This is a genomic window from Crossiella cryophila, from assembly GCF_014204915.1.
In the GTDB taxonomy this organism is placed as follows: Bacteria; Actinomycetota; Actinomycetes; order Mycobacteriales; family Pseudonocardiaceae; genus Crossiella; species Crossiella cryophila.
This window is the reverse complement of sequence record NZ_JACHMH010000001.1, coordinates 9083311-9139931: the sequence shown is the minus strand read 5'-3', so window position 1 is coordinate 9139931 and position 56621 is coordinate 9083311. Positions and strand designations below refer to the sequence as shown.

The following is a 56621-nucleotide window of genomic DNA, read 5'->3' as shown; positions in this document are numbered from 1 at the left end:
CCGCCGCCTTCATCCGGTCCACCCAGCGCGAGGTCTGGCGTTTCCTGGTGCACCTGGCAGGCCGGGACGAGGCCGAGGACCTCACCCAGGAGACCTTCGTCCGGGCGCTGCGCAGCGTGCACCGCTTCGCCGGCCGCAGCCACGCCCGCACCTGGCTGCTCTCCATCGCCCGCCGGGTCGCGGTGGACCAGGTCCGCTCGGCGATGGCCCGGCCGCGGATCTCCGGCGGGGTCGACTGGCAGGACTCGGCCGAACGCGCCACCCCGCTCACCCCTGGTGTCGACGAGGCCGTGGCACTCCAGCTGGCCGTGCGCGAACTGGGCGAGGACCAGCGCGCCGCGTTCGTGTTGACGCAGGTCATCGGCCTGGGTTACGCCGAGGCGGCCGAGGTCTGCGGCTGCCCGGTCGGCACCATCCGGTCCAGGGTGGCCCGCGCCCGGCAGGAGCTGGTGCAGGCCCTCGGCGAGGGGACCAGGCGCTCCGCGGCCAGTGAGTGACCTAACTCGCTGTCGGCAGGCTGTCCGGTCCGGTGTCCTGGATGCTCCGATTGCCCTATCGGGTCCGTTTCGCGCTGCCGACTTTCCAATAGCGAGAGCGCTCTCCTCTTCACTTGGTTGACAGCTTCCGAGCCGGCTCGCGCCAGGCCATCCGGCCCAGTCGGCGGACTGACCTGCCTGGATGTCCGGAGCAACGTCATCCCAACGGCTCAGTGTGCATCGTTTGTCGGGGCATCCAACCTTCGTTGTAGACGTTTTCAAGGAGCGATCCAAGAATCTGAAGCAGCGGCCCGGCAGTTCTGACCGCTGCTAAGTTCCCTCAACGGATTCACTTACCGGGTTTTCGTGCTACCAAAGAGCAAAGCCCGTCGTTCAGCAGAGCAGCGGTATGCGTCCTCCTCCTCCAAGGACGCCTGCCGCCGAACGGCGCAGGCAGGACCGTGAGTACCGGCACAACAACGCCGGGAACTCGCCATGGGTTTTTCCCGACTCATGGTTGTGGACTAAAGGAGGAGCCTTGCTGCATTCGGATCACTCGCTGTGCCCCGTTCGACCGCCAACGTGCGAGCCGCCAGTGGTCAGCTCACCCACACCCCGAATCGGGTCGCGCCCTCCTCACGTCGCGCCCTGCGCCGGGTTCAGCCGCCGATGACCCACGGACACCGAGGACGGACCATGATGGAACCGGTCTTCTTACACACGAGAGAGTTCAAACGCGACCCGTACCCGACCTACGCGCGGCTACGGGAGCAAGGCCCGGTGCACCGGGTCGCCTTCCCCAGCGGGGTGGTGGGCTGGCTGGTCACCGGCTACGACGCCGCCGTGTCCACACTGGCCGATCCGCGCCTGTCCAAGGACCACCGCCACGGCGGTGAGCAGTGGCGACGGCTCTCGGCGAGCATGCCGGAGCCCTACCACGGCAGGCTGCAGGCGCACCTGCTGCACCAGGATCCGCCAACGCACACCCGGATGCGCAAGCACGTCACCGATTCCTTCTCCCCGCGCCGGATGGCCGCGCTGCGGGCGAAGGTGGAACAGATCGCCGAGTCCCTGCTCGACGATGTGGTGGCCGAGGTCGCCAGGGGTGGCAGCGCGGACCTGGTCGAGCACTTCGCCGCGGAGTTCCCGTTCCTGGCGCTGAGCGAGGTGCTGGGCATCGACGCCGACTTCCGGGACCGGTTCCAGCCGGAGTGGCGCAAGGTGGTGGCCCCGGTGGGCCCCAACGAGCCCGGCAGGCCCGCGTACCTGGCACTGCTGGAGGGGTGCCAGGACTACATCGCGGAACTGGTGGCGCACAAGCGGGAACACCCCGCCGACGACCTGCTCTCCGCACTGGTGCGGGCCAACGACGCGGGCGACCTGGCCGATCACGAACTGAGTTCGATGATCTTCCAGCTCTTCGCCGCCGGGCAGGAGCCGGTGACCAACCAGATCACCACCATGACGGTGGCGCTGCTGGCGCACCCCGCCGAGTTCGCCGAACTGGCCGCGCGGCCGGAACTGCTGCCCGGCGCGGTGGAGGAGCTGTACCGCTACGACGGTTCGTTCGAGATCACCACCTGGCGCTTCTTCCGCGAGGACAGCGAGTTGCACGGGGTGCGGATCCCGGCGGGCGAGTCGGTCATCGTCTCCCTCGGCGCGGCCAACCGGGACGGGCGGCGGTTCGCCGATCCCGACCGGCTGGACTTCACCCGCTCCCCGAACCCGCATGTGGCCTTCGGGCACGGGATCCACTTCTGTCCCGGCGCCGCGCTGGCCCGGATCCAGGGCCAGACCGCGGTGTCCGCGCTGATCCGCCGCCTGCCTGGGCTGCGGCTGGCGGTGGCCGCCGAGGACCTGGAGTGGATCCAGGCCGTGCTGGGCCGTGGGGTGGCCCGGCTGCCGGTGACCTTCGAGCCTGCGCTGGCCCAGCCCGCGTTCGCCTGAACTGACGATCTCCACCGGACCGTGACGTCCGGTGGCTTTGTCCGACAACCACATTCCCCCATTCACGCCGGGCGCGCACCCGGTGCGATGGGCGCTGTACGCAGCATGCCTGGAGGCACGCCATGAGTCCCACCACCACCATCTCCGCCGGAGTCGACCACGTGCTGGACGTGGCCGAGACCTGCGAGTCGATCCTGCGGATCCTGTTGCCCTACCGGCGCGCGGAATCCGAGGACACCTATACCGACAGCGAGGTGGCCACCGCCTTCGCCGAGCAGCTCTCCCAGCTCCGCGAGTTCGTGGCCGCCGGTGAGCCGATCATGTTCACGCTGCCGGCCTTCCCGTGCAAATCACCCAACAACGACAAGGTGTTCGGCCACCTGCCCGACCTCGGCGAGCTGCTCTCGCTGCGGTTCCTGCACGGCCTGACCGAGCGGGTAAGGGAGATCTACCCGCCCGGCGCGCGGATGCTGATCTGCTCCGACGGGCACGTCTTCGGCGACCTGATCAAGGTGCCGGACCACCACATCGACGAGTACGCCGAGACCCTGCGCCAGATGATCACCTGGGGCGGCTTCGACTCGATCGACACCTTCAGCCTGGAGAACGTCTACGGGGACGCCGGTTTCGACGTGAAGCGGCGCATCCTGACCGAGGAGTTCGCCGAGTCGGAGGAGTCGCTGCGGGAGGAGGTCAGGGCCGGTGGCAAGGCGTTGCGGCTCTACCGCGGCATCACCCGGTTCCTGGTCGAGGACGCCGGTGACTTCGACGGCACCAAGTCGGCGTTGCAGCGGGAATGCCGCCAGCGCGCCTACGGGGTGATCCAGCGCAGCCGGGCCTGGGGCGACCTGATCGCCAAGTACCACGCCAAGCAGGTCCGGCTCTCCATCCACCCGCAGCCGGTGGGCGGCCCCAAGTTCGGCATCATGCTGCTCGGTTCGCCGGACTGCTGGCTGACCCCGTGGCACTCGGTCGCCGTGCAGCAGCGCGGGGAGCGCAACTACACCCTGATGAAGCGGATCGACGCGGCCAAGGTCGGCGAGCCGGTCAACCTCAACGGCCGTCCGTCGCACTACGTGGCGGTGTCCGCCTGACCGTGTCCACGACCCCGGCGAGACTGTCGTGCTCGCTGTTCCCGCCGGGCGTGGACACCTTCCAGCGATGGCCGTCGGCGGTGCGGTGCCAGCCCACCTCCACCTCGGCCACCGCGGCCGTGTCGTCGATCCGGTAGCCGCAGCGTTGCAGCGCCCGCCGGGTCCACACCTCGGTCAGCTCGTCGCCCGCGCCGGTGACCCTTGCCGTGCCGTGGGTTTGTGCGCGCACCTGAAAACCGCCGGCCAGCGGGTCGAAGGTGTGGTCGCGGCCGCCGAAGGCCCGTTCCAGGACACCGTCCAGGACCAGGTCCTCCGGCGCGCCCGCGACCACGCTCCCGCCGGGCAGCACCAGCCACACCACGTCGGCGTTGCGCAGCGCCAGTTCCACGTCGTGGGTGGACAACAGGACCGCCAGCCGGGTGGCCCTGCCCAGGCCGCGCAGCATCGCGGTCAGCTCGGCCCGCCGTGGCGCGTCGAGGAACGCGGTGGGCTCGTCCAGCAGCAGCACGTCCGGCTGCTGGGCGAGCGCCCGCGCGACCATCAGCCGCTGCCGCTCGCCGTCGCTCAGCTCGTCCAGCATCCGCTCGGCCAGTGACTCCGCCCCGGCGAGCGCGAGTGCTTCCCGCACAATGACCTTGTCCGCCGCGCCGAGCGTGCCGGACCAGCCGGTGTAGGGCGCGCGGCCGAGTTCGACCAGGTCGATCCCGCGCAGGTTGCCGACCTGGATCCGGGTGGTGAGCACCACGGCCAGCCGCCGGGCACGCTCCACTCTGGACAGTCCGGCCAGCGGAACCCCGGTGAGGTCGACGGATCCGGCCAATGGCGGCTGCATCCCGGCCAGGGTGCGCATCAGGGTGGACTTGCCGGTGCCGTTGACCCCGAGCAGGCAGACCAGCTCTCCGGCGTGCAGGCCGAGGTCCACTTCGGACAGTACCGTGCTGGCCCGGCGGCGGACCCGGTAGCCGACGGCGAGTCCGTTGGCGCGCAACACCTCGGGTCGCATCACACCTCCAGTCCGCGGCCGCCGCGGCCCAGTCGCACCAGTACCCAGGTGACCACCGGCGCGCCCAGCAGCGCGAGGGTGGTGTTCAGCGGCAGCACCGCCTCGCTGCCCGGCAGCTGGCTCAGGATGCCGGCGGACACCGCGATGGTGGCGCCCAGCACGGCCGCGCCGGGGATCAGGTAGCGGTGGTCGGCGGTGCGCAGCAGGCCGCGGGCCAGGTGCGGGGCGGCGATGCCGAGGAAGGCGATCGGCCCGGCGTGCGCGGTGACCGCGCCCGCCAGCAGCGCGGCCCCGGCCATCAGCGTCCAGCGGAAGGCCCGCACGGACACCCCGAGTGATTCGGCGTAGCCCTCGCCGAGCAGGAACAGGTTGAGCCGCTTGACCGAGAGCACCGCGAGCACCAGCCCGGCCAGCACCATGCCGGCCAGCACCGGCAGGGCCTGCCAGGTGACGCTCTGGAAACTGCCCGCGCTCCAGTCGGTGAAGGTCTTCACCGCCTCCGGCTGGGCGTAGTAGACCAGCATGTCCACCATGGCCAGCACGAACGCGTTGACCATCACGCCGATCACGATGACGATCACGGTGCTCCGGATCAGCGCGGCCACCAGCAGCATCACCGCCATCACCGCGGCTGCCCCGAGCGCGGCCGCGGTCACCGTGCCCAGACCCTCCATTGTGGACAGCGCCACGCCACCGGTGAGCGCGCTGCCGCCGCCGAGCAGCACCAGACTGACGCCGAAACTGGCCCCCGCGTTGACCCCCAGCAGGTGCGGGTCGGCCAGGGGGTTGCGGAACAGGGTCTGCATCTTCAGCCCGGCCACGCCCAGCGCGGCCCCGGCGAGCAGTCCGGTCAGCGCGCGCGGGATGCGGATCTCGGTGACGATGAACGCCCAGGACGCGGTTTCCGTTGGCTCGCCGAGGATCGCCCGCACCACGTCGGGCACCGGGATGCGCACCGAGCCGAGGCTCACCGCGAGCACGGCGAGCAGGACGGCGACGCCGCCGAGCCCGACCAGCAGCACGACCCGCCAGCCAGCCCGAACGGGAACCCGGGCTGGCTGGGGAACGGCTGTGGGTGGGAACTCGGTACTCGGCAGCGTCGCCTGGCTCATCAGCCGGCCTCGATCCGGCGGAGGAAGGCCAGCTGGTGACCGGGCTGGACCTCCGGGTGCAGCACGCTGACCAGGTCGGCCAGCAGCTTGTCCGGGTTGACCAGGCCCGCGGCCGCGTACACCCGCGGATCGGCCCGGTCGATGCCCTTACCGCTGGTCAGCGCGGTGATCCTGCTCAGCCGAGGTTCGGCCTCCAGGATCTTCTTGACGGTCATGCCCTTGCCGACGAAGTCCGGCCGGAACCAGAACTCCGCGCTCGCGCCCTGCTCGATCATGGTCTCCATCGGCACCCGTTGCAGGACCTTGCCTGGCAGGTCGAACACGGTGCGTCCGCCCGCGTCGCGGACCAGGGTGGGCTCCAGGTAGTCGTGCTGCGGGGTGAGGAAGTCCCGGCCGTGCCCGTTGATGCCCACCAGCACCGAGGGTTTCCCTTGCGCGGCAGTGGCTTTCGCGGTCAGCTCGCGGTAGCGGGTCCGCACCCCGGTGTAGTGCGCGGTGGCCTTGGCCTCGCTGTTGGTGAACAGGGACAGGAACTTCACCGCCTCCGCGCTGCCCAGCGGCGGCTCGTTGAACGGGTCGTAGAAGACCACGCCGACCCCGCCCTGGCCGAGCTTGTCGAAGCGCGCCTTGTCCCCGCTGGCGGCGAACATGACCTCCGGCCCGAGGTTGAGCACCCGCTCGGTGTCCAGCTTGTCGCCGTGCCCCACCCCGATCGCGGTCTTGTCCACGATCCGCCTGTTGACCTGCGGCAGGTGGGTCGGCGCGGTGTCGGTGTTCGGGAATTCGCCGTACCCGGCCAGCACCTCCGGCGCGAGCACCTCGAAGGCGCCGAGCAGGGTGGCCGGGTTGTCGATGGCCTTGCGCACCGGCACCCTGATCGCGGTGGCCCCGGCGAGTTCCCCGGTCAGCTCGGGTTTCGGCGTGCCGCACTGGTAGAGCACGTAGCTGCGCGGCGCGGTGTCGTTCTGCTCCAGGCTGGTCTTCGGCCCGGCGTTGACCTTGAGCAGCTTGTAGTGCTGCCGGTACTGCACCTGCCACTGGGTGGAGACCTCTGCGCTCACCTTGTCCGGGAAGTAGTCCCGCCCGGCCTCGTAGTTCCGCGCACACCCCGCGTCCCCTGGCTCGGCCGCCGGGGCGCCCGCGCAGGCGCCCAGTAGCAACAGGCTGGTGGCGGCCAGCGCGAGGGACAAGCGGGGCATGCGTGACTCCTGGAGGTGCGGCATCGGCTCTCGATGGTGATAGTCGGGCCGCGACCGGATTCAGTTCCCGCCGGTTCACCGCGAAGTGTTCGTTTATCGACGCACTGTGACGCGGAACGCAGCAAGCACTGCTTCGGGCGACCTACGCGCTATTCCTTCTGCCTGGTCAGCGATGTAAGGATGCGGACATGCCCGTGCGAGTCAGAGCCGACCTTGCCGCCATGCCCGACTACGTACCCGGCCGGAAGATCGCCGGGGCGATCAACCTGGCCAGCAACGAGGTCTCCTATCCGCCGCCAGCCGCGATCGTGAACGCGGTCGCCGAGGCCGCCGCCTCGGTGCACCGGTACCCGGCGATGGGCAGTGACGACCTGGTGCGGCGGGTGGCCGCGATCACCGGGGTCGACCCTTCCCAGGTCGCGATCGGCTGCGGCTCGGTGGCGCTGTGCCAGCAGCTGGTGCAGGCGCTGTGCACGGCGCAGGACGAGGTGCTCTTCGCCTGGCGCTCCTTCGAGGCGTACCCGATCGTCACCCAGGTGGTCGGCGCGGTCCGGCACACCGTGCCGCTGGCCGCCGGGCACCGGCACGACCTGGCCGCCAGCCTGGAAGCGATCAACGAGCGGACCAAGCTGATCTTCGTGAGCAACCCGCTCAACCCGACCGGCACCGCGCTGCGCACCGCCGAGCTGGTGGACTTCCTGGACCGGGTGCCCGAGGACGTGCTGGTGGTGCTGGACGAGGCGTACCGCGAGTTCGTCACCGACCCCGACGTGCCGGACGGCCTGGAACTGGCCCGCGGCAGGCAGAACGTGGCCGTGCTGCGCACCTTCTCCAAGGCCTACGGGCTGGCCGGGTCCAGGGTCGGGTACTGCGTGGCCTCGCCGGAGGTCGCCGGTGGCGTGCGCAAGGTGGCCATTCCCTTCTCCGTCAACCGGTTCGCGCACGCGGCCGCCCTCGCCTCGCTGGATGTCGAGGACGAGCTGATGGCGCGTTGCCGGCTCATCTCGGCCGAACGCGACCGGGTCCGCGAGGAGCTGATCAAGATCGGCTTCGAGGTGCCGGAGTCGCAGGCCAACTTCGTCTGGCTGCCGCTGGGCGAGCGCGCGGCCGCGTTCAACGAGCACTGCGTCGAGCAGAAGGTGGTGCTGCGCTGCTTCGCCGGGGACGGCGTGCGGGTCACCATCGGCACGCCGGAGGAGAACGAGGCGATGCTCGCCGCGGCCCGCACCTTCCCGGGCTGACGGCGATGCGGGTCCTGCGAGGCAGCGCGACGCCCCTGGTCGAGCGCTACCGCACCGCACTGCTGGACCTGGACGGCGTGGTCTACCGCGGCTCGGTCGCGGTCGAACACGCCGCCGGGGCCCTCACCGAGGCGCGCCGCCACGCCCTGCGGACCCTGTTCGTCACCAACAACGCCAGCCGCACCCCGGCCGAGGTGGCCACCCTGATCAGCGGTTTCGGCCTGCCGGTCGAACCCGACGAGGTGGTCACCTCCGCCCAGGCCGCGGCCACGCTGGCCGCGGGCCAGGTCCCACCCGGCTCCCCGGTGCTGATCGTCGGCGGTCCGTCGCTGGAGATCGCGGTCACCGAGGTGGGCCTGCACCCGGTCCGCTCGGCCACCGACAACCCGGCCGCGGTGGTCCAGGGCTTCGCCCCGGATGTGGACTGGCGCCAGCTCGCCGAGGCCTCCTACGCGGTGGCCACCGGCATCCCGTGGATCGTGTCCAACATGGACCTCGCGGTGCCAAGGGAGGGCGGCATCGCCCCCGGCAACGGCGCCCTGGCCACCGCCGTCCGCCTGGCCACCGGCAAGGACCCCCTGGTCGCCGGCAAACCGCAACAGGCCATCTTCGCCGAGTCCATCCGCCGCAGTGAAGGCCCGCACCTGGTCGTCGGCGACGGCCTGATCACCGACATCGAGGGCGCCAACGCCAGCGGCCTGGACAGCCTGCTGGTCCTCACCGGCGTCACCACCGTCCGCGCCCTCGCCACCGCCCCGCCACAGCACCGCCCCACCTACCTGGCCGCCGACCTCCGCGGCCTGCTGCACCCGCACGCCGAACTGATCACCACCGACACCACCGTCCACTGTGGAACCTGGACCGCCCGCGTCGACCACGGCGAACTCCACCTCACCACCACCGACCCCGCCAACCTGGTGGACGGCGCCAGAGCCCTGTGCGCCACCGCCTGGCTGACCACGGACTCCGAAGTGGACTGTGCCATCGAGCCCGCCCTGACCCACTGGACCAAGCTGGGCGAGAACCCCAAAGCGGCCTGATCCACCCCTCGCCCGCCCGAGGTAAATCAACACGGTTCCCACCACACCCGCCAATCACTCCTGCTACGTTCCGAACAGCGCTGGGGGGCGACTGCACACACGGGCGAGCGCAGGGGGAACACACATGTCGACCGAATTCGACAACCTGGTGGCCGAGTTCGAGCGGTTCCAGGAACAGGGCCGCAAAGCCGAACAAAGACTGGCCGCCTACGACGGCATGCGCGAGGAAATAGCCGCCGTAGAGGTCACCGCCACCGCCCCCGACCGCTCGGTCACGGTCACCGCGGGCCCCGGCGGCGCGATCAAGAACCTCCAGTTCACCGAGGAAGCCCTCCGCCGCCCGCCACAGGCACTGGCCGCGATGGTTTTGGCCACCATCCAGACCGCCGTGGCCGAGGGCGCCCGCCGCCAGGCGGAAACCGTCCAGCGGTATGTGGGCGATGACCTGAATGTGCTGGATCAGGTGCTGGAGACGCAGGCGGAGATGCTGGGTGTTCCGGTCGAGCAGTTGCGCGCGAGCACTTCCGCGCCGCCGGTCCGGCGTGCTGCCGAGGAGGAGGACTTCGCGGAGCGGGAGTTCCTCAGTGACAAGCCTGGGGCTTCGCGGGCGCAGGCTCCGCCGCCGCCGGTCAGTCAGGGGGAGGAGTTTCTCCGGAAGCTGTATGACGGGGAGGATCACTGATGAGCGGGAAGCTGAAGACGAATCCGGCCTCGATCGACAGTTGCGCGGGGAAGGTCAAGGGGCTGGCTGGCAAGGCTGACGGTATGAGGGGCAAGTTGTCCGCCGCGGAGGTGCCCGACGATGCCTGGGGGCTGATCGGACAGCTGGTCGTCGGCGAGTACCGGTCGCTGTTGGCGGACTTTCGGGACTTCCTGAACCGGATGGCTGAGGGCACCGGGCACGCGGGCGAGCGGCTCGGCGAGTCCGCCGCGGCGTATCGCGAGGCCGACGAGTCGGCCCAGCAGACGGCCAGGCAACTCAAGTCGAGGCTGGGAGGGTCGAAATGAGCACCCCCGGCTACTGGGAGGGCACTGTCGCCCCGAACCTGCCCGCGGGCCTTGGCAGCGCGGTCAAGCTCGCGGACAAGGTCAACAAGCTCGACTTCAACAAGGACGCCGTCACGGTCGGCCTCGAGGTCTCCGCGGTCGCCGCTGACGCCACGAGCCTGGTCAGCTCCTGCGTCGGCACCGCGGTGAGCGCGGCCGCCGACCCACTCGGGTGGTTGATCAACCAGGGCCTGGGCTTCCTGATGAACATCTGCACGCCGCTGAAACAGGCCATCCAGCTCGTCTCCGGCAATTCGGAGGCGCTGGCGAAGTCCGCGCAGGGCTTCGGCGACCTGGGCAAGGAGATCGTGGCCTTCGGCAAGGAGTTGAGCGCCACCCTGAAGGAGGACCTCAAGGACTGGCAGGGTGCCGCCGCTGACGCCGCGCGGACACGGATGTCCAGGTTCCTTGAGGGAGTGGCCGGTGCCGCTGACAAGGCGGGTGACATCGGCGGCCTGCTCCAGATCTCCAGCATGCTCATGAAGGTGGTGGAGGAGTTCATCCGGGGGTTGCTGGCTGACCTGATCGAGTGGCTGATCATCACCTGGCTGGCCGCACTGGCCACCGCGCCGATCACCCTCGGCGGTTCCACGGCCGTGGCCAGCGGGGTGACCGCGTACAAGGTCGCCAGCACCACGGTGAAAACCACCCAGAAGGTGACCAGGCTCAGCAAACTGATCAACAAGATCAGGGAGCTGATCACCAAGCTCCAAGGCTGGCTGAAGACCTCCAGGATCGGCCACGAGTTCATGAGCGACTCCGGCAAGGGCGGCAAGGCGCTGAAGGACATCCAGGACTCGGCGCTGGCCAAGGCCACGGGCAAGGTCAACAAGAAGCTGCCGGAGAGCGCCAAACGGGACCTCACCCGGGAGGAGTTCCGCTCGACGCTGGAGCAGAGCAGCACCTCGACCCTGGGTGCGGTGCGGGCCGGTCTCGGCCACAAGGTCGGCGAGTCGCTCAAGGACCAGGGCAAGAAGCTCATCGGGATGGACCAGGTCAAGACGGGGCTCGACTCGGAGGGCAAGCCGGTGGGCAAGGTCGATCCGAGCAAGATCGTCGGCAAGGCGGCGGGCTATGCCAAGGACGGTAAGAAGGCCCTGGACAACTACAACTTGGCGCCGGATCAGGACGAGGAGAAGACTCGAAGGGATCTTGATCTCTGATGGATCCGGGTTTGTTGGCGGTCCTGCTGTATGGCGTCCTTCCGGTGTTCGGCCCGCTCGCCTGGCTGTTCGTGCACGGGATGCGGGCCGAGGCATTCCGCCGGTTTCACCTGCGCTGGCTGGCGAAGAAGTACGGCTGGAAGTTCAAGGTCTCGCAGTTCGTCTCCGTGGAGCGCGAGACCGTCCGGTTCTCCGGCGTGTATCGCGGCCATCGCTTCCGCTGTCGCGAAGTGCGCAATACCGACGGGGACACCGCGGAGTCCTTCAAAGTCTCGATGGAGTTGCCCGGCTACGGCCACCTACCGGACTGCGAGATCCGCTATCACCGAATCCGGTGCCGGGTTGAGGTCTGGCGTGGGGATGTCCGGATACTCACCGAGACGGATCTGCGCTGGTGGATGCTGCGCCGGCCGGTCACCTCGTGCCTTGTCGAGGTGACCGACGGGGTGTTGCGCGCGAAGTGGGGATATCAGTTCCACGGCGGTGTGTTCCGGCGGAAGTTCGCCTTCCTGCTGGGAGTGGCCAAGCGGCTGGAGCAGGTGGCGGGCTCCCGTCCGCCCGGTCAGTCGACGCAGCCCTGACCGGCTCTGGGCCACGCCGTCGGCCCACTACGCGTGAGAGCGCACCCACCCGGCAACCGGCCCCACCCCCATACCCCCAACCAGCCCAGCCCACCACCCCCGCCACCCCCAGTGGTCCAGACCTATTGACGACCATGGTCTAAACCTCTTACCTTTCGGGCACCCTGCACCACTGTGTGACCCCGCACACCCGCGCACACAGCCGCCTCCGCCGCCGCTTTACCTGGAGGTGAATCGTGATCAGGAAGGTGCCGATTTTCGCTGCCCTGGTTGCCTTGCTGGCCAGTTTGATCTTCGTCGTGGGGCAGAGCCCGGAGTCGCGGGCCGAGGTGCCGGACACCGCGGCCAACGAGGACTGTCGACCTGACGGGCTCTACCGCACGCCGAATGTGAACGTGCCCTACTGCCTGGCCTATGACGCCGAAGGCCGGGAGAAAATGGGGGCCGATCACCCGCGCCGGATCATCGGCTACTTCACCAGCTGGCGGACCGGCAAGAACGGGCAACCCGCCTACCTGGCCAAGGACATTCCCTGGACCAAGGTCACCCACCTCAACTACGCCTTCGCGCACATCGGCGCGGACAACAAGGCATCGGTCGGGGCCGCCGGGGCGAACAACCCCTCGATCGGGATGGAATGGCCCGGTGTCGCGGGGGCGGAGATGGATCCGTCCTTGCCCTACAAGGGGCATTTCAACCTGCTCAACAAGTACAAGAAGCAGTTCCCCGACGTGAAGTCGCTCATCTCCATCGGGGGCTGGGCGGAGACCGGCGGGTTCATCGACGACAACGGCAACCGGGTCGCCAGCGGTGGCTTCTACACCATGACCGACAGCCAGTCGACGATCAACACCTTCGCCGACTCGGTGGTGGATCTGGTGCGCCGCTACGGTTTCAACGGCGCGGACATCGACTACGAGTACGCGACCTCGATGCCGAACTCGGGCAACCCGCTGGACTTCTCCTTCTCCAACCCGCGCCGGGCCAAGCTGATGGCCGGGTACAACGCGCTGATGAAGACGCTGCGGGAGAAGCTGGACGCGGCCAGTGCCGCCGACGGCAAGTACTACCTGCTGACCGTGGCCGCGCCCTCCTCCGGCTACATGCTGCGCGGCATGGAGACCTACCAGGTCCTGCAGTACCTGGACTACGTCAACGTGATGTCCTATGACCTGCACGGCGCGTGGAACCACTTCGTCGGGCCCAACGCCTCGCTCTTCGACGACGGCAAGGACGCCGAACTGGCCGCGGGCAACGTCTACAGCACACCGCAGTACGGCGGGATCGGTTACCTCAACGGGGACTGGTCGTACCACTACTTCCGCGGCGCCATGCAGGCCGGGCGGATCAACCTCGGCGTGCCCTACTACACCCGCGGCTGGCGCGGCGTGAGCGGTGGCACCAACGGGTTGTGGGGCAAGGCGGCGTTGCCGGACCAGAGCAAGTGTCCGGCAGGCACCGGGGGTTCGGTCGGGTCGACCACGCCGTGTGGCAACGGCGCGGTGGGCGCGGACAACATCTGGCACGACCTGGACACCGCGAACAAGGAGATCCCGGCGGGCTCGAACCCGTTGTGGCACGCCAAGAACCTCCAGGACGGCAAGCTCGGCAGCTATGCCGCGCAGTACGGGCTGACCCCGGCGACCGATCCGGATGACGCGATCACCGGGACCTACGTCCGCAACTACGACAGCGGACTGGTCGCGCCCTGGCTGTGGAACGAGCAGAAGAAGGTGTTCCTGTCCACAGAGGACGAACAGTCCATCGCGGCCAAGGCGCAGTACGTGCTCGACCGCGGGCTGGGCGGCATCATGATCTGGGAGCTGGCAGGCGACTACGCCAAGGACACCGCCAAGAACGAGTACTTCATGGGGTCGACCCTGACCACCACGATGTACGACAAGTTCCGCACCGGCGCGGCCTACGGCAACCGCAAGGCCAAGCACACCACCCCGGCGGAAACCCTTGACGTGTCAGTGGATCTGGGTCAGTTCCCGGTCGGCGACGCCAACTACCCGATCAGCCCCAAGGCGAAGATCACCAACAACTCCACGGTGACCATCCCCGGCGGGGCCGACCTCCAGTTCGACTACGGCACCTCGGCGCCCGCGAACATCCAGCAGCAGTCCGGCTGGACCCTGGCGGTGACCCGGACCGACCACAGTGGACCGAACATCGGTGGCCTCAAGGGCGATCTGCACCGGATCTCGTTGAAGCTGCCCAGCTGGCAGAGCCTGGCGCCGGGCGCGAGCGCGGAGGTGGCGATCGTCTACTACCTGCCGATCACCAACCCGTCCAACCTCACGCTGACCTTCGGCGGCAAGACCTACGGGCTCAAGCAGGACCACGCGCGTGGCGCGGGCGGCACCCCGACCACCACGACGACGACCAGCACCACCACGGGCACCACGACCAGCACCACCACCAGCCGGACGACCACCAGCACCACGACCACGACCACCCCGCCGCCGGCCTGCTCGGTGGCGGCCTGGAGCGCGGGCTCGACCTACACCCAGGGCAACGAGGTCTCGCACAAGGGCAAGAAGTGGCGGGCCAAGTGGTGGACCAAGGGCGAGGAGCCCGGCACCACCGGCGAATGGGGGGTGTGGCAGGACCTCGGCGCCTGCTGAGGCACCGCTGAACCGAGTGCGCGGGGCGGTCCGGGTGTGCCACCGGACCGCCCCGCCGCACGCTAGATTCCGGTGGTGACTTACGGGTTGGAGCTGGCGGGGGACAACGCCACCTGGTTCTTCGAGACCGGGCACCTCCGGATCGTCTACCGCGGCGGGCTGCGGGCCAGCGGACTGCTCAAGAAGCTCGGCGAGCGGACCGTGCCGGATGTCGCCATCGCCGAGGTGGCGGTCACCGCCGACCGCAAGACCACCACCCTGCAACTGCGGCTACGTCCCGGCGCCTGCCCGTACCTGGAGGCCGCGGGCGGTCAGCTGCCCGACCGCGGCGACCCGTACCGGCTGGTCGTGCCCGCGTCCAACCGCGACCTGGCCGAGCACTACGGCGAGGACATCCGCACCCGGATCTCGCTCAACCCCGACGCCGGCCTGCCCGCGCCGCGCTTCCTGCTCGCCGCGCCCGCCGTGCCCTGCCGGATCCGCGGCTACGACAGCAACGTCAGCTTCGACGGCCGGGTGGTGCTGTTCGAGCCGATCGTGGGCGAGGCGCACCCGCAGAAGCAGGCCGCCGGACCACGCAGCGTGCCGATCGGTTCGGTGCTCGGCCTGGACTGGGCCACCCCCGCCGGTGGCGGTGGCCACCTGCGGCTGCGCACCACCGACGCGCCGGAGTACAGCCTCGGCCCCGAGGTCGACCCGTACGCGGTGACCTTCGGCCTTGGCGCGGGCATGACCGCCGAATCCCTGCCCTTCGCCGCCGCCGTGCTGGCCGCCATCCCCGCCCAGGGCCAGGCCGAACCGCCCGCTGTCGGACCGGCCGGGGCGAGCCTGACCGCCACCGCCGACGAGGTGGTCGGCGCGATCCGCAAACTCGGCGAACTGCGTGACCTCGGGCTGCTCACCGAGGAGGAGTTCAGCGCGAAGAAGGCCGAACTGCTCGGCCGGTTGTAGCAGGCGAGAGCGCCGTTCGGTGGAAAAGCGGCCCGAACGCATTGCCTGACCGGGGTGCGCGGGGCCAGGTTCACCGCATGCCACGTCCACGCCTGCTCCCCGTCCTGTGCGCCGCCGCGCTGCTCGGTGGGCTCGTCACCGGCAGCGCCGCCGCCGGCGACGATCCGAGCATCCAGTCGCTGACCACCGACCTGGACCAGATCCTGGCCGACCCCCGGCTGGCCGGGGCCGGGGCCGGGGTGGTGGTGCGCTCGGTGCCGATGCTCGACCCTGCAAGCAGGTCTTCGGTGGACAGCGGCCAGGTGCTCTACCGGCGCGGCGGCGCGGACCGGCTGCAACCGGCCTCCAACGCCAAGCTGCTGACCTCCGCGGCCGCCCTGGAGGTGCTCGGCCCCGACCACCGCTTCACCACCAGCGTGCTGGCCGACAGCTCGCTGCGCGGCAGCGTCCTGCACGGCGACCTGTACCTGCGCGGCGGCGGCGATCCCACCACCCTGGCCGCCGACTACGAGGCACTCGCGCAACGCGTCGCCGACACCGGGATCAGGGTGGTCACCGGCAAGGTCGTGGCCGACGACGCCGCCTTCGACCCGGTCCGCCTCGGCGTCAGCTGGGCCTGGGACGACGAGCCGTACTACTACTCCGCCCAGGTCGGCGCGCTCACCGTGGCCCCGGACACCGACTACGACGCGGGCACCGTGATCGTCCGGGTCCGTCCGGGGGCCGCGGGCCAGAAACCGGCGATCGAACTCACCCCGCCGACCTCGGTGATCACCATCGACAACCGGGCCACCACCGGCGCACCGGGCTCGGCGAGCAGCATCGTGGTGGAACGCCAGCACGGGAACAACACCGTCGTGATCACCGGATCCGCGCCTGCCAACGGGAATCCGAGCGCGCATTTCTCCACTGTGGACGATCCGGCCCGCTACGCCGCCGACGTCTTCCGGTCCGCGCTGACCCGCCGCGGCGTCCAGGTGCTGGACCCGAAGCTGGGCACGGGGGTCACCCCGGCGCACTTCACCGAACTCGCCGCGCACCGCTCGATGCCGCTGTCCCAGCTGCTGGTGCCGTTCATGAAGCTCAGCAACAACGGCCACGCCGAGATCCTGGTCAAGGCCATGGGCAAGGCCGTGCACGGCCGGGGCACCTGGGCCGACGGCATCCGCGCGATGACCCCCAAACTCGCCGCGCTTGGCCTGCCGGCCAACGCCTACCGGCTGGTCGACGGCTCCGGACTGTCCAGGATGGACATGGTCAGCGCGGACCAGCTCACCGCGCTGCTCGCCGCCGCCCGCACCCGTCCCTGGTACCCGGTCTGGCACCACTCGCTGCCGGTGGCCGGGCATCCCGACCGGATGGTCGGCGGCACCCTGCGCACCCGGCTGCGCGGCACCCCCGCCGAGGGCAGGGTCCGGGCCAAGACCGGGTCGCTGACCGCGGTGAGCGCGCTCTCCGGGTACGTCACCGGCGCCGACGGCAAGGACCTGGCCTTCGCCGTGGTCACCAACAACGTGCTCAGCGGCACCAAGGACCTGGAGGACCGGATCGCGCTGCGCCTGGCCGTGCACCCGGCCGGTCCGGCCGCCCGCGCCATCCCCCTGGAAGCCCCGGCCGGGGACCCGTGGCTGGAATGCTCCTGGCGCAAAGCCTGCTGACGGGCGCGCGGAGGTCCACACTCGGGGTATGGGCATTCCGCGCGACTACGACGACAACCCGGAGCGCTACCGGCGGGGGATGACCGCCTCGCCGGGCGCGCCGGACCTGTACGCGCTGCTCGCCGCCGAACTGCCCGACGGCGCCGCGGTGCTGGACCTGGGCTGCGCCGAGGGCGTGCTCAGCCACGCGGTCACCGCCCGGGGGAGTGCTCCGCGCCTGGTCGTGGGCCTGGACCGGTCGGCGACCATGCTGCGCGCGCACCCCGGTCCGGCCGTGCGCGGCTGCGTCACCGCGCTGCCCTTCGGCGACGGCAGTTTCGACGTGGTGGTGGCCGTCAACTGCCTCTGCCACCTCGGTGATCCGCGCCCGGCCCTGCGCGAGGCCCGCCGGGTGCTGGTCGAGGGCGGGCTGTTCCTGGCCGCGACCATCGCGCACACCGACTCACCCGAACTGGCCGCGGTGTGGCGGCCGGCCCGCACCGCCTTCGACGCCGAACAGGCGCCCGAGCTGGTCCGCGCGGTCTTCCCGGACGTCGAGATCCGGCCGTGGGACGCGCCGCTGGTCCGGCTGCCGGACACCCGCGCGGTGCGTGACTACCTGGTGGCGCGGCTGATGCCGCCCACCGAGGCCGAGATCAGCGCGCGCTGGGTCGAGGTCCCACTGACCGTAACCAAACGAGGCGCGCTGATCCTGGCCCGCTAGCCGGACTCCTCGTCCGTGAGCTTCTCCCGCAGCGTGGCCAGCGTGCGGCCGAGCAGCCGGGAGACGTGCATCTGCGAGATGCCGACCCGGTCGGCGATCTGGGTCTGCGTCATGTTGCCGAAGAACCGCAGCACCACGATGGTCCGCTCGCGCTCGGGCAACTGGGCCAGCAGCGGCTGCAGCGACTCCCGGTACTCGACCTCGGCCAGCCCCTCGTCCTCCTCGCCGAGGGCGTCGCCGAGGGACACCGAATCGTCGTCGGCGATGAGCAGGTCGTCCAGCGAGGCGCTGCGATAGGCGTTGGTGGCCTCCAGACCCTCGTAGACCTCCTCGCGGGTCAGTCCGAGGTGCCCGGCGATCTCACTGGGCGTCGGCGCGCGACCGAGCCGCTGGGACAGCTCGCTGGTGGCCGCGCTGATCGACAGGTGCAGCTCCTTGAGCCGCCGCGGCACCCGGACCGCCCAGCTGGCGTCCCGGAAGTGCCTGCGCACCTCGCCCATCACGGTGGGCACCGCGAAGGAGAGGAAGTCCACCCCGCGTTCAGCGTCGAACCGGTCCACCGCGTTGATCAGGCCGAGGGTGGCGACCTGGGTCAGGTCCTCCTGTGGTTCGCCGCGCTGGCTGAACCGGCGCGCGATGTGCTTGGCCACCGGCAGGTACCCGGTGACCAGGCGGTCCCGCAGCGATTGCCGGCCCGGATCCTCCGCCGGCAGCGCGGCCAGTTCGCGGAACAACGGCTTGAGGTGATCGTATCGGCCGCCATCGCCGGAACCCGGCTCGGCCGTTTTGTCGGCCTGGGTCACCCGCCCACCACCGAGTTGCTCCTCTTGGCCAGCTCGATCCGGACCAGGTGGAACCCGTCCTGGGCCGATTCGACGCTGGCCTGCACCGAGTCGGCGAGCGTGGTCAGCACCTGCCAGCCGAAGGAGTCCTTGCGCGGCAACGTCTCCGAGGCCGACAGCACCCCGGCGCGGACCGTGATCTCGCCCGCGCCCGGCCGGAACTCACAACTCAGCACCACTCCGGGCGCGGCGAGCCGGACCAGGGTCGAGCACACCTCGTCCACCGCCAGCTTGAGGTCGGCGATCGCGTCCAGGTCGAAGTCCTCGCGCATGGCGAGGTCGGCGGCGACCGCGCGCACCACGGAGATCTGCACCGCGGTGGCGGCGATGCGCACCTCCACCGGGGGAATGGCCGGTTCGGAAGTCGAATCGGGCTGCGACACGGTCACCTCGACATCTCGGAAAAGCGGTGGTGGGACGTGATCACGCTACGACACCTGGACATTCATCACCTCGACTGGCTCGACAAGCATGGACATACCCCGGTACGGAACGCGCCAATCCTGGGCGATTCGCCGCGACGCCACCCGGTTTAGCGACCGGGTGGTTCGAGAACCCAGGGGGTGGAGGTGCTCCGATGAGGATCGCGATGGTGTCCGACCCGACCGTCTCCGACCAGGACCCCCAGGTGACCCGGCTGGCCGCCGGGCTGACCGGGGCTGGTCACCGGGTCACCGTGTACACCAGGTCGGACCGGGAAACATTGCCGATGGGGGAGTTCACCGAGTTCCTGGCAGGCCGGTTCCGGCAGCGGCCACCGGACCTGGTGCACGCGCACTGCTGGACCGCCGGGCTGGCCGCGCTGACCGCCACCGGCGGCACCGGCGCGCCGCTGGTGCAGACCTACCACGGCCTCGGCGAGGCAGGCGGGGACCGCCACACGATCGAGCGGTTGCTGGGCCGCCGGGTCAGCCTGGTGCTGGCCGGGGCCAACGAGGAACGGGACCGGCTGGTCCGGATGGGGGTGCCGCGGGGCCGGATCACGGTGCTGCCCAACGGGATCGACCTGCGACGCTTCCATCCTGACGGCGAGGTGGCCGCGCGCGGCGCCCGGCACCGGCTGCTCGGCCTCGGCCAGGTGTGCGCGGCCAGTGGTTTCGACCGGATCATCGAGGTGCTGTCCGCGGTGCCGGAGACCGAACTCGTGCTGGCCACCCCGGCCGGTCGGTCCACTGTGGATGATGGTGAGCCGCACCGGCTGCGGGAGCTGGCCAAGGCTCATGGCGTGGCCGACCGGGTGCACCTGCGTGGCGCGGTCAACGCCCGTGAGCTGCCCGCCCTGCTGCGTTCGGCGGACGCGCTGATGTGCTTGCCGCGCAACGCCTCCGGTGGTTCCCAGGCGCTGGCCGCGATGGCCTGCGGCACCGCGGTGATCACCGCGGCGGGCGGTGCGGCCGCCGACACCGTGGTGCACGGGGTGACCGGGTTGCACGTGCGGCCGGAGGATCCGCGTGCGCTGGCCAAGGCGTTGCGCGCGTTCCTGGCCGATCCGGCCATGGTCGAGGCCTGCGGGGTGGCCGGCCGGGACCGGGTCAGCGCCCGCTACTCCTGGGACCGGGTGGTCGCCGACACCGACCGGGTCTACGCGCGGATCGTGGCCGCCGCGGCCATCCCGCGACAGCGGCGCGGCCGGTGAGCGCGCTCAGGCCAGTGCGCCGTCGAGGGTCTGGTGGATCTCGAAGACCTCGCCGAGCCCGGTGGCGTGCAACGGCCGGGTGACCGCGTGCGTCACGCAGACCAGCCGCAGTTCGGCGTCCTGGCGGTGCACCACCTGGCGGGCCTCCACCAGCGCGGCCAGGCCGCTGGAGCCGAGGAAGCTGACCCCGGACAGGTCCAGCACCAGGCGGCGGCAGTTCGCGTCCACCTCGGCGCCGAGCAGTTCCTGGAAGGCCGGGGTGGAGGACATGTCCAGCTCGCCGACCACGGTGATCACCACGATGCCGCCGGGCCGGTGCGCGGCGGTGGCCTCGGCCAGCTCTGACCCGGGCAGGCCCACCGGAAGTAGGTCCTGGCTGTGCTCGGTCACGGCGCCTCCTCCTGCCCCACTCGCTCGATTCGCCTCACGGCCATTCGGCCGCAGCGCCACCCACCGTAGAGACGCCGTGCACGAGTGACAACCGCCCCAGGTCGGTGACCGTCCGTATCCGGCCTGCCGGGCCACCGCTGACCTGCGGAGGGTGCCGATCCCGCGAATTTCGCGGATCTCGTCACCCTCCGCCGTCAACCCGGGTGCTAGGTGGTCGCGCCGGAGGTGATCGGGGTGAGCCGGCCGGACTGCTGGTCCACCAGGTACATCCGCGGGCCCGCGATGTCGAAGAACATGCCGACCAGGTTCAGCCGCCCGTCCTGCACCGCCTCCCGCACCAGCGGGAAGGTGAGCAGGTTGTCCAGCTGCTGCACCACGTTGGCCACGCTGAGCCGGTCGTGCACGGCCAGGTCGGTGTCCTCGTCCACGGCGTGGAAGCGGATCAGGCTGGGCTGGATGTGCCGCAGCCACTCGGCCAGCCGGGAGCCGGAGCGGACCCCGCCGGACAGACCCGCCTTCATCGCACCGCAGTCGGAGTGCCCGCAGACCACGATGCTGGCCACCTTGAGCACGTCCACCGCGTACTCCACGGCCGCGCCGACCGAGGCGTCCGCGGGCCCCTCGTCGTGCCGGGGCACCAGGTTGCCGATGTTGCGCAGGGTGAACAGGTCACCCGGTCCGCTGGTGGTGATCAGGTTGGGCACCACCCGGGAGTCCGCGCAGGTGACGAAGAGCTGCCGGGGGCTCTGCCCGTTGGCGGCCAGTTCGGCGAAGAACGGCCGGGCCAGCGGCGCGCAGCTGCGCTCGAACTCGTGCATGCCCAGCAGCAGCGAGTCGTCCAGCGCCATGGATTCGTCGCGCGGCAACGGGATCGCCGAGACCGCGGGGTCCTCGCCGTCCCGGTGCTGCCACACCGACCAGGGCGCGAACCAGCGCAGCAGCGGTCCGGGCAGCGAGCGGCGCTGTTCCGGACGGCTGTCCCTGGCGCGGTGGTACCAGGTGTCCCGGTCCTCGTTCACGGTGACCGTGCCGCCGAGGCGTTCGTGGGTGCGGCACCAGCCGTGGATGGCCTCGTAGGCGGCGTGGTCCAGGTAGTCCACGTGCAGGTTGAGCAGCACCTCGGCCCGTTCCGGCACCCGGCGCAGTTCGCTGGTGAGCCGGGCCACGCCGAGGAAGACCAGCGAGCCGCGCACGGTGACCGACCACCGGGAGTCGCCCTCGGCGGGCTCGCTCACCCGGATCGTGGCGTGCGTCAGCCGGTAGAGGGCGAGGGCGAGCGCGAGCAGGATGCCCAGCGTGACGCCCTGCACCAAGTCCAGGAAGACCACCCCGGCGAAGGTGATCGCGTAGATCGGGAACTCGCGGTGCCGCCACAGTTCGCGCATGTGCGTGAGCCGGACCAGCTGCACACCGGAGACCACCAGCACCGCGGCCAGCGCCGCGAGCGGGATCCGCTCCAGCAGACCGGCCAGGACGAGCACGAAGGCGGCCACCCACAGTCCGTGCAGGATGGTCGAGGCCCGGCTGCGCGCGCCGGCGGCGACGTTGGTGGAGGAGCGCACGATGCCGCCGGCGATGGGCAGTCCGCCGAGCGCGCCGGAGGCCATGTTGGCCACGCCCTGGGCGACCAGCTCGCGGTCCAGGTCGGCGCGCGGGCCGGTGTGCAGCCGGTCCACCGCGACCGCGGACAGCAGTGATTCGACACTGGCCACCGCGGCGACCAGCAGCACCGACAGCACGATCCCGCTGGCGCTGCCCGCGGGCAGCGCGGGCAGGGTGAAGGCGGCCAGCGGCGCGTCCGGCAGGTTCACCCTGGGCAGCTGCAGGTCGAAGAGCCAGGCCACCGCGGTCGCCGCGGTCACCGCGACCAGCGCGGCGGGCACCAGGCGCACCTTGGGCAGGCGCGGCCACAGCAGCAGCACGGCGATGGCGACCAGGCCGACGGCGAAGGCGGCGTCGTGATGCGCGCCGATCTGGGCGGGCAGGTCGCGCAGGTTGGCCAGTACCGAGGTCTGCGGCTGACCGCCGAGCACCACGTGCAGCTGGCTGATCGCGATGACCACGCCGATCCCGGCGAGCAACCCGTGCACGACGGCCGGGGAGAGCGAGAGCGCGGCCCGGCCGACCTTGGACAGGCCCAGCAGCAGCTGCAACAACCCCGCGGCGATGGTGATCCCGGCGGTGGCGGCGAATCCGTACTGGTGGACGAGCCCGGCGACGATGACGGTCAGACCGGTGGCGGCCCCGCTGATCTGGAGCGGGGAGCCGCTGAGCGAGCCGGCGACCACGCCGCCGACGACGGCGGCGATCAGGCCTGCCATCAGCGGGGCGCCGGAGGCGGCGGCGATGCCGAGGGAGAGCGGCACGGCGGTGAGCAGGACGACGAGGGAGGCGGGTAGATCGTGGCGGAGCAGGCTGACCAGGCGGGTCTTCCCGGATTGGCCGGGCGGGGAGTGGACCGGCGGCCTGCTCGAGGTGGTGTGCTCGCTGCTGCGGTGCCGGGGACGGGGTGCGCTGATCATGGCGCGGTGAACCTCCGATGGATGTGCGGTATCGCGTGGCGTCGCGGACTGCGGACCACGCGCGTCAGCCCCGGGCACGCGGACCCGGTGCGGTGGGGGAGACGGGGTTACGGCAGGCGCGTCGAGACCGACGCGCGAGCGGACATCAGCAGCAGGTTCGCCAGGCCCGAGCGAGCGCGGGTAACGGCTCGGCGCACCGAGTCCTTGCCATCCGCGACCTCCGACTGATGATCAACACGGGGAAGTGGTCCGAGTTCTCCGCCGCTGTGTCCATCGTCACATGCCTGGTGATCTTCTTGTAGACCCGTCAACCAGTCGGGAGCGGAAGTTCACACCCCTCGGGGACAACCCTGACCCGCTGGTCACCACCCCTAGACGAAAGTCAGGGACCGGATAACCGGAAGTCCGGGACGCCGGTGTGTCCGTTTCTGTAAGACTTGCCCGGCATCCACACCACACGAGGGGGAGAAGAACGCCATGGGGTTCATCACCGAGGCGCTGGAGTCGATCGCCGGCCTGCCCAAGCCCGCCGTCCTGATCGCCACCGGCCTGCTCACCTTCGGCGAGTGCGCCATCGGTCTGGGCTTCATCGTCCCCGGCGACACCGGCCTGCTGGTCGCCGCGACCACGGTCAAGACGGTGCCGTTCTTCCTGACCATGTGGGTGGTCATGACCATCTGTGCCTCGGCGGGAGACTCGGTCGGCTACCTGCTGGGCCGCAAGTTCGGCGTCAAGCTCAGAAACACCAAGCTGGTGGCCAAGATGGGCGCCGACAACTGGGACAAGGCAACGGACCTCATCCGCCGCCGAGGAGCCTGGGCGGTCTTCTTCGCCCGCTTCCTCCCGGTGGTCCGCACCCTGACCCCGGCCGCCGCCGGCACCTCCGGCCTTGCCTACCGCAAGTTCCTGCCCGCCTCGATCATCGGCGCCACCCTGTGGTCCCTGCTGCACATCGGCATCGGCGCCGGCCTCGGCGAGGCCGCCAAGCGCGTCGAGGGCATCCTGGGCACCGCGAGCTGGGTCCTGCTGGCCGTGATCGCGATCGTGGTGGTGACCCTGGTGCTGCGCAAGCGCGCCAAGAACAAGGCCGAGGCAGCCGCCACTCCCGAACCGCAGCTGGAAGCCGCGAACTGAGTGCGCTGACCTAGCTTTCCCGCTCCGCCTCGGCGATCCGAGCCAGCACCTCCAGGGTGCGCTCCTCGCCGGGGCGGTGTCCGGTTTCCCGGTGGCCGGCAAGGGCTTTCGCCGCGTGGGATCGGGCGCCGGGGAGGTCGCCCAGGTCGAGGTGGATCCACGCGAGTGCGGTGTGCGCCTGGCCCAGCCGCATTTGATGGTTGTTGGCCTCGGCCAGCGCGACCGCGTGGTTGGCCGAGGCCAAGGCCGCGGTGAACTGGCCGAGCAGCCGATGGCTCACGGCCAGGTCCACCAGGATTTCGATGCGTACGTACTGGTGCGCCAGGTGATCGCAGATTTGTAGCGCCTCCTCGTGGTGCTTGGCGGCCGTGGCGGGATCACCCTGTGCCCGCCGGGCCCAGCCGACCAGGTTCAGCGCCAACGCACGTTCCCGGTAGTCCCTGGTGGCCTGAGTGGTGCGCAGGGCCTGTTCGGCGTAGTGCAAGCATTGCCGCACATCACCTTCGCCGCGGAAGGCCAGTGCTTTGCCAAGCCTGGCTACCGACTGTCCGAAGTGTCCGCCCATGTTCTCGAAGGCGGACAGCGCCGCGTCCAGGCTGCGATGCGCCGCCGCCGGGTCGCCCAGGTCGGTGAGCACAAAACCCAGGTTGGTCAGAGCCAGCGCCCGTGAGTGCGGCGGACCGTACCGCTCGGTGATGGCCAGGGCCTTCTCGTAGTACTCCCGGCATTCGTTGAGCTGGCCGAGATCCCGGAAGACGATGCCGAGATTGATCAGGCTGGGCACGGTCCGCCGGTGCAGATCCACCTGCTCCAGTTCCGCGATCGCCTTGCGGTAGTTGGCGATGCTGCTCGGGTAGTCGTTGAGTTCCTTCTGGGTCATCGCGAGTGCGTTCAGCGCCGTGGCCAACTGGGGCGGGTCGTTTTCCCGCGCATAGGTGGTGGCCGCCCGGGTCGCGTGGTCGGCTGCCTGGTCGTAGTCGCGCAGAAACCAGCGCAGCACCGCTGCGCCGAGGTGCAGTGCGGCGGTCACCTGATCGTCACCGAGTCGTTCGGCGGCCCGGAAACCGACGTGGGAGACCAGTGCCCAGTCGTTGAGCACCCGGAGGTGCTGGAAGTAGCCGCGCAGCAGATCGGCTATCAGCGCGGACTCGCGGTGCTGACCAACCTGTTCGGCCCGGACCACCGCGGCGACCAGGTTGGCCCGCTCGGTGTCCAGCCACTCCTTGTGCCCCGAGTAGCCGGACAACCCGGGCAGTTCCCACTGCCCGCTGGACTCCGGCAACGGAAGCTGTCTGATGTCCGGGTACAGCTCGTCCGCGGCACGCCGTGCGCTGCGCAGGTAGAAGTCCAGCCATCGGGTGAACGCGCCGGTCTGCTCGGCCGCGCTGTCCTCCAACTGTCTTCGGTCGGCGGAGTACAGGCGAAGCAGGTCGTGTAGCTGATAGCGATCCGGATCGTGTCGCTGCACCAGGCTTGCCTCGGCGAGGCGCTCCATCCCGGTTCCGGTGCGGGCTACCGTGTCGTCGACCAGCGCGGCCACCGAGTACGCGGTTACGTCCGGTCCGGGAGCCAGGCTCAAGTACCGGAACAGGCGGCGTAGCTCCGGGGACAGCGCTAGGTAGGACGACTCGAAAGCACGCTGTACAGCGGCTGCGCGGTCGCCCTCGATGCTCAGCGCGGACAGCCGATGATCCGCCGCCAGCGCGTGCACCCGGTCGGTGAGCGGGACCGTCGGGCGCTCGGCCAGGTTCGCCGCGGCGATCCGCAGTGCCAGCGGCAGATGCGCGCACAACCCGGCCAGCTCGTCCAGCGCCGCCGGTTCGGCGTCGCCGAGGATCCCGGCCAGCAGCCCGTGCGAGTCCTCGTGCCGCAGCACGTCCACCGCCATCGGCGGGCCGAGGCCGGGTAGCTCGTGCCGGCTGGTCACCAGCGCCGCGCACCCCGGTTCGGCCGGCAGCAGCGGCAGCACCTGCTCGGCCGCCGAGGCGTTGTCCAGCAACACCAGCACCCGCCGCCCGCGCAGCACCGAGCGGAACAACTCGGCCTGCTGCTCCTGTTCCAGCGGGATCTGCGCCGGCGGCACGCCCAGCCCGCGCAGGAACCTGGCCAGCACGTCGGTCGGTCGCAGGGCCGCCTCGGTGGCGTAGCCGTGCAGGTTGACATGCAGTTGTCCGTCGGGGAAGTCCGCGCGCACCCGGTGACCGACGCGCACCGCGAGCGCGGTCTTGCCCACCCCCGGCGGGCCGGAGACCAGCACCGGGCCGCCGCGGCGCAGTTCCTCGGCGATGCGCAGGCCGAGGCGGTCGCGGCCGACGAAGTCACCGATGTCCGGCGGGAGTTGACAGACCGGCTGCCAGGCCGGGAGCGCGGTTGTCAGCACGGTGGGCGCGGCCAGCGCCGGATCGTTGGTCAGCACGGACTGGCGGAGGTCGCGCAGCCGGGGGCTGGGCTCGACGCCGAGTTCCTGGCGCAGCACGTCCGCGGCCCGCTGGTAGGTCTCCAGCGCCTCGGCCTGCCGCTGGGTGCGGTAGAGGGCGAGCATCAGCTGGCGCCAGAACTCCTCGCGCAGCGGGTGTTCGGCCGTCGCCTTCCACAGGTCCGGGACCAGCGGTTCGTGCCTGCCCAGGGCCAGTTCGGCGTCGAAGCGCAGCGCCAGGGCGTCCAGGCGTTCGGTGTCCAGCGGGTCGGCGTAGTCCCGGCGCAGCGCGGGTGAGGCGATGTCGGCCAGCGCCGGGCCGCGCCAGAGCGCCAGCGCGGACTGCAGCACGGCGGTGCGTTCGGCCAGGTCGGCGGTCTGCCGGGCGGCGGCCAGCAGCTGCCGGAAGCGGTGCGCGTCCGCGGTCTCCGGCGCGGCCTCCAGGCGGTAGCCGCCGGCCACGGTGCTGATCAGCTCCGCGCCCAGCAACCGGCGCAGCCTGCGCACATAGGTTTGCAGGGCGCCACGCGGATGTGCGGGACGATCTTCGTCATCCCACAGGTAGCCGACCAGCTCCGTGGCCTCGACCCGTTGCCCGGCCCGCAACACCAGGCACGCCAGGAGTGTTCGATGTTTTGCCGCCTCCACCGGCGCCGGCCGTCCGGACAGGACGACCTCCACCGGGCCGAGCAGGCGGAATTCCACGCCGCGACCAGCCATTCTTGCCCCCCTTTGTAGTCCTTTCGGACCACACCCGGGGGAAAGGCTAGCTGGTCAGCCGCTCAGCCGTCGCCGAAAAGCGGCAAACAGCCCACGCCGGGCCGCGGCCGCCACATCGGGCGCGGCCGGGAACCGGTGCGGGGCGCCGTGCTGCCCGCGCTGGGCCGCGTCCGGGTCCAGCACGAACTCCGGGCGCAGGTGCTGGGTCTCGTAGTAGCGGTGGAAGACCGGGGTCAGCGAGCCGGACATCGGCGGCACGATCCAGCTCCAGTCCGCGGGGCACTGCCGCCCCGCCTTCTCCTCCTTCTGGATGTGGGTGAGGAAGCGCTCGGACTCGGTGTGGTGGTCGGTGATGGTCACCCCGGCCGAGGCGTAGGAGTGCAGCACCGCCCGGTTGATCTCCACCAGGGCCCGGTCCCGCCACAGCGTGGCCTCCGAACTGGTGTCCAGGCCGAGGCGCTCACCGATCTCGGGGAGCATGTCGTAGCGGTCGGCGTCGGCGAGGTTGCGCGCGCCGATCTCGGTGCCCATGTACCAGCCGTTGAACGGGGCGGCCGGGTAGGAGACGCCACCGATGGACAGCCGCATGTTGCTGATCGCGGGCACCGCGTGCCAGCGCAGGCTGAGGTCGGTGAACCAGGGCAGGTCGGGGTGTTCGAGCGGGACCTCCATGACCACGTCCCTGGGCACCGGGAACAGCCGGACGCCCTCGTGCGCGGTCTCCACGGCCAGTGGCAGCAGGTCGAACGGGCTGCGCTGGGTCGGCGGCCGCCAGCCGAGTTCGGTCACCGCGTCGGTGAGCCCGGCGTAGCGCGGGTCGCCGACCACGTTGCCGAAGGCGTCCCGGTAGCCGGCGTAGCGGACGAGTTGCTCGTTCCAGATGCACGGGCCGGGCTGCTCGGGGGCATCCGGCGCGAACACGGTCATGACGGGCCGGACCCGGCCCGCGTTGGTGGCCAGGCGCAGGTGCTCCACGCACTCCGCGGCGATGTCCGCGGCGTCCCGGACGTGCCGCAGATCGCGCACGGTCAGGCTGCGCCAGTAGAGGCGGCCGATGCACCGGGCGCTGTTGCGCCAGGCGACCCGCGCGCCGAAGCCGAGTTCGTCGGGAGTGTGCAGGTAGGTGCCGCGCAGGGCGATCTCGGCACGGACGGCGGACAACCGGGGCTCCACCGGCCCGGCCTGCGGATTCTCCTCGTGGAAGAGCCGGAGGAACTCCTCCGCCTCATCCACGTCGACACCCGCACCCCCGCCCACCCGAGCCCCCGTACCCTGGGGCGCCCCGTGGGAGACGGGGCAGACCAGAGGGGCCATCGGTCGCTCGCTGAGGGTAGTCACGGCGCGGAAACTTAACCCGGCAAACATGTCACCGGTGACCGCCAGATGGGCCACGAGCTGCGGTTTGGCGTAGCACACTATCGAGGAATCTAGTTACGGAGAGTGTGTTACTTGACCGGTGCGGGGGGTGGCTTGAGGGACTGTCAGGGTGGTGCGGGGTGGGTCTGGACACGAGAAACGGGTTGTCTCGCCGCCGCCGAGACAACCCGTTTCGCCGCATGCACAGATGTCAGACACAACCCATGGCCGGTGCGCGCTAAGGGTGGCCGATGTCCGTTTCGCCGTCCGCCCGCGGCGTCCGGTTGCCTTCGGCCGGGTGGCCGATGTCGCCCTGGGTCGGGTGCCCGATGTCAATTTTGCTGTCTGCCGGCGGCGCCGGGTGACCAAGGTCGTTGGTGCCGTCCGACGGGGGCTTCGGATGCCCGATGTCCCACGTCGAGGTCTCCGCCGGCTGCGCGTAGCTCACCGCCGTAGGAGACGAATAGATATCGGTGGATTGAGCGGGGCTGCCCGAGAGTGGAACAATTCCCGCGTAAAGTGTCATCAGAAGGGCAACGAACATGCCTGCCTCCCTGGGTTGTTATCTGTCATGAGTTCTGCCGAGCGTGTCAGCACCGAACGTGAGCTTGCCGCGACGTTCGGCGAGAGACTGCGTGCCCTGCGCATGTCTCGCGGCCTCACCCAGCGTGATCTTGCTGGTGAGGGGCTTTCCAGTAGTTACCTCTCGCGACTTGAGTCCGGGCAGCGGACGCCGACGCCGAAGGTTGTCGAGCAGCTCGCCGCCCGGCTGGGGGTGTCTGCTGAGTCCTTCGCCGGTCTCGGCAACGGGTCGCGAGTCAGTGGGGGCGCCTTCCTCGCGGGGGCTGCTCGGGTCATGGACCACCTCCTGGCCGGTCGTGTCGTGGAGGCCCTGGAGGTGCTTGACGCCCTCAGGGTGGACGTTCGCGAGCCTCAGGCCAGATGGCTGTGCGAGTACGTCGCCGCGTCCTGCGAGAGCAGGCTCGGGCGCACTCAGGACGTCTGGCAGCGTCTTGCCGCGCTTGAGCCCATGTATCGAGGGCTGCCCACCGCGGCGCGGGCGCTCAGCTCGACGCTGCAGACGGTGACCGCCAGAGAACTCGGGCGAAACCGTGATGCCATGGACCTGGGACAGCGTGCGGTCGCCGAAGCGGACTCGCTCATCGCCGGCGATGACTTCCCCATTGACCAGGCGACCCTGCTGCGAGTCAAAGCCCGGACGACCCTCGCCGCGGTGTACGGCGTGTCCCATCGCGCTGCCGACGCTGTCGAGGTCGCCGAGCAGGCCGTGCACCTGACCGCTGCCTTCACCGACGGCAGTCAGCCCGGTGACAAGCGTTTGGCCGATGAGCTGCATGTCATCAGCCACTGGATGCACGCGGTGGCGCTGGCCAGGGCGGGGGACCTTACGGAGTCGGCCAAATTCTTCGAGTCGGCGCTGCAGCCGGACGCCGAGTCCATCGGGGCCGAACTCTGGTGCCGGGTGCGGGTTGGCTACGTGGGCATCTTCCTGGAGTACGACCTGGTCGCCGACCGGGCGGAGAGTCTGCTCGATCAAGTGACCGACACCCGGCGCAACGGTGGGGGCCAACTTGACGCGCAGGTGCTGATCCTTCGGGCCGAACTCGCGCTGCGCAGCAACGACCTGCAGGCCGCGCTCGACAGCGCGCAGACCGCGCTGGACTCCGGCGTTGTCGGCACGACCGACCGGATCCGCACCCTGATGACCGTGGTCAAGGTCAGTACCGACCTCGGGCTGGAGGAGAGGCGACTTTCCGCCCTTGACGAGTTGCTCGCGCACCTCGACACGGCCGATCCGGAGGAGGTCCGCCCCGCGTTGCTCAAGGAAGTCGCTGCGCTGTCCGTGCGGACCCTGCGCAACCACCACGGGCGGTCCTGACGTCCTGGACGTGACTGGCACGGCTGTCACCGCCGCGCGGACGTTTGCGCGCGCGGCGGTTCGGCACTTTCCACGCACAGTCATGTCTAACCCAAATGGGTGTCGACGCGGATCTGCATGCTGTGCCTCTGGTGAGTGTCGTAGCGGCCGTGGTGTTCACCCACGGTGGTTATGAGGCGAGGGTAAGAGTCCCATTCGTGCTGCGTCAACGTGACAGGCCGGGGTTCGCGGGGGTGTCAACTGGTTGGCAACCCCTCGATCGGGGGGTTTGGTGACTGTGGGTGGTGGGCTGGGCGGGGCGGGGGATCCCGACGAATGTCGGTTGTGACATCAACGGGTGATCTGAACGGGGCTGGTGGCGGTGGGTTGTTGACTAGTTAATTGACCATCAGTCAGGCGGTCGGTACCATGCTGTTGTCATCGTTTGTCAACTCGATGATCAGCATTTGCCAGCATGACTGGGGCCGTCTGAGCAGGGGTGTGTCATGTCGCTGAGCCAGCGTCCAGGCGCGGTGCGACCGGGGAGCTTCGGCCAGTCCTCGCGTGACGGGGAACCGCGCGCGCAGGCAATCAAGGTGCTGGTCGTCGACCGGCACCCGATCGTCGCGGACGGGCTGCGCGCCTGCTTCGCCCAACACTCCGACATCGAGTTCGCCGGTGCGCTCCAGGACGCCGCGCACATCGTGGACGAGGTGACCGCCCGGCGTCCCGACGTCGTGCTGGTCGATCTCGACCTGGGGGAGGTGGACGGACTGGAGGTGGTCAAGGCGGTGCTGCGCACTCGGCTGCCGATCGTCGCCGTCGTCTTCTCCGACCAGCGTTCCCGGGTCGGCGCGGCCCTGCAGGCGGGCGCCATGGGCTTCGTGCTCAAGTGCGCCACCGGTGAGGAGATCATCTCCGCGATCCGGCAGGCCCGCAGTGGTGTCACGTCGATGTCACCGCAGTTGTCACCGCTGACAGTCACGCCGCTGCCGCGGGCCCAGATACGGTCCGTGTTGTCCGGTCGGGAACTGGATGTGCTGCGACTCGTGGCCGAAGGTCACACCAACGCCGAGATCGGCCGGCGGCTCTTCGTCGCCGAGACCACGGTCAAGACCCACCTCCAGCGGATCTTCGCCAAGCTGCACGTCAGCGACCGGGCCGCGGCGGTGGCCACCGCGCTGGCCACCGGCCTGCTGGTGGCCGGGCCGGACGGCTTCGGCGGGCAGGTCTACTCCTTCCGTCCGCACAACGTCGCGGTCATGCCGCTGCGGCAGCAGGCCGTCGGCGGTTCCTGAGCGACTCGATCAACGCGGTCCCGGCCCGGGTTCAGAACCGGCCGGGCACCGGGATGTGCAGCACGCCGGACTCCGCGCCGTCCAGTACGGCCAGACCGGCTCGCCGCGCGGCCCGGTGCAGGCCAGCGCGCTCGGGCAGGCACCACGCGCTGAGCAGGGTCAGCCCGCGTTCACCCGCGGCGCTCACCAGGCCGCGCAGCAACGCCGAACCCACTCCCCGGTGCTGCCACGCGTCCTCGACCAGCAACGCGATCTCCGCGGTGCCGGGCGTCGGCATGAAGATCAGCTGACCCATGCCGACCACCTGGTCCCCGCCCGGATCGGGCCGTACCGCCAGCAACGCGGCGCCCCGGCGCGGCAACAGCAGCCGGGCCACCCAGCGCGGCGGGATGTGCGGGCCGTCGGCGTGGTACCGGGAGCGCAGGCTCGCGGGTGAACAGCGGGAGTGCATGGCCATGGTCTCCGGCAGGTCCGCGAAGGTGGCCGGCCGGAGGCGCAAGTCGCCGGGCATCTGCATGTGCCCAGCGTGGTCCGGCCGTGTTGCCGGTCCGGTTCACCGCTGTTGCGCCCAGGTGAGTCCTCTCCAGGGCAGTCGATTGGCCGGAACTTCGGGCACACTGGTGTCGTTGAAGCAAACAGAACAGTTCTGTTTGAGGTGGGGGCGCCGAATGCGGTACCAGGTCGCTGTCGAGGGCGGGGCGATCGAGGTGGTGGTACACCGGCCGGTCTGGCTGGGGCCACTGCCCTGTTACCTGCACCTGCCCAGCGGATACGACAGCCAGGGCGAACTGTCCGACCTCGCCACCGAGGCGGGCTGCGCGATCGTCTCCGTCGAGCACCGGCTCGGCAGGGGGCTGCCCTTCCCGGTCGCCCTCGAGGACTGCTACTCGGCGCTGATGTGGTTGCTGGACAACGCCGCGCTGCTGGAACTGGACGCCACCCGGCTCGCCGTCGGTGGCGCGCGCGAAGGCGCCGACCTGGCCGCGGCCCTGCCTTTACTGATCAAGGAACGCGGTGGCCCGGCGATCGGCCTGCAGATCCTGGAGCTGCCCACGCTGACCCCGGACCCGGCCGCCGACCTGGCCGGACTGCCGCCCGCGCTGATCGCGGTCGGCGAGGCGGACGCCGGAAGGGTGGCCGCGGAACGGTATGCCCGGCGGCTCACCAAGGCCGGGGTGCCCAGCACCCTGCACCGGCTCGGCCCGGACTCCTTCGCGGCGCTGCCCTGGCGGATCGAACTGGCGCGAACCTTGCGGGCCGCGCACGTGGCGACCCGGCTGCCCGCCTAGCGAGCGCGGCGGTCCCTGGCGCAGGTCCACAGGCACAGGAACTGCATGCAGATGCCCACCGCGAGCACGATCGCCATGTCGAACGCCTCGGCGCTGGCCGCCAGCATCGCGAACGCGGCTACCAGCACCATGATCAGCGCGAGGGCCTGCGGCCGCAGGTTCCAGGACCGGTGGCGGGCGGGTGCGGGTGGGCGCACGGCGCGCTCGGGCCGGACGGCCGGGCGGGGCGGATGGGTGAACGGCACGGTCGGCACCCGCCGGGCACGTTTCATCGGCTGCCACTGGAGTTCGACACGCACGCGCTGACGTTCCGGGCTCGGCGCGAGCAGGGCGGTACCTTCATCGGGACCGCCGGGGCGGGGTGGCGCTGCGTTCACCGGACCGTCGTTTCCTCAATCACCCTGTGGTTGCGTCAACAAACGTTGTCGCATTGTTGCTTTTTCGGGTTGACTTTAGTGCCTTTGGTCTAGTTGTCGACCCCGAATGTTGGTACTTGACTCTCGAAAGTGCGCTAGGTCACGTTCGGATGGGGTGCGGAATGCGGCGTTGGTTCCTGGTCGCGATGGCGGCGGGACTGGCATTCACGGCTGGTTGTACGGCCAAATCTCCGACCGGGGCGCCACCACCGGCGACCTCCTCGGCGCAGACCCAGCCCGGCGCGGCACCAGCCGACGTGGCGCGGGCCCGCACCGAACTGGGCACGCTGAAGGTGATCGCCTGGGCGCCGATGAAGGGCTACACCCGGGAGCGCTTCAAGCACTGGACGGCTCAGGGCGAGTCCTGTGACACCCGGGAGTTCGTGCTGCGGCGCGAGGGCGAGGACGTCAAGACGGACAAGGCGTGCAAGGTCATCTCCGGCCGCTGGCGCAGTGTCTATGACGACAAGGTGGTCACCGGCCCCGGTGAACTCGACATCGACCACACCGTGCCGCTGGCCAACGCCTGGCGCACCGGCGCGGCGGACTGGACCGACGAGCGTCGTTCGGAGTTCGCCAACGACACCCGCAACCCGCAGCTGATCGCGGTCACCGCGGCGACCAACCGTTCCAAGGGCGACCAGGACCCGTCCCAGTGGAAGCCCCCGGCGACCGGGGTGTGGTGCACGTACGCGGTGCACTGGATCCGGGTGAAGGCGGTCTACGCCCTGGGGATCACCGAGGCGGAACGCGGCGCGCTGAACGACATGCTGGGCAAATGTCCTAAGTAGACATACAGGAAAGCCGCGTTCGTCGCCCCTGCGCGACGAACGCGGCTCTCCCTGGCGCGAGCCCGGTCAGCTAGCTGCTGCCCGTTCCCGCGTTCAGGCGGCGGCGGGCCACCGGCACCAGCACGGCCAGTGCGGCCATGAGTGCCAATGATCCCGCCGCGGAGTACAGGAGGAACTCGCCGAGCGCGCCCCGGTTGAGGAAGCCGCCGAGTACCAGGGCGACCACGGCGCAGACGGCGCGGTCGATGATGGACTCGATGGACAGCAGGGTGGCGCGGTAGGGCGTTTCCGGGATGGCGTCGTTGATGAGCTGGCGCTGGATCGGGAAGGAGAACCCGCCGGCCAGGGCGAAGACGCAGAGCAGGGCGATGGTGCCGGGGATGCCGGCGAACACGGTGCCCGCCAGGGTCAGGGCCATCACGATGGTGATCAGGAAGACGGCCTTGGTGTCGCTGAGGAAGCGGCGCAGGAAGCCGGGGCGCATGGAGCCGAGGGCCTCGAAGGCGGTCATCGCGGCGAGCACCGCGCCGTGTGAGATCACCGGGAGTTGCTTGTCCAGCAGGATGGGCTGGAACAGGTTGACCTGGCAGATGCGGACCAGGGTGAAGATCGCCACGCCCTGCACGATCAGCAGTTGCAGCACGGGTGCGTTGCGCAGCACGGTGAGTGCGCGGCCCATGGTGGCCAACGGGGACAGCTTCGCCGGGTCTTCGGTGTCCACTGTGGAGGGTGCGGGCGGCAGTGCGGGCAGGCGCAGGGCGATGAGCACGGCGATCGCGGAGCTGATCGCGGTGATCCAGTACGGCGAGGGCGTGTTCCAGGCCATCAGCAGGCCGACCATCGGCCAGGCGGCGATCCGGCCGATGAGGCTGTAGAAGCGGGCGCTGCCCTCGGACTGCTTGTACGCCGCGCCGTCGCCGGTGCGCTGCAAATAGGTGTAGAGGTAGGCGCTGGTGGCCACGATGGTCAGCGAGCGGGCCACCGCGATCAGCAGGAAGTGCGCCAGGAAACCCCAGTACGCGGGCGCGGCGACGACCAGCAGGTTGGCGGCGGAGAGGATGGCCGCGCCGGCCAGCATCGAGTTCCGGTAGCCGAGCCGGTCGGAGATCATCCCGGTGGGCACGGCCAGCAGGCAGAACGCCACGTAGTAAATGCTCTGGATGCCCAGGATCTCCGCCGCGGACAGGCCGAACTGTCGTTGGTACTCATAGAAGATCGGCGTCCACAGCAGCAGCGTGAAGAAGAACTGGAAGCCGATGGACAGCCGGATGACCCGCTTGGCGGCGGGGGACACCGGCGTCTTGGACGCGCGCGAAACCAGGACTGGCATGGGTTTTCGCGCTCAGACCGAGTAGGGGCGGAGCTGGAGGATGTGCACGCGTTCGGCGCTGGTGACCCATTCGATGTCCACCGGCGCGGCGAAGGTGTAGTCCGGCGAGAAGTGCGACTGGAGCAGCCGGCCGGCCAGCGCGAGTTTCTGCAGCATGGCCTGGATGCCGGCGGAGAGGTCTTCCTTGGCGTCACCAAGGGACAGTGTGCGGCCGCCGCCCTCGACCGTGCTGTAGAGGTACTGCATCGGCATGACCGTGCCGGAGACGACGTCGGTCACCTCGGGCGAGACGTTGACGTAGACGTTGCGGAAGTCGTTGCGCGCCATGGGGTTGGTCGTGACCAGCACGCCGCCGACCGGGGCGTCCACCTGCTCCTGCACGATCACGCCCATGTAGCAGTCGTCCAGGGAGATCCCGGCCTGCTGGCGCAGGCGCACGCTGCGCGGGGAGACCAGCGAGGCCCAGACCAGCTTGATGCTGTCGAAGATGGCCTCGGCGGTGCTGACGTGGTTGACCGACTCGTAGATGCCCGCGGCGGAGAAACCGTCCAGGTCCTCGGCGTTGGAGGAGCTGCGGACCACGAAGGTGCGCACCCCGCCGAGCTGTTCGACGATCGCGGAGTCGATCTCCTGCCGGATGTCCTCCGGCATGCGGGCGGTGCGGATCAGCTTCTGCAGCGCCAGGCTGAGCGGTTCGGCCTCGGGCACGTCCAGTTCCAGGGCCATCTTGAGCTTGCCGATGGTCTGCTGGATGCGCGGGGAGGACTGCAGGAACCGTTGCTGCACGGCGAAGGGGATGGCGATGCCGCGCGGGATGCGCACGTTGTCCCGCAGGAACTGCCAGGCGGCGCCTGCCAGCTCGTCGTTCTCCGGCACGTCCAGGTTGCGGGCCAGGTAGCTGAGCAGGTTGGGCCGGGGCGGGCGCGGCACCTGGTAGAAGCCGAGCAGCCGGTCCGAGCCGTGGTCCAGCACGTGCCGCAGTTCGCCGAGGTTGGCCGCCTTGGTGCCGTAGCGGTGCCGGTCGCTGGCGCGCAGCTTGTGCATGTCCAGGATCGGCGTGCGCTCGGTCTCCGGCTCCTCCAGGGTGATCTGCTGCGCGCGCCAGGCGGGCGGCGCGACCAGGTCGGCGGGGGCTTCGGCCGGGGTCAGCGAGATCTCGGTGCCGCCGGACTCCACGCGGTACTCGACCCACTGCCCGTCGAGCTTGCCCTCGGCGATGGTCTCCAGCACGCCGAGCTGGATGGCGTTGGGGATCTTCCAGCCGGAGGCGAGCACGTTGGTGTGCGACAACGGGGTGGTGTGTTGCGCGTTGATGATCCCGGCCAGCCGCGGGATGTCGTCGGGCACCCGGTCCATCACGATGATGTCGAACCACTCCAGGGTGTTCGCCGCGGCGGCGTAGTCCTTGTCCGTGGCGAAGGCGCGCAGGCGGCCGGTGGCGGTGCCGGGGTTCAGCGGCACGAACCGGGTGGAGGCGAACAGCTCGTGCGCGGTGACCCTGGGCAGTTCGGCCGGGGGAATGCTGTCCAGGAAGCGTTCCTGGAGGTGGGTGGCCGGCTTGAACACCAGCGGCACCGAGGGGTCGACCCACTCCCGGACGAAGCCGTAGAAGAAGCGGATCATGTCCGCGGACATGGTGTCGACCTCGACCGTCTCCAGGGAGATGAACCGGCGCTCGGCCCCGCCCTCGTGCGCGGTTCGCTTGTGCAGGGCCAGGATGCCGAGGTAGAAGCGGCGGTCCGGGTCGTGGTAGACGCTGTCGTTGAACGAGTTGACGTTGGCGGCCAGCTCGTCGAAGTCCATGCCCAGGATGTCCAGGCCGACGTACTGGACGTGGAACTCGCGGTGGGCGTTGTTGATGAAGTGGATGACGCCCTGCTCGCGGTCGACCACCAGCTTGACGAACGGCTGCCCGGCGAGCATTCCGGAGAGCTGGTCGAAAGCGGCTAGGGACAGCTTCTCGCCGATGATGGCGTGAACCAGATCCGTCTCGGTCGGGGCCGCGGGCACAGTTCCTCGTCTTTCCGGGGGCGTCAGGGCGTGCCGGGTCACGGCAGCGAGAAATCGGGGAGAACAGCCGGAGAAGCTAGCAGGTTCTGACAAACCGGTCAGGTCGGCCGAATGGCCCTGCGGTAGGTCGATCGGGGGACCCCCGGAATCGTCACACCATTCCCGGGATGTGGGAGTCGGCAAGTGCTTTCCGAGGCGGCAACGGGGTCTGGCGGATTCCGGCTCCCAGGGGCTGGGAGGTGGATCAAGAACGCGGTCCGCCCTGTCGGCTGAGTGCCGTTGGCCACAGTGTGGCAGGCAACACCCGTTCAGCCCAACGGGTTCGGAGTGTCCACATCGGATCCTTCGGCCACGTCCTCGCACGGCACCGGCAGCGGTGGGTGGGTTCGGAGGTACTCGCGGGCGCCGGTGTCGCCGATCGCCGCGGCGGCCGCGCCGGCCCAGTGCGCGCGGCCGAACAGCACCGGGTGCCCGCGCCTGCCGTGGAAGGTGGCGGCGGCCAGCGCGGTGGGCGCGGCGTGCGCGCGGACCCGGCGGACGGCTTCGGCGGTGAGGCCGGGCATGTCCACCGGCAGCACGATGACCGCCTCGACGTCGGCGGGCAGCGCGGCGAGTCCGGCGCGCAGCGAGGAGCCCATGCCGGTCGGCCAGTCCGGGTTGTGGATGGGGGTGACGTCGAGGAGGTTGGCGGTGGCCAGGACCTCGTCGGCGGCCGCGCCGAGCACGGCGTAGACGGGGTCGCAGCCGCCGTCGAGCAGCACGGTGGTGGCCAGGTCGAGGAAGAGCACGCCGTCGTGGCGGGCCAGGGCCTTGGGACCGCCGTAGCGGCGGCCCGCTCCGGCGGCGAGCACGAGTCCCGCTACTCGGCTCACGTGGTGCGTTCGGCCAGGTAGAGCATGAAGGCCAGCCAGGCCAGCAGCACGGTGGCGCCGACCAGCAGGGCGCCCACCGAGACCGAGCGGGCCGAGACGGCGCGTTCGGGGCTCTCCGGCAGGTAGAGCACCTGGACCGACTCGCCAACGCTGTGGTCGCCGCGGATCTCGGTGACGTGCTGCTCGCCGCGGCTGTCCTGGTAGGCGACGGTGGCGTAGTGCTCGACCCGCGTCACCCATTCGGGGCCAACCCCTGGATTGCGGTCCTCATAGAGCTGGGTGCGGCTGCTCAACACGGTGGCCGCGGTGTTCACGCCCTGGGTCCGCCAGTGCAGGGTGCGCAGCAGCAGTACCGCCAGCACGATGCTGACCAGCAGGATCAGGGCGCCAGGCAGCCACTCCCAGTGCAGTTCGCCCGGTGTCATGCGTGGCAGCATCGTCGCGGTCGCGCCGCTGGTCAACGGCGTGTGATGACTCCGTGACGGGTTGCATGCCGAGGCGGAATATTTGTCACTCCGGGGACGGGAAGGTGTCCCGGCCCAGTTCGCGCAGCACAGCGGGCAGTTGGGTGGCCGGGCGGACGTGCAGCAGCGCGATGGAGTCGTTCTCACTCAGCCCGTGTGCCTGGAGCACGGCCTTGGCCTGCGCGCCGGAGAGCGCGTTGAACCAGCGCAGTGCCAGGTCGTGCCTGCCTGCGGTGGTGAGCGGGCCGTAGACGCGCAGCCTGCCGACGCCGCCGTCGGGGTGGATGTCCAGCCGGATCTCGGTGACCGGGCGGGGTTCGGGCACCCGGAAGCGGTGGCCGGTGTCGGGCAGCAGCGCCGTCCTGGGCAGCAGCGGCGCCCAGTCGCCGTCCGCGGTGCGGCCGGAGAGGGTGACGGCGCCGGGGGAGTTGCCCTTGTAGTGCAGGGTGCTGACCTCGATCACCCGCGGGATGGCCTCGGCGGTGAGCCGGAGCACCGCCCAGTCGTTGCCGTCGCCGCGGCGACGGGCGGTTTCCCAGCCGTCGCTCATGTACTTGGACTCGCCGGGCTGGAGCATGTTGTCCGGCGGGGAGAAGAAGCCGTCGCTGGCCTGCACGGCGCGGCCGCCGCTGGCGGTGGCGGCCAGGTCCAGCGGCACGCCGACCAGGTCACGCGGGTCGGGCAGGGGTTCGCCGTGCACGCGCAGCCGGGCCACGCCGCCGTCGGGGTGGATGGTCAGCCGGATGTGCGTGATCCGTAAGGAGGTCCGCACGGCGAACTCGTTCTGGGTGTGGCCCTGCAGCGGGCTGCGCGGCACGAGTTCGACCCAGTCGGCGGCGTCGAGTTCGGCCTCGGTGGGGTAGCCGGTCAGGGCCGCGCCGTGCACGGTGGCCTGTTCCGGGTAGTTGCCCTTGAAGAAGCTGGTGTCCACCACGATGGCGCGCGGGATGCCGGGCACGCCGAGCCGGACGATCACCCAGTCCTCGCCGGGCACACCGCGGCGGCGGCGGGTCTCCCAGCCGTCGTACTCCTGGCCCTTGGGGGTGAAGGTGTGCGGGCGGAACACCGGCGGCCCCGGCTTGATCAGGTTCTCCTTCTCGGCGAAGAACTCGTCGTTGGCGGCCAGCACCGAGCCGCCCAGGTTGCGGGCGGCCAGATCGGGCAGAGCGGTGTCCATGGTTCAGCCTCCGTCGCGCCGCAGCAGTGCTCCGTGTGGCCGCGCGCCGATGGTGTTGCCGCGCAACCAGGTCCGGCGGACCACACCGGTCAGCTCCCGCCCCGCGTACGGGGTGATCGGGTGCCGGTGGCGTAGTTCGCCCGGACTCACAGTGAACCGTTCGTCGGCGGCGAAGGCGAGGAGATCGGCGTCACAGCCCACCGCGATCCGGCCCTTGCGGGTCAGTCCGGCCAGTGCGGCGGGGCGGGCGGACATCCAGTCGACCACCTGGGACAGCGGCACGCCGCGGGCTCGGGCGGCGGTCCACAGCACCGGCAGGCCGAGCTGGAGGGAGGACACCCCGCCCCAGGCGATGCCGAAGTCGCCGTCTCCCTTGAACTTCTCCGCCGGGGTGCTGGGCGAGTGGTCGGACACCACGCAGTCCAGGGTGCCGTCGGCGAGTCCCTGCCAGAGCAGGTCCTGGTTGGCGGCCTCGCGGATCGGCGGGCAGCACTTGAACTCGGTGGCGCCCTCGGGCACGGTCTCGGCGGTGAGGGTGAGGTAGTGCGGGCAGGTCTCGGCGGTCAGCCGGACACCCGCCGCCTTGGCTTCAGCCACAATGGACAGTGCCTCGGCCGAGGACAGGTGCAGCACATGGGCTCTGGCGTTCGCCCCGGCGGCCAGGGCGGCCAGGTGGGCGACGGCGGTGTTCTCCACACTGCTTGGCCGGGAGGCCAGGAAGTCCGCGTACCGCCTGCCCGTGGCGGTGGGTGCGGCGGCGAGTTCCTCGCTGTCCTCGGCGTGCACGATGAGCAACGCGTCCAGTGTGGACAGTTGACGCAGGGCCTGGTCGATCTCCGGCCAGGACAGCGGTGGGAACTCGGGCACGCCGGAGTCGACGGTGAAGCACTTGAAGCCGAACACGCCCTCGGCGTGCAGGGCGGGCAGTTCGTGCAGTTTGCCGGGGATCGCGCCGCCCCAGAAGCCGACGTCGACGAAGCAGCTGCCTTGGGCCGCCTGGCGTTTGACGTTGAGGGCCGCGACGTCGACGGTGGGTGGCAGCGAGTTGAGCGGCATGTCGATGATGGTGGTGACGCCGCCTGCCGCGGCCGCCGCGGTCGCGGTGGCGAAGCCCTCCCATTCGGTGCGGCCGGGCTCGTTGACGTGCACGTGCGTGTCGACCAGGCCGGGCAGCAGGGCCACCTCGCCCAGGTCGGTGTCGGTGTGCGCGGGCAGGTCGGCGCCGTGCGCGGCGACCGCCGCGATCCGTCCGTTGTGGACGGCCACGGCGGCCGGTTGTTCGCCGGTGGGCAGGCAGGTTCGCCGGGAGCGCAGTACGAGGTCGTACATGGGTCTCCTACGTGCCGGTGAGGTGCTCGGGGCGAACGGGGACGCGGTCCAGGTCCAGGCCGCTGGCGGCGCGGATGGCGGCGGCGATGGCCGGGGTGACCGAGATGGTCGGCGGTTCGCCGACGCCGCGCAGGCCGTAGGGCGCGTTCGGGTCGGCGAGTTCGAGCACGTCGATCACCATCGGCGGCATGTCCAGGATGGTGGGGATGAGGTAGTCGGTGAAGGAGGGGTTGCGGATCAGGCCGTCCCTGATCTGGATCTCCTCCATCACGGCCAGGCCGAGGCCCTGCGCGCTGCCGCCCTGGATCTGGCCGAGCACCGCCTGCGGGTTCAGCGCCTTGCCCACGTCCTGGGCGCAGGCCAGCTCGACCACCTTGACCAGGCCCAGTTCCAGGTCCACGTCGACCACCGCCCGGTGCGCGGCGAAGGCGTACTGCACGTGCGCGTTCCCCTGTCCGCTCAACGGGTCCAGGGTCTCGGTGGGCCGGTGCCGCCACTCCACGGTCTCCTCGATCACCGCGTCCCCGAGCACCGTGACCAGTTCCTCGGGGCTCAGCGGCCAGCGATCTCCGCTCAGGGCGAGGAGTTTGGCGCGGACGGCCTCGCAGGCGGCCTTGGTCGCGCCGCCGGTGACGTAGCTCTGCCGGGAGGCCGAGGTGGAGCCGGCGCTGCCGATGGAGGTGTCCGCGGGGGCGATGGCGACCTGCTGCACGCCGAGTTCGGTGCGGGCGATCTGGCCGAGCAGGGTGACCAGGCCCTGGCCGACCTCGGCCGCCGCGGTGTGCACCAGCGCCACCGGTTCGCCGCCGATCACCGAGAGCCGGACCCTGGCGGTGGAGTAGTCGTCGAAACCCTCGGAGAAGCAGACGTTCTTCACCCCGACGCCGTAGCCGATCCCGCGTCGCACGCCTTCGCCGTGGGTGGTGTTGGCCGCGCCGCCGGGCAGTTCCAGGATGTCCCGCGCACTGTCCACTGTGGGCAGTGGCTTGGCCTTGACCAGCCGGAGCAGTTCGGCCACCGGGGCGGCGGAGTCGATGACCTGGCCGGTGGGCATCACGCTGCCCTCGGCGACGGCGTTGCGGATGCGCAACTCCACCGGGTCCATCTCCAGCGCCGCGGCGAGTTTGTCCATCTGAGACTCGTAGCCGAAACACGCCTGCACCGCGCCGAAACCGCGCATCGCGCCGCAGGGCGGGTTGTTGGTGTAGACGCCGTAGCCGTCCAGCACCACGTTGGGCACCTCGTACGGGCCGACGCCCAGGGTGGTGGCGTTGGCCACCACGGCGGCGGTGGTGGAGGCGTAGGCGCCGCCGTCCAGGTAGAGCCTGGCCTTGACGTAGACCAGTTTCCCGTCTCTGGTCGCGCCGTGCTCGTAGTGCATCCGGGCCGGGTGCCGGTGCACGTGCCCGAAGAAGCTCTCCTCGCGGCTGTACACCATCTTCACCGGGCGGCCGGTGTGCAGGGCGAGCAGGCAGGCGTGCACCTGCATGGACAGGTCCTCGCGGGCGCCGAACGCGCCGCCCACCCCGGCCAGGGTGATCCGCACCTGATCCGTCGGCAGGCCAAGGGCTTGCGCGACCTGGCCCTGGTCCACGTGCAGCCACTGGGTGGCCACGTACAGCTCGACCCCGCCGTCCTCGGCAGGCACCGCGAGACCGGATTCGGGGCCGAGGAAGGCCTGGTCCTGCATGCCGACGTGGTACACGCCGGAGACCACGACCTCGGCGGTGGCGTCAGGGTCACCGCGCCGGATGGGCACGTGCCGGACCAGGTTCCCGTTGGCGTGCAACGGGTTGTGCTGGGGTTCGTGCGCGGCCAGCTCGCTGTCGGTGACCGGTTCCAGTACCTCGTAGCCGACCGCGATCCGTTCCATGGCACGGCGGGCGGTCTCCGGGTGGTCGGCGGCCACGATGGCGATCGCCTCGCCCTGGTACCGGATCCGGTCCACCGCGAGCACCGGCTGGTCCACGTGTTCCAGCCCGAAAGCGTTGCGGCCGGGCACATCGGTGTGGGTGAGCACCGCGTGCACGCCGGGCACGGCGAGGGCGGCGGCGATGTCCAGGCTGGTGATCCGGGCGTGCGCGTGCGGACTGCGCAGGGTGGCGCCCCAGAGCATGTCCGCGGCCCACAGGTCCGAGGAGTAGGCGAACTCGCCCTTGACCTTCAGGTTGCCGTCGGGCCGCAGCGGGCTCTGACCGATGCCGCCGGTGACGGTGGAGCGGACCTCGCTGGTGGTCACTGGGTCACCTCCAGCCTGGCCTGCAACCGGCGGCTGGCCGAGCGCAGATCCCCGGCCAGCTCGTCCTCGCCCGCGGTGCGCAGTTCGCCGTCGACCACCACACTGCGGCCGCCGACGAGCAGCCGGGCCAGCGGCGGGACGGAGGCGAACACCAGTGCGGCAACGGGATCGGCGATGCCGGCGTGGCCGAGCCCGTCGATCCGCCACACCGCCAGGTCGGCCAGCTTGCCCACCTCGATCGAGCCGATCTCGTTCTCCCGCCCCAGACAGCGCGCCCCGCCCATGGTGCCCAGGTACAGCGACTGGCGGGCGGTCAGCGCGTCCGGGCCGCCGCGCAGCCGGGCCAGGTAGAGCGCCTGACGCAGTTCGTCGCCCAGGCCGCCGCCCTCGTTGGAGGCCGCGCCGTCCGCGCCCAGGCCGACCGGCACGCCGACGCCCATCAGGTCGGTGACCCGGCAGGTGCCCGCGCCGACCCTGGCGTTGGAGCTGGGGCAGTGCGCGACCCCGGTGCCGGTGGCGGCGAGCCGGGCGATGGCCTTGTCGGAGAAGTGGATGCCGTGCGCGAACCACACGTCCTCGCCCAGCCAGCCGAGCGAATCGGCGTACTCCAGGGGCGTGCAGCCCAGCTCCGCCAGGCACTTCTGCTCTTCCTCGACGGTCTCGGCGAGGTGGGTGTGCAGCCGGACGCCCTTGGCCCTGGCCAGTTCCGCGGCCTCGCGCATCAGCCGCTCACTCACCGAGAACGGCGAGCAGGGGCCGACCGCGATCCGGATCTGGGCGTCGAAGGAGGTGTCGTGGTGGGTGTCGATGGCCGCCTCGGTGGCCTCCAGCGCGGCGTCGGTGTCCTCCACGATGTGGTCCGGCGGCAGCCCGCCCGCGGACTCGCCGCGGTCCATGGAGCCGCGTACCGCGTGCAGCCGCACCCCGATCCGGCGGGCCGCGGAGATCACCGCGTCCAGCTGGTCGCCGCCGGTGCGCGGGTAGACGTAGTGGTGGTCGGCGGCGGTGGTGCAGCCGGTGCGGGCCAGCCAGGCCAGTCCGGCGCTGGCCGCGGCATGGGTGACCGAGGCGTCCAGCCGGGCCCAGATCGGGTACAGCTCGACCAGCCAGCCGAACAGGTTCTCCTCCTGGGCGATGCCCCTGGTGGCCCACTGGTAGAGGTGGTGGTGGGTGTTGACCAGGCCGGGGGTGACCAGGCAGCCGTGCGCGTCGATGTGCTCGGTTGGTTGTGCGGACACCGGTGCCGGCCCGGGGCCGACCGCGGTGATGATCCCGTGCTCCACCACCACGTGCCCGTTGGCGTACTCGGTGCCGATACTGTCCACAGTGGACACAGCGGCGTTCTCGATCACGATACGGCTCATCGGGCTTCCTCCCGCCGGGTCGCGGCCAACCGCACCGCGTCCAGGATCTTCTCGTAACCGGTGCAGCGGCACAGGTTCCCGGCCAGTGCCTCGCGGATCTCCGGATCGGTGGGTTTCGCGTTGCGCCGCACCAGGTCGTGCGTTGCCACGATCAGTCCTGGCGTGCAGAACCCGCACTGCACCGCGCCCGCCTCCACGAACGCCTGCTGCACCGGATCCAGGTCGTCGCCGGTGGCCAGGCCCTCCACGGTGCGCACCGCGCGGCCCTCGGCCTGCCCGGCCGCGACCAGGCAGGCGCACACCGGGGTGTCGTCCAGGTACACCGTGCAGGAGCCGCATTCGCCTTGTTCGCAGGCGTTCTTGGAGCCGGGCAGGCCGAGGCGCTCGCGCAGCACGTAGAGCAGGCTCTCGCCCGGCCACACGTCGTCGGCCTGCCGCGGCTCCCCGTTGACGGTGAGGTTCACGCGCATCGTGACCACCTTCCGGAGCGATAGTCCTGCCAGGTCCAGGCCAGCGTGCGGCGGGCGAGCACGGCCAGCGCGTGCCGCCGGTAGGCCGCGCTGCCGCGGACGTCGTCGATGGGGGCGGCCGCGGCCGCGACCAGTTCGCCGAAGCGGATGAGCAGGCTCTCCGGCAACGGTTGTGGCGACTCCCAGGAGAGTTCACCGGCCAGCAGCTCCTCGGCCGCCGGCGCGCGGCGCGGGGTGGGCGCGGCCGAGCCGATGCCGGTGCCCACCGTGCCCCGCGCCGGGTGCAGGGACAGGGCGAAGGAGCAGACCGCGATCACCATCGCGTTGCGCGTGCCGACCTTGGAGAACTGTTGCGGCCCACCGGCCACCGGCAGCCGGACCGCGCGGATCAGCTCGTCGGGGGCCAGTGCGCTGCGCTTGACGCCGAGGAAGAACTCGGTGATCGGGATGGTCCTGGCGCCGCGCACCGAGGCCACCTCGACCACCGCGTCGGCGGCCAGCAGCGGCGGGTGCGCGTCTCCGGCCGGCGAGGCCGAGCCGAGGTTGCCGCCGACCGTGCCCCGGTTGCGGATCTGCGGTGAGCCCACCGTGCGCGAGGCCATCGCCAGTCCTGGCAGCCGCTCGCCGAGTTCGGTGATGATCCGCTGGTAGGGCACGGCAGCGCCCAGCCAGACCGCACCGTCGGTTTCGGACCATTCGGTCAGCTCGGTGATCCGGCCCAGGTCGAGCAGCACCGGCGGGCGGCGGCGATCGAAGTTCAGCTCGACCATCAGGTCGGTGCCGCCGGCGATCGGCGCCGCTGCCGGGTGCTCTGCCTTGAGCGCCAAGGCTTCCGGCCAGCTAGCCGGTCGGAGGAACTCCATCCACCGCCTCCTCCCGCGCCGGTTCGCGCCGGACGCCGTGGTTGAACAACAGGTTGAGCAGGACCGCCGCCAGGCAACCGGCGCTGATGCCGGACTGCATGACGGTCTTGAACCAGACCGGGAACGCCTCGTAGATCCCCGGCACGCCAACGGGGATGAGCCCGATGCCAAGGGACACCGCGACCACGGTGAGATTGTTGTTGCCGCTGAAGGAGACCCTGGACAGCGTGCGCACCCCGCCGGCGGCCACCGTGCCGAACATGGCCACGCCCGCGCCACCCAGTACCGGCAGCGGGATCGCGGCCACCACCGCGCCGAGTGCGGGCACCAGGCCGAGCAGCACCAGGATGCCGCCCGCGGTGGCCACCACCCACCGGCTGCGCACCCCGGTCAGCGCGACCAGGCCGATGTTCTGGCCGAATGCGGTGTAGGGGAAGGTGTTCAGCACGCCACCGAGCACAGTGGACGCTCCGTCCGCGCGCAGCCCGTCGGCCAGCGTGCGCCGGTCCACCGGCTTGTCCACCAGCTCGCCGATGGCCACGATACTGCCGCTGGTCTCGATCATGGTCACCGCCATCACGATCAGCATCGCGGTGATCGCGGACAGCTCGAAGGTGGGCAGTCCGAAGTGGAACGGGGTGCTGATGCCCAGCAGCGGCGCCTGGGTGACGCCGGAGAAGTCGGTGTAGCCCAACGGGATCGCCACCAGGGTGCCGGCCACGATGCCCAGCAGCACGGCGATCCGGGACCACAGCCCTGGCAGGAACCGTTGCGCGGCCAGGATCACCAGCAGCACACCCAGTGCGAGTCCCAGGTTGCGCGGTGCGGCGAACTCCGGCGAGCCAACGCCACCGGCGGCCCAGTTGACCGCGACCGGCAGCAGGGACAGCCCGATCACCAGGATCACCGTGCCGGTGACCACCGGCGGGAAGAACCGCAGCAACCGGCTGAACCAGGGCGCGGCCAGGGTCATGGCCAGCCCGGCCACGATCACCGCGCCGTAGATCGCGGGCAGGCCGCCGCCCTGGGTGCCGATCAGCACCATCGGGCTGACCGCGGCGAAGGTGCAGCCCTGCATCAGCGGCAGCCGCACCCCGAACCGCCACACCCCGACGCACTGGATCAGGGTGGCGATGCCGCAGACCAGCAGGTCGGCGTTGATCAGGTAGGCGATGTCGGCGGCGGGCAGCTTCATCGCCCCGCCCACGATCAGCGGGACGGCGACCGCGCCCGCGTACATCGCCAGCACGTGTTGCAGCCCGAAGGCGAGCAGTCGCCCGGCGGGCAGGACCTCATCGACGGGGTGCGCCGGGCTCCCCGCGGTGCTTCTGGTGCGGAATGGCATGGCTCACCATGCCTCACCCGGTGGCGGCGCGTCCTCCCGCAGCGCCGAACCCTCGATCAGACCGTAGGGCCGGTCCGCGGCGAAGAACACCTCACCGGGGTTGTCCAGCCCGAAGGGCGACAGATCGACCAGGAAATGGTGCTTGTTCGGCAGGGCCAGCCGGATCTCCACGACGTCCGGCTGGCCGGAGAGCACCCGGGAGCCCATCGCGTGCAGGGTCTGCTGCAACGACAGGCTGTGCGTGTCGGCGAAGGCGGCCAGCAGCGCGGCCCTGGCCAGCCGGTGCGACTCGCCCCAGTCCCGCTCGCCGGCGTCGCGGTGCCGCCAGTGCGCGGAGACCGCGGTGGCCAGGATGCGGTCCTTGGCCTCGGGCAGGGTGGTGTACTCGTCCTTGACGTAACCCCAGAACTCCGAGCCGGTGGAGTTGAGCACGGTGAGGTCGGCCAGGCCGGAGACCACCCAGGCGGTGCCGCCGTCGTAGGTGATGGTGGCGGTGCGGGTGCCGTCGCCGGTGCGGTGGAAGGAGTGCGAGGCGGGCTGACCGTCCACAGTGGTCCGTTGCCAGCCGTACTGCTCCAGGCGCACCCTGGCCCGGTGGACGGCGGGCTGGGAGTCCACGAAGTGCCGGGCCAGCCGTAGCCCGAAGTCCTCGATCTCGCCGATGCCGTCGCGGGCGAAGGCGTAGACGGTGTTCTTCTGGCTGTCGGTGGGCAGCACCTTGGCGTTGTCGCCGGTGAGATGGGTGTCCGCGAGGTCGCCCGAGAGGGCCACGCTCACATTCAGATCGGTGATGCGGTGCTCGGCGGCGCCCCGGTCGATCCGCACCAGGCGGACCTCGGCCTTGCCGTACTGGTTCGGGCCCAGGACGATGCCCATCTCAGCTCCCCCGGTAGGTCGAGTAGGCGAACGGGCTCAGCAGCAGCGGCACGTGGTGGTGCTGGCCCACGTCGGCGACCAGGAAGCTGACCACCACCTCCGGGTAGAACACCGGCCGGTCGGTGGCTGCCAGGTACTCCCCGGTGTGGAAGACCAGCCGGTGCGCGCCCTCGGCCACGGGCAGGTCCTTGAGCCTGCCGTCGGCGTCGGTGACGCCCTCGGCGACCTGGGTCCAGACCGCGGCGCGCAGGTGTTCCAGGTGCACCCGGACCCCGGCGGCCGGACGGCCCAGCGCCGCGTCCAGCACGTGCGTGGAGATCGCCATCAACCCACCATCTTGTTCAGTCGCAGGCGCACGATCCCGGCCAGCTCGGCCTTGACCACCTCGCGTTCGGCGTAGGGCTCGTTGCCCAGCCGGTGCCGCAGCGCGGAGAGGATCTCGCCTGCCGACTTGCCGGTCGCGCAGATCAGGAAGACGTGCCCGAACCTGGCCTCGTAACGCTGGTTGCCCTCCACCAGCTGGCGCTGCACATCGGCCTCGACGGTCTTGGCCGCGGCCTGCTCACCGCGGGACCAGCGGGCCTCCTGGGTCTCCCCGGTGGCGCGCTGACCGATCCGCGGGTGCGCGTCCAGGGCCTGCCGGAGCTGGGTCCAGTCGAGGGATTTGAGCGCGTCGGCCGAGGCGGTCTGCAGCGCGCGCAGGTCCCGGTAGGGGCGGGCGGCCAGCACCCTGCGCACCCACACCGGACTCGCGCAGCAGGCGCGCAGCGCTTCGGCGGCCCTGGACTCGGGCAGCTTGTTGAACTCCTCCAGCAACTCCCGGACCCCCGTAACACGGTGCTCACCAGGTGGTGTCGGCCAGTACACCCAGGTTGGCCCGGCTTCGACTAGGTATGAGAAGCATGAAAACGCCGTCTTGTGCGGGCCGCTCTTTTGTGGCTTCCTCCAATGCGGTGGTGAAGTCAGTGGAGGCGACGCGGATGCGGTTGCGCACGGTGCTGGCGGTTTCGGAGCTGAAGCTGGTCCTGCTGACCGGCGGCGAGCACCTGGACCGGCCGGTGCGCTGGGTGTACACCACCGACCAGCGCGACCCGAGCCGGTATCTCTCCGGTGGGGAGCTGGTGCTCACCGGCATGGTCTGGCGGCGCGGCCCGGCGGACGCGGAGGCGTTCGTCTCGGCCATCGCCGCGGCCGGGGTGGCCGGACTGGCCGCGGGCGACGCCGAGTTCGGCTCGGTGCCGGTGGACCTGATCGAGGCGTGCGCACGGCACGGGGTGCCGCTGTTCGAGGTGCCGATCGACGTCTCCTTCGCCACCATCACCGAGCGGATCGTGCTCACCCTGGCCAACGACCGGTCGGACGGCGCGGCCCTCGCACTGGACCGGCACCGCCGCCTGGTCGAGGCGGTGGCCGACGGCGCGGGCCTCACGACGTTGCTGGAACTCGGCTCGACCGGCATCGGCGCGCATTGCTGGGTGCTCTCCCCGACCGGTCGGGTGGTAGCGGGAAGTAGTCGCCCACCTTCACCCGCCCGACGGGAACTATTGGTCCGCCAGTTCCTGCAGGCCGACCGGCTGCCGCGCACGGTCCGGCACCGGGACAGTTCGCCCTGCACGCTGCTGCCGGTGCCCGGTCGCGGCGGGCAGCGGATGGCGAGCTGGTTCCTGGTGGTCGACGGGGATCAGGAGCAGTGGGACGCCGGGCAGCGGGAGGTGGCCGGGGAGCTGGCCACGCTGGTGTCGCTGGATCGGACCCGGCTGGAGGAGCGGCGGCGGGTGGAGAACCGCGCGTTCGCGCCGCTGTTGCACGCGATCACGGCCGGGCGGGCCGGGCCGGGGGAGATCGAGTCCCGGTTGGCGGCGGCCGGGCTGGCACCTGGGGATCCGGTGTGTGTTCTTTTCGCCGCGACCGTGGGCGGTGGGCCTGGGCTGGCCGCGCTGGTGCTGGGGGAGCTGGCGGCTGAGCGGGCCAATCGGGTGCTGTTGGGCACGATCGGGGAACAGGCGTGCGCGGTGCTGTCGGGGAGTGCGGAGAAGCTGACCGTGGCGCTGCGGGAGTTGCGGGCGGCGGTGGAGATCGTCGAGCCGGGGCTGGGGTCGGCCCGGCTGGTGATCGGGATCAGTGGGATCACGGGTGCGGCCGGGCTGGCGGGGGCGGTGGAGGAGGCGCGGCACGCGCGGACGCTGGCCGAGCACCGGGACGGGCGGACCGCGGTGGTGGCGGCCGAGGAGATCGCCTCGCATTTGTTGTTGCTGGCCACCGTGCCGGAGGAGTTGCGGCGGTCGTTCGCGGATCGGTTGCTCGGGTCGCTGCGGGCCTACGACGCGGAACACGGGTCTGATCTGCTGGCCACGTTGCGGGTGTTCCTGGAGTGCTCGGGCTCGCCGACCAAGACCGCGGCGAAGCTGCATGTGCACGTGAACACGTTGCGGTACCGGATCGCGCGGATCGAGGAGCTGACGGGGCGCGATCTGGGGTCGTTCCCCGATCGGGTGGATCTTTACCTCGGGCTGAACCTTTCGCCTGGCTGACGCCCGGTCGTGGTCGGCTGGGTGGGCGAAATCCGGCCTGTCCAAGATCACTCCGGTTGGGTTCTGTGGCACTGTCGGAGGCATGACTCCCACGTCGGTTCTGAGTCCGCAGGGGGATGCCTTCGACGCCGCGGTGGAGACGTTGGCGGTGGCGTTCCTTGATGATCCGCTGGTGGCCTGGCTGTTTCCGGAACCTACGGGGAGGTTGCGGTTCCAGCGGGGGTTCATCCGGTTCTTGCTGGCCACCGGTGAGGCTGAGCTGGATACCACGGGGGATGGGGCGGCGGTCGCGTTGTGGTTGCGGGTGGAGGCGAATGGGGAGTTCGCTGGGCTTACCGAGGGGGAGTTGGTGGCGCTGCGGGAGGCTTTCGGGGGTGCGGCGGAGCGGTTGACCTTGGTGGGTGGGGAGTTCAGTCGGCGGCATCCTCGGGGGGAGCGGCATTTGTATCTGGCGTTGCTGGGGGTGTTGCCGGAGGCTCGGGGGCGGGGGCATGGGGGGCGGTTGTTGGGGCATCGGGTGGTGGGGGCTGAATTGCCGGTTTATTTGGAGGCTACTACCGGGCGTAGTGCCGGGTTGTTTGGGCGGTATGGCTTTGGGGCTTTGGGGGAGGCTATTCATTTGCCGGGTGGGCCTTCGTGCTTGCCTATGTGGCGGCCGGTGGGTTGATCTTCAGTTAGGGAGATCAAGATCAAGGGCGTCCTCGCCGGACGGGCAGAAATCAAAGGATGGGGGAACCGCTCGGGGAGTGTTGAAAAGCCACCCCGTCTGCTTGTGTTCGGGCTTCGCCCGGTCGCGGCGCGTCCTCACCGCCTAGCCGCATCGTTCCCGGGCTTCGCCCGCCTGCCACCAACGCCCACCGCTCCGGGCTCCGCCCGCCCACCAGGCCGCATCCCCGTCCCACAACGGCCAACGTGGTGTCCCACAACGGCCAACACCCTGTACCAGAACGGCCAACACTCGGTACGACAACGGCCAACACGCGGGCTGAGGTTTCAAGCTCTCGGCGTGTTGGCCGTTCTGGGACGGTGTGTTGGCCGTTGTTGTACGGGGTGTTGGCCGTTGTGGGCGGGGTCACGGGGGGTGGGTGTCGCAGATTGGTGGGGTGGGGTGTCTTGGCTGGTATGGACATCTTGCGGCGTTGTGCGGTTCCGGTGTTGTGGCTGGCTTTGGTTGTGCAGGTTGGGTGGGTTTTGCTTAATGAGTTTGTTTTGGGTCGGTCGCCGGGGCTGGGGTGGCTGGGGGTTGTCGCTTTGGTGAGTATGGGGGCTTTGGGGGTGGTTCGGCGGGGGGCTGCTGTCGAGTGGGTGGAGTTGGTGGCTCGGATCGTGGTTGCGGCGCAGTTTTTGAATGCGGTTGCGGATCGGTTTGGGGTTTGGGGGCCGCCGGGGACTGGTGGGGTGGCTTGGGGGAATTATGACAGTTTTGTTGGGTTTACTCGGCAGATTTCTTTGTTTTTGCCGGAGTGGACTGCGCCTGTTTTGGCGCATGCGGCCACGGTGGGGGAATTGGTGTTGGGGGTTGGGTTGTTGGTGGGGGTTTGGGTTCGGTGGGTGGCATTGGGGGCGGGGGTCTTGTTGGTTTCGTTTGGGGTTTCTATGAGTATTAGTTTGCCGCCTGAGCAGCAGTTCTCTTACAGCGTGTTCTTGTTGGCTTCGGGGATGTTTGTGGTGGCTTCGGGGGTCAGGCGGGGAAGTCGTAGTGGACTTGGGTGAGGGTTTCGGAGCGGGACCAGAGGGTGTGGCCGACTTCCTGTCCGGTGGTTTCCGGGGGGAGGGGGACCTGGCCGGGGGTGCCGCGGAGTTCTCGGCGGCCGGTGGGGGCGAAGAACTGGCCGGGGCGTACTTCGGGGCTGGTGGCCGCGTAGAGGGAGGGGAGGGCTGCTTCGGCTGGGGACTGGCCGAGCAGGGGTTCGAGTAGGGCGTTGGCGAGGGCTTGGATCAGGCGGGGGGTGTGGCGTTGCAGGCCGGTCATGCTGGTGCCGGGGTGGACTGAGACCGAGGTCAGGGGGGTTTTGGTGGCTCGGCGGGCTAGTTCGTTGGCGAAGACGACGTTGGCGTATTTGCTTTTCGTGTAGGCCGCCATGGGGCGGTAGGTCTGTTCGCTGTTCGGGTCGGTGAGGGTGGTGCCGGGGGTGCGGGCCACGGCGGCGCTCACCGTCACCACCCTGGGCTTGGGGGCGGCCAGCAGCAGGGGGAGTAGGCGGCCGGTCAGGGCGAAGTGGCCTAGGTGGTTGGTGCCGAAGGTCAGCTCGAAGCCGTCGTGGGTGCGGCGGCGGTCGGGTACGGCCATCACGCCGGCGTTGTTGATCAGGAGGTCGAGGGGGCGGCCTTGGGTGAGCAGGTCTGCGGCGGCGTCCTTGATCGAGGCCAGGTTGGCCAGGTCCAGGGGGAGTAGTTGGAGTTTGGCGTTGGGGGTGGTGGTGCGGATGTCTGCGGCGGCGGTGGTGAGTTTGGTGTGGTCGCGGCCCGCGAGGATGACGGTGGCGCCCGCGGTGGCCAGGGCTCGGGCGGTTTCCAGGCCGATGCCGCTGTTGGCGCCGGTCACCAGGGCTCGGCGGCCGTGTTGGGTGGGGACGGGCCAGGTGGTGGGGTTCTTCTTGGGCATGAGGGCTCCGGGTAGGTAACTGAATGGTTGTTCACTTGGTGAGGATGACGGTAGGAGGGGCTTGTCGGCGTTGTCAAGTGAACGTTCATTTAGTAACTTGGCGGGCATGGCGCCACGGGATCCGGTTGCGAAGCGACGGCAGTTGATCGAGGCGGGGCTGGCCGAGTTCGCCGAGTACGGCATCGCGGGGGCGCGGGTGGACCGGATCGCGGCGCGGGCCGGGTGCAGTGCGGGGCTGGTCTACACGCACTTCGGCAGCAAGGAGGAGCTGTTCCAGGCGGTGTACGGGTTCATCGTGGCGCAGGTGGTCGAGGGGGCGCCGATCACCGCTGAGGACCTGCCGGGGTACGCGGGCGCGCTTTTCGAGGCGCAGCAGGACAATCCGGCGATCATGCGACTGGTCGCCTGGCATCGGCTGGAGGCCACCGAGGGCGAGATGCTGGATGTGGTGCTCAAGGCCAATGGGGACAAGGCCGAGCGGATCCGTGAAGCGCAGCTGGCGGGGCGGATCACTGACCGGTACACGCCGGGGGAGTTGCTGTTGCTGGTGACCGGGGTGGCCTCGCTGTGGTCCAACTCGACCGACGCGGAGCTGCGACAGCTCGGGCCCGCCACCAGGGACGGGCAGCGGGCCTTGGTGGAGAAGGTGATCAGGGACCTGGTCGAGCCGAGGTGATGGGGGCGGCGGCGGGCCGCCCCCATCGGCTCAGTACATCGTGCGGCGGCTGACCTTCTCGGTGAACCAGGCGAACCGGGAGCCGAGCAGGGCCTGTAGCGCGTTGAGCGCGTGCGCGTCCGGGCCGATCAGGATGCGGGCCTGGTCGCGCTGGATGCCGCGGATGATGGTCTTGGCCGCGACGCGGGCGCTGGTGCCGGCGATCCGGTCGAAGGAGGTGCTCATCGCCTTGCCCGCCTCCGGGCTCTGGTGCCGGGCGTTGTTCACGATGTTGGTCTTGATCCCGCCGGGGTGCACGCAGCTCACGCCGACCGGGTGGCCGTCGATGCGCAGTTCCTGGCGCAGCGACTCGGTGAAGCCGCGCACCGCGTACTTCGCCGCGTGGTAAGCCGTCTGCCTTGGCACGGTGAACAGACCGAACAGGCTGGAGATGTTGACCAGGTAGCCGTCCCCGGAGTCGATCAGGTGCGGCAGGAAAGCCTTGGTGCCGTTGAGCACGCCACCGAAGTCGATGTTCATCACCCAGTCGAAGTCGGCGATGTCGGTCTCGGTGAAGCTGGACGTGGCCGTGACGCCGGCGTTGTTGATGACCAGTTCGACCCGGCCGAACTCGGCCACCACCTCATCCGCGTGCGCCAGCACCGCGGCCCGGTCGGCCACGTCCAGGTGGTAGCCCTGGGTCTTCGCGCCGATCCTGGTGCACTGGCGGACCGTCTCGCCGAGGCCGTAATCGTCCACATCGGACAGTGCGAGCAGGCTGCCCCGGCTGGCCAGGTCCAGGGCCAGTGCCCGGCCGATGCCCGAACCGGCGCCGGTGATCACCGCCACCCGGCCGCGGAACTCGCGCATGTCAGCGCACCGCCTTGTCGGCCTTGGGCAACGCGGTCGCGTCGGTGGTGGCGCGCAACCGGATCGAGTAGGCGTGCGCGTCGAACTTGCGGGTGATCTGCCGGTAGGTCCAGGTGAAGGTCGGCCACAGGGTGGTGTTGCGGCCCTTCGGGTCCAGGTACCAGCTCTCGCAGCCGCCGGTCAGCCAGACCGTGCCCTTCATCTGCTTCTGCACCCGCTCGTTGAACTTGTGCACCCGGTCCACCCGGGGGTCGATGTCCACGACCTCCTCGCGCCCCAGCACCTTCAGCGCGTCCATCACGTAGTTGACCTGCGACTCGATCATGAACACGATCGAGTTGTGGCCGAGGCCGGTGTTCGGGCCGACGAGCATGAACAGGTTGGGGAACCCGGCGATCGTGGTGCCCTTGTACGCCTCCATACCCTCCTTCCACGCCTCGCCGAGCCGCACGCCGCCCTTGCCGTAGACCTTCTCCATCGCGGGCGGGTCGGTGGCGTGGAAGCCGGTGCCGTAGATGATGGTGTCCACCGGGCGCTCGGTGCCGTCCGCGGTGACCACGGAGTTGGCCCGCACCTCGGTGATCCGGTCCGTCACGACGTCCACATTGGACTGTGCGAGAGCGGGGTAGTAGTCGTTGGAGATCAGGATCCGCTTGCAGCCCATGGCGAAGGTGGGCAGCAGCTTCTTCCGCAGCTCCCTGTCCTTCACCGCGCGGAACAGGTTCTTCTTCGCGAACCGCTCACCCATCCGCAGCATCTTGGGCTGCCGGGTGAAGCCGATCACGTAGGTCTCCCGGCCCCAGTAGATCGCCGCGCGCACCAGGCGCTGCAACGGCGGGAAGGCGCGGAACAGGGTGCGCTCGATCGCGGTGATCGGCCGGTCCCGGCGCGGCATCACCCAGGGCGCGGTGCGCTGGAACAGGTGCAGCTCGGCCACCTTCGGCTGGATCTGCGGCACGAACTGGATCGCCGAGGCGCCGGTGCCGATCACCGCCACCCGCTTGCCCGCGAAGTCGTGCTCGTGGTCCCAGCGCGCGGAGTGGAAGGCGTTGCCCTGGAAGGTGTCCAGGCCCTTGATGTCGGGCAG

51 protein-coding genes (2 of these 51 only partly in view) are annotated in these 56621 nt (G+C 70.3%); 22 read left to right on the top strand and 29 right to left on the bottom strand.

Annotated features, from left to right (window positions below; translation table 11 throughout):
- The 3 genes from HNR67_RS39140 to HNR67_RS39130 form a co-directional block, all read left to right on the top strand.
- Positions 1-497 carry the 3' portion of a sigma-70 family RNA polymerase sigma factor gene (locus HNR67_RS39140; protein WP_185008413.1) on the top strand. Its footprint begins 64 nt before the window's first position, so 497 of the gene's 561 nt are visible here — the last part of the coding sequence; the start codon falls outside the window, past its left edge; it ends in the stop codon at positions 495-497.
- Positions 498-1172: 675 nt separating this feature from the next.
- Positions 1173-2423 (top strand): cytochrome P450 family protein, encoded by a 1251-nt coding sequence (locus tag HNR67_RS39135; RefSeq protein ID WP_221490201.1) that lies wholly within the window; start codon positions 1173-1175, stop codon positions 2421-2423.
- A gap of 122 nt (positions 2424-2545) precedes the next feature.
- A complete protein-coding gene (locus HNR67_RS39130) occupies positions 2546-3517 on the top strand; it encodes an L-tyrosine/L-tryptophan isonitrile synthase family protein (RefSeq protein WP_185008409.1) in 972 nt (323 codons plus the stop codon).
- On the opposite strand, the gene HNR67_RS39125 is transcribed toward HNR67_RS39130, so the two are convergent.
- Genes HNR67_RS39125 through HNR67_RS39115 form a run of 3 tightly spaced genes read right to left on the bottom strand, consistent with a single transcriptional unit; the run spans position 3477 to position 6831 of the window.
- Positions 3477-4520 carry an ABC transporter ATP-binding protein gene (locus HNR67_RS39125; protein WP_185008407.1) on the bottom strand — a complete coding sequence of 348 codons (1044 nt, stop codon included), beginning with the start codon at positions 4518-4520 and terminating at the stop codon, positions 3477-3479. The two genes, HNR67_RS39130 and HNR67_RS39125, sit on opposite strands and share 41 nt — an antisense overlap.
- Positions 4520-5632, bottom strand: coding sequence for a FecCD family ABC transporter permease (locus HNR67_RS39120; RefSeq protein ID WP_185008405.1), 1113 nt, complete (start codon positions 5630-5632; stop codon positions 4520-4522). Before HNR67_RS39120 ends, HNR67_RS39125 begins: the two co-directional genes overlap by 1 nt.
- The gene (locus HNR67_RS39115; RefSeq protein WP_185008404.1) at positions 5632-6831 is read right to left on the bottom strand and encodes an ABC transporter substrate-binding protein; all 1200 of its coding nucleotides are present in this window, start codon (positions 6829-6831) and stop codon (positions 5632-5634) included. The genes HNR67_RS39120 and HNR67_RS39115 overlap by 1 nt, the downstream gene beginning before the upstream one ends.
- Before the next feature lie 188 nt (positions 6832-7019).
- On the opposite strand from HNR67_RS39115, the gene hisC reads away from it, so the two are divergent.
- The 10 genes from hisC to HNR67_RS39065 all read left to right on the top strand — a co-directional run bounded on the left by hisC (position 7020) and on the right by HNR67_RS39065 (position 17845).
- Positions 7020-8072 carry a histidinol-phosphate transaminase gene (gene hisC / locus HNR67_RS39110; protein ID WP_185008402.1) on the top strand — a complete coding sequence of 351 codons (1053 nt, stop codon included), beginning with the start codon at positions 7020-7022 and terminating at the stop codon, positions 8070-8072.
- Between the two features lie 5 nt (positions 8073-8077).
- Positions 8078-9112, top strand: a complete 1035-nt coding sequence (locus HNR67_RS39105; RefSeq protein ID WP_185008400.1) for an HAD-IIA family hydrolase — start codon at positions 8078-8080, stop codon at positions 9110-9112.
- 124 nt (positions 9113-9236) lie between these two features.
- Entirely contained in the window at positions 9237-9794 is a 558-nt protein-coding gene (locus tag HNR67_RS39100) for a YbaB/EbfC family nucleoid-associated protein (RefSeq protein WP_185008398.1), read from the top strand.
- Positions 9794-10120: a WXG100 family type VII secretion target gene (locus tag HNR67_RS39095; protein ID WP_185008396.1), complete on the top strand. Its 327-nt coding sequence runs from the start codon at positions 9794-9796 to the stop codon at positions 10118-10120. The genes HNR67_RS39100 and HNR67_RS39095 overlap by 1 nt, the downstream gene beginning before the upstream one ends.
- Positions 10117-11322, top strand: a complete 1206-nt coding sequence (locus HNR67_RS39090) for a WXG100 family type VII secretion target (RefSeq protein WP_185008394.1) — start codon at positions 10117-10119, stop codon at positions 11320-11322. The genes HNR67_RS39095 and HNR67_RS39090 overlap by 4 nt, the downstream gene beginning before the upstream one ends.
- A 44-nt stretch (positions 11323-11366) precedes the next feature.
- Positions 11367-11903 carry a hypothetical protein gene (locus HNR67_RS39085; protein WP_185008392.1) on the top strand — a complete coding sequence of 179 codons (537 nt, stop codon included), beginning with the start codon at positions 11367-11369 and terminating at the stop codon, positions 11901-11903.
- Positions 11904-12139: 236 nt separating this feature from the next.
- Complete coding sequence (locus HNR67_RS39080; protein WP_312989113.1) at positions 12140-14533, top strand: chitinase C-terminal domain-containing protein; 2394 nt, start codon at positions 12140-12142, stop codon at positions 14531-14533.
- Positions 14534-14608: 75 nt separating this feature from the next.
- Positions 14609-15484, top strand: coding sequence for a DUF4429 domain-containing protein (locus HNR67_RS39075; RefSeq protein ID WP_185008390.1), 876 nt, complete (start codon positions 14609-14611; stop codon positions 15482-15484).
- 77 nt (positions 15485-15561) lie between these two features.
- Positions 15562-17142, top strand: a complete 1581-nt coding sequence (dacB, locus tag HNR67_RS39070) for a D-alanyl-D-alanine carboxypeptidase/D-alanyl-D-alanine endopeptidase (RefSeq protein WP_185008388.1) — start codon at positions 15562-15564, stop codon at positions 17140-17142.
- A 28-nt stretch (positions 17143-17170) separates the two neighbouring features.
- Positions 17171-17845, top strand: a complete 675-nt coding sequence (locus HNR67_RS39065) for a class I SAM-dependent methyltransferase (protein WP_185008386.1) — start codon at positions 17171-17173, stop codon at positions 17843-17845.
- Here the strand turns inward: HNR67_RS39065 and HNR67_RS39060 are convergent.
- A complete protein-coding gene (locus HNR67_RS39060; protein WP_185008384.1) occupies positions 17842-18648 on the bottom strand; it encodes a SigB/SigF/SigG family RNA polymerase sigma factor in 807 nt (268 codons plus the stop codon). The genes HNR67_RS39065 and HNR67_RS39060 overlap by 4 nt on opposite strands.
- A complete protein-coding gene (locus HNR67_RS39055) occupies positions 18645-19076 on the bottom strand; it encodes an ATP-binding protein (protein WP_185008382.1) in 432 nt (143 codons plus the stop codon). The genes HNR67_RS39060 and HNR67_RS39055 overlap by 4 nt, the downstream gene beginning before the upstream one ends.
- A gap of 188 nt (positions 19077-19264) precedes the next feature.
- Here HNR67_RS39055 and HNR67_RS39050 point away from each other — a divergent pair, with 188 nt between their 5' ends.
- Positions 19265-20323 carry a glycosyltransferase gene (locus tag HNR67_RS39050; protein WP_185008380.1) on the top strand — a complete coding sequence of 353 codons (1059 nt, stop codon included), beginning with the start codon at positions 19265-19267 and terminating at the stop codon, positions 20321-20323.
- Positions 20324-20329: 6 nt separating this feature from the next.
- Here HNR67_RS39050 and HNR67_RS46025 read toward each other — a convergent pair whose 3' ends face one another.
- Entirely contained in the window at positions 20330-20713 is a 384-nt protein-coding gene (locus HNR67_RS46025; protein ID WP_185008378.1) for an STAS domain-containing protein, read from the bottom strand.
- A 206-nt stretch (positions 20714-20919) separates the two neighbouring features.
- Positions 20920-23235, bottom strand: coding sequence for a SulP family inorganic anion transporter (locus tag HNR67_RS39040; protein ID WP_185008376.1), 2316 nt, complete (start codon positions 23233-23235; stop codon positions 20920-20922).
- 477 nt (positions 23236-23712) lie between these two features.
- Here HNR67_RS39040 and HNR67_RS39035 point away from each other — a divergent pair, with 477 nt between their 5' ends.
- Positions 23713-24369, top strand: a complete 657-nt coding sequence (locus HNR67_RS39035) for a DedA family protein (protein WP_185008373.1) — start codon at positions 23713-23715, stop codon at positions 24367-24369.
- A gap of 10 nt (positions 24370-24379) precedes the next feature.
- Here HNR67_RS39035 and HNR67_RS39030 read toward each other — a convergent pair whose 3' ends face one another.
- From HNR67_RS39030 to HNR67_RS39020, 3 genes are all read right to left on the bottom strand, one after another.
- Positions 24380-27505 (bottom strand): AfsR/SARP family transcriptional regulator, encoded by a 3126-nt coding sequence (locus HNR67_RS39030; RefSeq protein WP_185008371.1) that lies wholly within the window; start codon positions 27503-27505, stop codon positions 24380-24382.
- A gap of 54 nt (positions 27506-27559) precedes the next feature.
- Positions 27560-28819: a nitric oxide synthase oxygenase gene (locus HNR67_RS39025; RefSeq protein ID WP_185008369.1), complete on the bottom strand. Its 1260-nt coding sequence runs from the start codon at positions 28817-28819 to the stop codon at positions 27560-27562.
- 280 nt (positions 28820-29099) lie between these two features.
- Complete coding sequence (locus HNR67_RS39020; RefSeq protein ID WP_185008367.1) at positions 29100-29405, bottom strand: hypothetical protein; 306 nt, start codon at positions 29403-29405, stop codon at positions 29100-29102.
- Positions 29406-29432: 27 nt separating this feature from the next.
- Between HNR67_RS39020 and HNR67_RS39015 the strand changes: the two genes are divergently transcribed.
- Both HNR67_RS39015 and HNR67_RS39010 read left to right on the top strand, forming a co-directional pair.
- Positions 29433-30761 carry a helix-turn-helix domain-containing protein gene (locus tag HNR67_RS39015; protein WP_185008365.1) on the top strand — a complete coding sequence of 443 codons (1329 nt, stop codon included), beginning with the start codon at positions 29433-29435 and terminating at the stop codon, positions 30759-30761.
- A gap of 485 nt (positions 30762-31246) precedes the next feature.
- A complete protein-coding gene (locus HNR67_RS39010) occupies positions 31247-32038 on the top strand; it encodes a response regulator (RefSeq protein WP_185008363.1) in 792 nt (263 codons plus the stop codon).
- A 31-nt stretch (positions 32039-32069) separates the two neighbouring features.
- On the opposite strand, the gene HNR67_RS39005 is transcribed toward HNR67_RS39010, so the two are convergent.
- Positions 32070-32555, bottom strand: a complete 486-nt coding sequence (locus HNR67_RS39005) for a GNAT family N-acetyltransferase (RefSeq protein ID WP_185008361.1) — start codon at positions 32553-32555, stop codon at positions 32070-32072.
- 151 nt (positions 32556-32706) lie between these two features.
- Between HNR67_RS39005 and HNR67_RS39000 the strand changes: the two genes are divergently transcribed.
- Positions 32707-33327, top strand: coding sequence for an alpha/beta hydrolase (locus tag HNR67_RS39000; RefSeq protein WP_185008359.1), 621 nt, complete (start codon positions 32707-32709; stop codon positions 33325-33327).
- Here the strand turns inward: HNR67_RS39000 and HNR67_RS38995 are convergent.
- Positions 33324-33626, bottom strand: a complete 303-nt coding sequence (locus tag HNR67_RS38995) for a hypothetical protein (RefSeq protein WP_185008357.1) — start codon at positions 33624-33626, stop codon at positions 33324-33326. The genes HNR67_RS39000 and HNR67_RS38995 overlap by 4 nt on opposite strands.
- A gap of 239 nt (positions 33627-33865) precedes the next feature.
- Here HNR67_RS38995 and HNR67_RS38990 point away from each other — a divergent pair, with 239 nt between their 5' ends.
- Positions 33866-34534: an HNH endonuclease family protein gene (locus HNR67_RS38990; protein ID WP_185008355.1), complete on the top strand. Its 669-nt coding sequence runs from the start codon at positions 33866-33868 to the stop codon at positions 34532-34534.
- Positions 34535-34604: 70 nt separating this feature from the next.
- Here HNR67_RS38990 and HNR67_RS38985 read toward each other — a convergent pair whose 3' ends face one another.
- The 14 genes from HNR67_RS38985 to uraD form a co-directional block, all read right to left on the bottom strand.
- Complete coding sequence (locus HNR67_RS38985; RefSeq protein ID WP_185008353.1) at positions 34605-35864, bottom strand: MFS transporter; 1260 nt, start codon at positions 35862-35864, stop codon at positions 34605-34607.
- 12 nt (positions 35865-35876) lie between these two features.
- Positions 35877-37874, bottom strand: a complete 1998-nt coding sequence (locus HNR67_RS38980) for a PEP/pyruvate-binding domain-containing protein (RefSeq protein ID WP_312989102.1) — start codon at positions 37872-37874, stop codon at positions 35877-35879.
- A gap of 308 nt (positions 37875-38182) precedes the next feature.
- Positions 38183-38746: a nucleotidyltransferase family protein gene (locus HNR67_RS45385; protein ID WP_312989100.1), complete on the bottom strand. Its 564-nt coding sequence runs from the start codon at positions 38744-38746 to the stop codon at positions 38183-38185.
- Positions 38743-39171, bottom strand: coding sequence for a DUF3592 domain-containing protein (locus HNR67_RS45380; RefSeq protein WP_246492695.1), 429 nt, complete (start codon positions 39169-39171; stop codon positions 38743-38745). The genes HNR67_RS45385 and HNR67_RS45380 overlap by 4 nt, the downstream gene beginning before the upstream one ends.
- An 85-nt stretch (positions 39172-39256) precedes the next feature.
- Positions 39257-40387: an allantoicase gene (gene alc, locus HNR67_RS38970; protein WP_185008348.1), complete on the bottom strand. Its 1131-nt coding sequence runs from the start codon at positions 40385-40387 to the stop codon at positions 39257-39259.
- A gap of 3 nt (positions 40388-40390) precedes the next feature.
- Positions 40391-41716 (bottom strand): allantoinase AllB, encoded by a 1326-nt coding sequence (gene allB, locus HNR67_RS38965; RefSeq protein WP_185008347.1) that lies wholly within the window; start codon positions 41714-41716, stop codon positions 40391-40393.
- Positions 41717-41723: 7 nt separating this feature from the next.
- Entirely contained in the window at positions 41724-43955 is a 2232-nt protein-coding gene (locus tag HNR67_RS38960) for a molybdopterin cofactor-binding domain-containing protein (protein WP_185008345.1), read from the bottom strand.
- Positions 43952-45319 carry an 8-oxoguanine deaminase gene (locus HNR67_RS38955; RefSeq protein ID WP_185008343.1) on the bottom strand — a complete coding sequence of 456 codons (1368 nt, stop codon included), beginning with the start codon at positions 45317-45319 and terminating at the stop codon, positions 43952-43954. Before HNR67_RS38955 ends, HNR67_RS38960 begins: the two co-directional genes overlap by 4 nt.
- On the bottom strand, positions 45316-45789 hold the full coding sequence (locus HNR67_RS38950; protein WP_185008341.1) for a (2Fe-2S)-binding protein: 474 nt from the start codon (positions 45787-45789) through the stop codon (positions 45316-45318). Before HNR67_RS38950 ends, HNR67_RS38955 begins: the two co-directional genes overlap by 4 nt.
- Positions 45780-46652 carry an FAD binding domain-containing protein gene (locus HNR67_RS38945; RefSeq protein ID WP_185008339.1) on the bottom strand — a complete coding sequence of 291 codons (873 nt, stop codon included), beginning with the start codon at positions 46650-46652 and terminating at the stop codon, positions 45780-45782. The genes HNR67_RS38950 and HNR67_RS38945 overlap by 10 nt, the downstream gene beginning before the upstream one ends.
- Entirely contained in the window at positions 46630-47997 is a 1368-nt protein-coding gene (locus tag HNR67_RS38940; protein ID WP_185008337.1) for a nucleobase:cation symporter-2 family protein, read from the bottom strand. The genes HNR67_RS38945 and HNR67_RS38940 overlap by 23 nt, the downstream gene beginning before the upstream one ends.
- A gap of 3 nt (positions 47998-48000) precedes the next feature.
- Complete coding sequence (gene pucL / locus HNR67_RS38935; protein ID WP_185008335.1) at positions 48001-48873, bottom strand: factor-independent urate hydroxylase; 873 nt, start codon at positions 48871-48873, stop codon at positions 48001-48003.
- A 1-nt stretch (position 48874) separates the two neighbouring features.
- Positions 48875-49201 carry a hydroxyisourate hydrolase gene (gene uraH, locus HNR67_RS38930; RefSeq protein WP_221490200.1) on the bottom strand — a complete coding sequence of 109 codons (327 nt, stop codon included), beginning with the start codon at positions 49199-49201 and terminating at the stop codon, positions 48875-48877.
- Positions 49198-49689 (bottom strand): 2-oxo-4-hydroxy-4-carboxy-5-ureidoimidazoline decarboxylase, encoded by a 492-nt coding sequence (uraD, locus tag HNR67_RS38925; protein ID WP_221490199.1) that lies wholly within the window; start codon positions 49687-49689, stop codon positions 49198-49200. Before uraD ends, uraH begins: the two co-directional genes overlap by 4 nt.
- A gap of 140 nt (positions 49690-49829) precedes the next feature.
- Between uraD and HNR67_RS38920 the strand changes: the two genes are divergently transcribed.
- Complete coding sequence (locus tag HNR67_RS38920) at positions 49830-51404, top strand: PucR family transcriptional regulator (protein ID WP_312989091.1); 1575 nt, start codon at positions 49830-49832, stop codon at positions 51402-51404.
- A gap of 1122 nt (positions 51405-52526) precedes the next feature.
- Positions 52527-53117, top strand: coding sequence for a DoxX family membrane protein (locus HNR67_RS46815; RefSeq protein ID WP_185008330.1), 591 nt, complete (start codon positions 52527-52529; stop codon positions 53115-53117).
- Here the strand turns inward: HNR67_RS46815 and HNR67_RS38910 are convergent.
- Positions 53086-54009, bottom strand: a complete 924-nt coding sequence (locus HNR67_RS38910; RefSeq protein ID WP_185008328.1) for an oxidoreductase — start codon at positions 54007-54009, stop codon at positions 53086-53088. The two genes, HNR67_RS46815 and HNR67_RS38910, sit on opposite strands and share 32 nt — an antisense overlap.
- 106 nt (positions 54010-54115) lie before the next feature.
- Between HNR67_RS38910 and HNR67_RS38905 the strand changes: the two genes are divergently transcribed.
- Positions 54116-54685: a TetR family transcriptional regulator gene (locus tag HNR67_RS38905; RefSeq protein ID WP_185008326.1), complete on the top strand. Its 570-nt coding sequence runs from the start codon at positions 54116-54118 to the stop codon at positions 54683-54685.
- 30 nt (positions 54686-54715) lie between these two features.
- Here the strand turns inward: HNR67_RS38905 and HNR67_RS38900 are convergent, their stop codons facing one another.
- Together HNR67_RS38900 and HNR67_RS38895 are read right to left on the bottom strand one after the other, a co-directional pair.
- The gene (locus HNR67_RS38900; protein WP_185008324.1) at positions 54716-55534 is read right to left on the bottom strand and encodes an SDR family NAD(P)-dependent oxidoreductase; all 819 of its coding nucleotides are present in this window, start codon (positions 55532-55534) and stop codon (positions 54716-54718) included.
- Between the two features lies 1 nt (position 55535).
- Positions 55536-56621 carry the 3' portion of a flavin-containing monooxygenase gene (locus HNR67_RS38895; protein ID WP_185008322.1) on the bottom strand. Its footprint extends 420 nt past the window's final position, so only the last 1086 of its 1506 coding nucleotides appear in the window; its start codon lies off the right edge, out of view; its stop codon occupies positions 55536-55538.

What these genes read in the sequence shown, in the direction of transcription:
- alc (WP_185008348.1), bottom strand. Translation starts at nt 40,387, where the DNA reads ATGGACACCGCTCTGCCCGATCTGGCCGCCCGCAACCTGGGCGGCTCG.
- HNR67_RS38910 (WP_185008328.1), bottom strand. Translation starts at nt 54,009, where the DNA reads ATGCCCAAGAAGAACCCCACCACCTGGCCCGTCCCCACCCAACACGGC.
- HNR67_RS39105 (WP_185008400.1), top strand. Translation starts at nt 8,078, where the DNA reads ATGCGGGTCCTGCGAGGCAGCGCGACGCCCCTGGTCGAGCGCTACCGC.
- HNR67_RS39065 (WP_185008386.1), top strand. Translation starts at nt 17,171, where the DNA reads ATGGGCATTCCGCGCGACTACGACGACAACCCGGAGCGCTACCGGCGG.
- allB (WP_185008347.1), bottom strand. Translation starts at nt 41,716, where the DNA reads ATGTACGACCTCGTACTGCGCTCCCGGCGAACCTGCCTGCCCACCGGC.
- HNR67_RS46815 (WP_185008330.1), top strand. Translation starts at nt 52,527, where the DNA reads ATGGACATCTTGCGGCGTTGTGCGGTTCCGGTGTTGTGGCTGGCTTTG.
- HNR67_RS45380 (WP_246492695.1), bottom strand. Translation starts at nt 39,171, where the DNA reads ATGACACCGGGCGAACTGCACTGGGAGTGGCTGCCTGGCGCCCTGATC.
- HNR67_RS39010 (WP_185008363.1), top strand. Translation starts at nt 31,247, where the DNA reads ATGTCGCTGAGCCAGCGTCCAGGCGCGGTGCGACCGGGGAGCTTCGGC.
- HNR67_RS39035 (WP_185008373.1), top strand. Translation starts at nt 23,713, where the DNA reads ATGGGGTTCATCACCGAGGCGCTGGAGTCGATCGCCGGCCTGCCCAAG.
- HNR67_RS39030 (WP_185008371.1), bottom strand. Translation starts at nt 27,505, where the DNA reads ATGGCTGGTCGCGGCGTGGAATTCCGCCTGCTCGGCCCGGTGGAGGTC.
- hisC (WP_185008402.1), top strand. Translation starts at nt 7,020, where the DNA reads ATGCCCGTGCGAGTCAGAGCCGACCTTGCCGCCATGCCCGACTACGTA.
- HNR67_RS39100 (WP_185008398.1), top strand. Translation starts at nt 9,237, where the DNA reads ATGTCGACCGAATTCGACAACCTGGTGGCCGAGTTCGAGCGGTTCCAG.
- HNR67_RS39090 (WP_185008394.1), top strand. Translation starts at nt 10,117, where the DNA reads ATGAGCACCCCCGGCTACTGGGAGGGCACTGTCGCCCCGAACCTGCCC.
- HNR67_RS39130 (WP_185008409.1), top strand. Translation starts at nt 2,546, where the DNA reads ATGAGTCCCACCACCACCATCTCCGCCGGAGTCGACCACGTGCTGGAC.
- HNR67_RS39095 (WP_185008396.1), top strand. Translation starts at nt 9,794, where the DNA reads ATGAGCGGGAAGCTGAAGACGAATCCGGCCTCGATCGACAGTTGCGCG.
- HNR67_RS39025 (WP_185008369.1), bottom strand. Translation starts at nt 28,819, where the DNA reads ATGGCCCCTCTGGTCTGCCCCGTCTCCCACGGGGCGCCCCAGGGTACG.
- HNR67_RS38990 (WP_185008355.1), top strand. Translation starts at nt 33,866, where the DNA reads ATGCGGCGTTGGTTCCTGGTCGCGATGGCGGCGGGACTGGCATTCACG.
- HNR67_RS39050 (WP_185008380.1), top strand. Translation starts at nt 19,265, where the DNA reads ATGAGGATCGCGATGGTGTCCGACCCGACCGTCTCCGACCAGGACCCC.
- dacB (WP_185008388.1), top strand. Translation starts at nt 15,562, where the DNA reads ATGCCACGTCCACGCCTGCTCCCCGTCCTGTGCGCCGCCGCGCTGCTC.
- HNR67_RS38905 (WP_185008326.1), top strand. Translation starts at nt 54,116, where the DNA reads ATGGCGCCACGGGATCCGGTTGCGAAGCGACGGCAGTTGATCGAGGCG.
- HNR67_RS39015 (WP_185008365.1), top strand. Translation starts at nt 29,433, where the DNA reads ATGAGTTCTGCCGAGCGTGTCAGCACCGAACGTGAGCTTGCCGCGACG.
- HNR67_RS38955 (WP_185008343.1), bottom strand. Translation starts at nt 45,319, where the DNA reads ATGAGCCGTATCGTGATCGAGAACGCCGCTGTGTCCACTGTGGACAGT.
- HNR67_RS38945 (WP_185008339.1), bottom strand. Translation starts at nt 46,652, where the DNA reads ATGGAGTTCCTCCGACCGGCTAGCTGGCCGGAAGCCTTGGCGCTCAAG.
- HNR67_RS38985 (WP_185008353.1), bottom strand. Translation starts at nt 35,864, where the DNA reads ATGCCAGTCCTGGTTTCGCGCGCGTCCAAGACGCCGGTGTCCCCCGCC.
- HNR67_RS39020 (WP_185008367.1), bottom strand. Translation starts at nt 29,405, where the DNA reads ATGTTCGTTGCCCTTCTGATGACACTTTACGCGGGAATTGTTCCACTC.
- HNR67_RS39000 (WP_185008359.1), top strand. Translation starts at nt 32,707, where the DNA reads ATGCGGTACCAGGTCGCTGTCGAGGGCGGGGCGATCGAGGTGGTGGTA.
- HNR67_RS39135 (WP_221490201.1), top strand. Translation starts at nt 1,173, where the DNA reads ATGATGGAACCGGTCTTCTTACACACGAGAGAGTTCAAACGCGACCCG.
- pucL (WP_185008335.1), bottom strand. Translation starts at nt 48,873, where the DNA reads ATGGGCATCGTCCTGGGCCCGAACCAGTACGGCAAGGCCGAGGTCCGC.
- HNR67_RS39040 (WP_185008376.1), bottom strand. Translation starts at nt 23,235, where the DNA reads ATGATCAGCGCACCCCGTCCCCGGCACCGCAGCAGCGAGCACACCACC.
- HNR67_RS39125 (WP_185008407.1), bottom strand. Translation starts at nt 4,520, where the DNA reads ATGCGACCCGAGGTGTTGCGCGCCAACGGACTCGCCGTCGGCTACCGG.
- HNR67_RS39115 (WP_185008404.1), bottom strand. Translation starts at nt 6,831, where the DNA reads ATGCCCCGCTTGTCCCTCGCGCTGGCCGCCACCAGCCTGTTGCTACTG.
- HNR67_RS39120 (WP_185008405.1), bottom strand. Translation starts at nt 5,632, where the DNA reads ATGAGCCAGGCGACGCTGCCGAGTACCGAGTTCCCACCCACAGCCGTT.
- HNR67_RS38900 (WP_185008324.1), bottom strand. Translation starts at nt 55,534, where the DNA reads ATGCGCGAGTTCCGCGGCCGGGTGGCGGTGATCACCGGCGCCGGTTCG.
- HNR67_RS38940 (WP_185008337.1), bottom strand. Translation starts at nt 47,997, where the DNA reads ATGCCATTCCGCACCAGAAGCACCGCGGGGAGCCCGGCGCACCCCGTC.
- HNR67_RS39005 (WP_185008361.1), bottom strand. Translation starts at nt 32,555, where the DNA reads ATGCAGATGCCCGGCGACTTGCGCCTCCGGCCGGCCACCTTCGCGGAC.
- HNR67_RS38950 (WP_185008341.1), bottom strand. Translation starts at nt 45,789, where the DNA reads ATGCGCGTGAACCTCACCGTCAACGGGGAGCCGCGGCAGGCCGACGAC.